A 57,671-nucleotide genomic window follows, 5' to 3' on the forward strand; every position below is an offset into this window, starting at 1 on the left:
AATCCAGGTGAGGAATGATCTTAATCCGAGTACGAGGCATCGCTGTACACCGATTTTACTTCCCTTAAATAATACTATCTATTGCAACTTGGTATCACATTGCCAGAGGCTAACGCCAAGCCAGAAGCGTAAGGACTTTAGTCCTGATAAACCATGCTATGAGCGATGAATCACTCACTACGAACTAGGATTTTATTATATGTTTAATTATGCCTACCTACTTAAGTGTGACGAACTGGCGATCGCCAGTTCGTCAACTTCTAAAAACGATATTTTAAAGATGAATGATAAATTCAGAATCTTTATCATTCATAGCTTTTAGCTTCTTCTTAATCTAAGATCATTCACTGGTAATTATTTTTCTACATTAGACTTTTGTCTGTTTTCCTTCACTTCGCGCAACCGTTCTACTAATTTTCGATCTGATTCAGCAGAGGGTGCAGGCTGACTCTTATTGACTCTCGGCAGCAATAACATTTCGGAAGTAGTAGCTGGCGATGAAGGCGTGGGCTGGTTTATGATTTGCTCTTCAGATAATGGTTTAGAAGTAACTGCTGGTGAGGGCGTAGGTTGATTGCTATTGACTCCCGGTGCAGATAATGGTTTAAGATTACCTATGGGTAAGGACGCAGGCCGGTTATTTCTAATTCGCAATTCCGGAAATGGTTTAGAAGTAGCTGCTGGTGAGGGGGTAAACTGATTGTTATTGATTATCGGTGTAGATAATTGAGTAGTCCCAGTGGTGTTGCTAGTGTTGTTTTGGAAACGTAGGTTAAATGGATAGGAACTAATCTGTTTATCTCCCTTGGGGGATTGCTTGTTGAAGTATTCCCTTGCTTTAACAAGCAATTCAGGGGAAACTAACTTGTTTTGAAACTTGATATCTAAGACCTTACCATCAGGATCTACCACTAATACACCCAAAACAGCACCTTCAAGATTCGGCTTATCTGTGGGTAATGTTTGGCGGATGACTGGTTTTTGTTCAGCATTAGGATATTGTTGCTGGACTTCTTTTCTCAGGTTTGCGTAGGAGTCTAACTGTGCGATCGCCAGTTGAGATCCTTTTCCAGATAAATCAGGTGTCTTGAGCATGGTTCCCCTACTTAGGGTTAAACTATCCCCAGCCCTTGGAGCTTGTTTTAGAGAATTCATCAGCGGGTTTTGAGCAATTCTAGACGCATCATTACCCGGTTGCATCATCTGTAAAGTCCTATTTTCCTGTGCTGTTGGAACGGGGGTAACCTCAGATAAGTTCCCAGACTGGGCATTTTGCAGAATATCATCAGGTATTTTCTGCGACTGCAACTCTGGCAACCTATTAATAGGCAGTGGCTTAACTACCTGGTATTTGGTGTCACTATTATTCAAACTTACAGCCAGTGGCTTAATTACCTGGTATTTGGTGTCACTATTATTCAAACGACGAACTGATGGCGAGAATTTGGGGCTGGTATTGAATTTAGAACTGTCAAATTTAGAGGCGTCAAATCGCAAATTTTCACTAGGAATCATCCGCATAGACTGCCTTGTCGGCAAGGAGGAGACTCGATAGTTATTCGATGATGGGGGTAGCGGAGGCAGTATTAGCTGACTAGATGGCGCTGGTGCCAATGAGGGCAATCCAGTTTGGGCGCTAAAGTTAGGGGCAGAAAGTGGCGCTACTGGAGGAAATTGTTGTAAACCAACTTGGGATGTACTTTGCGGCAAACGGTTTTGGTCGGCTTGGCTCAATTCCAAAAGTCCGACTGTTTTGGATGATGCTGTTTCTTTGGGCTTGTTAGAGTCCATAGGCATCAATGGCACAATTATCGCAATAGCACCGTGGATGCCAAGAGAAGCTATAGCTGCTATCCCAATTGGCTGGCTTAAGATTTCTGGTATATTTTTAAACAGGGAGACGTAAGACATAGCTGTTATCGTTCACTCGGCTCAGTTGCAGTTGACTAGCGATTTTATCTTTTCGACTTGCAATATTTTGCAAGATATGCGTCCCTATAAGGAAATAATAATTTCCGATGCTGGCAATCAAAACGCCAAAATTGCCATTTATTTAGGTTTTTAATTGATCAATAGACGCTGAATCATATTTTCAAATTTGACTTTGCTAAAGAGATATTTGAAAAATTACTACTTTTGATTTTTTACTGTTATGACGCACACAATTAAAATTAATATCTAGGATATTTATAAAGTTTAAGTGAACGTACAAGTCTGAGTACATCACAACATGTGCTGAAGTTGCCTGGTTTTGTCTACTGTTTTGCAGTCTAACTACACTTCTGTAACAGATGGCACACTTGCTTGTCTTAATTTAGGCCCTATGTGAAAATACTACCACATCAGCAGCACCTAAAACTGTTGCACATTGTACAATTTTATTGACAATTGTACAATTTTATTGACATTTTAGTACCCACTAAAGCTATTTGAGTTTTTATAAAAGGAGTCAGTCATCCAATCGCAATTCTAGCTTCTGAATCTGACTACTTCTTCCTAAAAAAGTTTCAAACCATCAATCATTGCAGCCAATATTTAAAATGCCGTTACCGACAGTTATTGTGCCTGGATATCTAGAAAATGCGATCGCTTACCGCCAACTAGAACAATCCTTACAAGAGTTAAATTTTCCTACAGTTACAGTACCACTGCGACGGCGTGACTGGCTACCCACTATTGGAGGAAGATCAGTAACACCGATTCTGCAACAACTTGATCTTACAATCAAGCATACATTGCAGCAACATAATGCTACTCAAATTAACTTGATTGGTCACTCAGCCGGAGGTTGGATATCCCGCATCTACATGGGAGAAAAGCCCTACTTAGCACGCGGTGATGTCAAACCATTTCTCTGGGAAGCGCATCCCCTGGTTGCTACTCTCATCACCTTGGGGACACCTCATATTAGCCAAGAACGCTGGACACGCTCTAATCTAGATTTCGTGACCAATAACTACCCAGGAGCTTTTTACAAAAACGTTCGTTACGTTTGTGTGGCTGGCAAAACTATCTTTGGGGAAAGGCGGCGCGGTAGCTGGTTAGCTTACAGTAGTTACCAATTAACCTGTGGCAAGGGTAACACTTGGGGAGATGGAATCACACCGATTGAAGCTGCTCACTTAGAAGGCGCAGAAAATTTTGTTATTCAAGGTGTGAGGCATTCTCCGAGAAGTCCTGGGATCTGGTATGGTTCAGCAGAACCCTTAAAAGCTTGGGTGCAATATTTAATTTAACTGATAGCACTAATACACTGTGGCGTTAGTTTGCCTACCTTTAACTAGTTGCTCAATCAATTGTCTGGTTAATTGAGATAGTAGCTGGATTTACGCGCCCGCTGTACTAATTCAACAATCGCTTAGTAATAAGTTAAAGTCGTCAAAAGACGACTAGTAAACGGCTTTAGTCCACTTAAGTGAACTTGGGCTATTAGCCTCAGACTTAAGTCTGAGGTCGGCTAGTTGGCTCTTCGAGAATAGTGCAATATATCAAATTTAAAAAACTTTATCTTTTTCTGAGAATTGCAACATTTATTAATATTTATTAGCTAAAATTGTAACAAGAATAAATACTTAGTTAAGAACAGGAGGGGTGAGCCATGCAAAGCACCCAGTTCGACAATATTTTGCGACGAATAGCGACGATATTATCGGTCGTTATTGTTACTTTGTGCTTAATTTATGTATCTACGGGAGTTTTGCTGTCTTTTTACTATGAACCGACAGCAGGCGGAGCTTATAACTCATTGAAGATGATTAATACACAACTGCCATACGGCTGGTTGTTTCTGAGAGCGCATGATATTGCTGGTAACGCAGTAATTGCGATCACTCTGATTCAAATTGTGGTGATGTTTTTAGGTCGGCAATTTCGCAAGAGTTGGCTGGCTGCTTGGATTAGCGGGATTTTGTTAACTTTAAGTGCTATCGGGCTCGACTGGACAGCGATGATCCTAGATTGGACTCAGAAAGGATACTGGCGTTTTAACATTGAGTTGGGAACCATCGAAGCTATTCCTTTCATTGGTGGACAACTGCGCGACATTTTGACTGGGGGTGGAGCGATTAACACAGTTACTGTCGAACACCTTTACACAATACACAGTTATCTAATTTCGATGGCGACGCTAATTCTTGCCATAGTTCATTTATCTGCTTTACTGTGGCAAGAATGGCAAATGTATCAAGAAGCGCCAAAACCAGAAATTGGTAATTTGCAACAACCACCAGAAGGCGAGTTTGTTCCTTCCCAAAGCTAATAAAGAGTGCTGTTAGCGGATAGCTATGGTTTAGCCCGTGCTGAGTTAGGAGTTATATTCTTCCTCAGCCTGCTATCCCCCAGGAACCTCACTAGCGGAAACTTCAGATAATTGGGCGAGGGATAGGTCTTCAACCTCTGGTAACTTTTCTAGAGAGAGGGGAGTGGATTGGGTAGCACCAGATAAGCGTTTTAAAAGGCTAGGTCTGGGATCATGCAATAGGTAAATAATCCGATCGCCAACTTCCCACTCTTGGTTAGCTGGTATTACCTGTAAGCGTTCTTCTCGTTCTACCAATAGCGGTATCAACACCTCAGTCTGAATCTTTTCTTGGATGCGATCGCATTGAGTGGAAAATTCCAACTCATTTAGCGTAGTTGTCCCCAGCTTGACTCGCCCATCATTCAAATATTCATTCCAAGTCTTAATCGCTAAGTCTGGGATGAAAGCTTGATTAACTTTATTACTAACCGAGGTACTTGCTTGCGGATCGCGGGGGAAAACAGCTAAGACACGCGGCGGCTTAAATTCCTCAGCCGCCCGTTGAGCCAAAACAAAATTCACCTCGCCATTACTTGTCATAGCCAAAAAAGTACCCATAGAGGCAAGTCCTGCCTCTTCCAAAACAGCAGCATCCAGCCCGCTGCTGGCAATCACCCGCAGATTTTGTGCCTCGGCTTGAACAAGATATTGGGGGTCAGTATCAATCATGACCACGTTTTCTCCCCGTTCTTGAAAAAATCGGGCAATCAAAAGACTCAAGGGATTACAACCCACAATCACTGCCCCAGTTACGTCTTTAGAGGTAATTTGCAGCCATTTAGCAACCCAGCCAGCTGTTAGACCTTGACAGACAACAGTCATGATAATTGTCAGGAAGACTAGAGCTTTGATAGAATCACCGCCGTTAATGCCACGCTGTGTCAGCGAAATTGCAAAAAAAGAAGCTACCGAGGCGGCAACAATTCCTCTAGGAGCAACCCAGCTTAAAAATAGTTTCTGTTGCCAGTTTAGGTCACTGTTCCAGGTACATAAGAGGATATTAATCGGGCGAACGACAAACATTAATACCAAAACAGTGAATAAACTACCCCAACCCAAAGCAAACACACTGGCAATGGATAAATCAGCGGCTAATAAGATAAATAGCACTGAGACGCTGAGAATTGTCAGCTGACCCTTGAAGCTCCGTAACAGACGTTCTTCTGGGACTGAGGAGTTAGCAAATACTGCTCCTGCAACCACTGTCGTCATTACTCCCGATTCGCTGCGGATGATTTGTGATAAAGTAAACAGGCTCCAAAGTATTGCCAACACCACTAAGTTTTTTAGCTCAAATGACAGAAAACTGGCGCGTTTGAAAATCAAGCTCATCAAATAACCGCCAGCACCACCAATTGCCGCACCAACACCCAAGCGCATGAGTAAACCGATGATCGCATTGATGGCGCCAGCATCGCCGTTCAAAATGGTATCGAGGACAACGAAGGCAAGGATAGCTCCTACAGGGTCAATTAAAACCCCTTCCCCTTCCAAAAGTGTTGCAACTTGGCGATCTACATTGATTTGTTTGAGCAAGGGACCAACGACAGTTGGGCCTGTCACCACGACTATGGAAGCATAAAGAAAAGCTATGTTCCAGGGAAATTCACCCAGCCAGTGAGCAGCCATACTCCCACCAAGCAATGTGATCAGCGTTCCTAGAGTAACGAGCAATTGCAGGCTGACTGAAACTCTGCCTAACTCTCGCAGATCCAAGTTAAGTCCGCCTTCAAACAAAATTATTGCCGTTGCTAGGGCGACAATAACTTCCAGTCCGGTGCCTAGCAAATGGGGATGCAACAGTCCTAGTCCATCAGAGCCAAAGAGGATACCCAACAGCAATAACAAGACAATGCTGGGTATCCGAAAGTATGCAGCCAGCACTTGGGCACTAATGCCTGCAAGGACAGCGATCGCCATCTGTAGGGTAATTTCAAAAGATGCTTCCATGTTGTAGATTTTGAGCGATTTATTTCAAAATCTTTTGTAAAAAATCGGAGATATTAATTCTACAGGGTACAACATCATACCCTTTGCCCCTCAATGAATTTAGCGTTTTTTCTATCTGGGCATTCCCTTAAATTCCAAGTGCCAGACGCTGAGGCACCTTGCAGCTTCCTGCACAAGCGTCTAGGAAATTCTTTTTGTGTCTCCATGTTTTTGTATTCTCTTCAAGCTTCTGCCTCCACCTAGTTTAGCTGCCACAAACTTTTTTTGGCAAAAGCTGTTGACAACGGCAAGGAAATTCGTTACCTTATAAAAGGTCTGAGTTCGATGCCCCCATCGTCTAGAGGCCTAGGACACCTCCCTTTCACGGAGGTAACGGGGATTCGAATTCCCCTGGGGGTACTTAAAAAACTAAAAGTGTATTTCTCTGAAAATTTACAAATCAAAACTATCATCCAGGATTTTTCCTGAATGATAGTTTAACTATTGAACATAAGGTTCTTTGCTGGCTAACTCTTCTACACGTTGGTAAATAGCCAGAAGATTTAGCCGCAGGTCTTTGCTCAGGCGGTTTTCAATGATTCCCACTGGCATAGTGAGTTTAGGCCAAACTTGAATTATGTAGCAAAGATTTGTTCCTACATACTCACCGAGGGAATAAGGCTCTAAACACCAGCTACCAGAAAAGCCTTTAAAATCTCCCTCTACCATGCGGAAATTAATTTCTTTCGGGAAGCATTCTTCCAAATCCAGAACTACCCGCGCCCAAAAGTTGAAATTCAGTAAGCGCTGGGAGCCTACTTGCTCAAGTCGAATTCCACCATTGGGATGCTCGATTAGACGACTCTTGGCGAGGTTAGGGAGAAAGTCAGGTAAGGCTTCATAATCTGTCAGAACCTTCCATATCAGTTCCACTGGTTGGGGAATTTGGACTTTAGCGCTGATTTGTCGCTGTCGCTCTGCTATTTTCTCAATTTGAATTTCAACCTTAGCTGCCAAAGCGACTGCATCAGCAGTCAAATCTCCTTCGAGGATGATGTCATTACTAAGAGACTGGAAATCAAGGTTCTGTGTTGTGTTCTGTTTTTTAGTCACTTTCAGAATTATGGTTTGCTTTCGTCACAAAATTGGGGCAGAGTTAGGGTGAAGCAAATTTCGCTCTGTTCAGAATCCGAGATTTGAAGACTCTCAACTGCGATCGTTCCATTCAAATGCTGCACTAAAGACTTGACTAGAGCAAGTCCCAAGCCAGCCCCTGGAGTCCAGCCTCCTTTTCCGCGACGGAACTTGTCAAAGATGTAGGTCGCTTCTTCTTCGGAGATGGCACGTCCTGTATTCGTCACTTTTATAATAACTTGATCAATTTGTTGATCAACTCGGTGAACAGCTTCCAAATGGACGGTGGTATCATGCTCTGTGTATTTACAGGCATTATTTAACAGTTCTTGGAGGATGCGGTCAAAACTCTCCAGTTCCGTTTGCAGTTTTAGCGACTTCTGTGGTAAATCTACAGAAATCTTTAATCCCTTCTCCAGGAATTTTTTCTGAAAAGATGCTGCTATATCCTGGATTCTAGTATTTAAATCTATAGTTTCTAATTGTGGAGCTTCGTGAGGCGACTCTAGTTTCTGGAGTGTCAACAAGTCATTAATCAAGTTGATTTCCTTTGTGCATTCCTGCTCAAGGATATCCATGTATCGAACCTGACGCTCTGGCGTGATCCCTGGCAAACGTAAGTTACGAATTGACATCAGCATGTTTGTCAAAGGATAGCGCAAACGATCGCTCATGTTGCTCAAAAATTCATCTTTGAGTTCATTGAGTTTCCGCAGTTGCTCAACATACTGCCGAGTTCTTTCATGCAATTTTGCCTGGAGTTCAAGACTACTCTGGAGTTTCGCCGTCCGCTCATCTACCAAAGTTTGCACTTGGCGCAATGTCTGTGACTGAATTATGGCGTTACTTACTTGAGCACAAACCATTTCTACAAGATTTAATTCTGCTGCTTGCCAACTGCGAGTAACAGATTGCTGTAGCACCAAGAATCCTAAGATTTTACCTTGATTCTCTAATGGCACTAATAATACCGCAGGCAATTCCTTTATTGCAAATAATGGAGCCGCACAGGAGGTATCGTTTTGTTCTGTATAGTTATCAAAGATTACTGGTTTTACAGAATCTATGAAGGCACGCTGGCATAAATCACACTCTGATATCAAGAAAGATTGATTCAAGATATCTGGTTTAGTAGTACTGTAATTTTGTGTTTCCCTAGCCCATTCACCACCCACGGTAGCTTTCGCTTTGGGTATTTGTTTTTTAGCTTGAGTTCTAAATAGTGGATCTGTATATTTTAGTAGTATCAGCAAACCCCGATCTGCCTGTAGAGATTCGGCAGTAGAGGCGATAACTAACTGGAGCATTTGATTGAGCTCCAAGTTGCTCCGAATCAGTAAGGTTAATTGCTTGATCAAGCTTTGATACTGATTGCTCTTTTGCAAATACTGTTGTTGATGAGTAATTAGTTTAGCTTGGGCCACTTGATAAAAAGCGATCGCGCAAGACGACTCCACCTCTTTGAGCAGTTGTTTTTCTGATTCACTCCAATCATAGGGTTGGAATTTAATCAGACTAATCACCCCATTATTATTGCCACCAAACCGGGTGGGAATTGCCAAAACGGCTTTTATCGGTAATGGCAAATACTGACAGCCAATTACCAGACTATTTTGAATGATGGAAATATCTTGAATAGTCAATGGTTCAGCAGCACATTGCAGCACTGGCGAGTGCATAAGCAACTGTTCCATCGAAAACATCTCTTCTGGGTGTGGTAACCCTAAATACTCATCAGCACACCAATTAGTAGTAATCGCTTCGTCGGATGTCTCACCCGTTACTGAAACCAAGCAGCAGCAATCTACTTGAAAAGTAACTCCTAGCAATTGGGCAATATCTTGCACCATCAATGCCATCGCTGAACTGTTGGCAATGATTTGGTTAATCTTTTGCACCAGCTGGCGGGTAGGTTCTTCCTGATGCTGCATCAGCTTAACTTGGTAAGGTTGTAGTCGATCTATGTCATCAACGTAATCTGGTGGCGACGATAAAGGCTTTTTCATTCTTGGCACGCCCTCGGATAATAATCCCATTCTTCTTGCACCCAACCTTTTGGCATATTCTTCAGCGTTATGTGTTGATACACCCTGATAATTGACAAATCTTGTATGAATACTTTCTCTCACCTGTTATAGCCCTTTTCTATCTCAGATGGCCAAGTTTACGCTTGATCAAGCAAATTGCTACATTCCTAAATAAGTAATAAAATAATTAAGATATCCTATAAATACTTCAGTTAGCTTGTTTTTGACTGTTCTATGTTGAAATAATTTACTAACTTTATCCTGTCTTTAAGTATACATAAACCGTAATTACTCTGGAATTACAGCAAAATTGCTCTTAAATATTACGTAAAATTATTTCGCTTACTTGATAAATTTTTATTACATTTTTTTTGAAACTAGTAGGTTTAACAAGCTACTCTTTTATCTCCGTAACTCTCAGTAAAATATTAATAAGGCTAAATTCTAAATGCAGCCCAATTATTTTTACTAATAACTGGGCTGCATTCGCCTGAATATAAGACTATCCAGCCAAGCTCTCAACACTCAGAGGAACCATATCGCCATTCCTGGTCAGTCCTAACAACATTGGTTGTTGGGGTTGAATTAATTGACCTGTGAGTACACAGCGTTCTTCTTGCTGAGCTGTGGCAGCTATGCTAGCTCGAATGTCAGTTCGTGAAAATCGAGGCTTCCACTCACCTGATTTTTGCTGGACATAATTCCAAAGGATATCTCGGATCAAAGCTTGATATCCCTGATTGCCAGCTATTTCTTTGAGCTTATCTTTGAGTTCCCGCTCTAGGCGGATACTGGTAACTTCCATATCGGTAGTTGGGGTGCGAGCGATCGTATGCATCACATTTCTCCTTAAAGGTATAGACAGGATAGTAATACAAGTGTAGTATGTTTAAAGGAATGTTCAATAGGTGAAATTTTCTGTGAAAGCCATTTACCCTATCTCAGCCATCTCTACTTCTTTGTGCGCTACCAATTGCCGAGCCGATCGGGAATCAGCTGCTATTGGAGTGGAGTATTTATTTATGGGCGATAGTGGCCGAAATTATGGGCAAATCACAGAGGGTAATTATGATTTTAGACATCTCAGCATTAGTGCGCTGATTGCAAAACCAGAACTAGATGAAGAAAGCGGGGGGTACAGACAAAAGAATACTGTACCAATATGAGACCAGAAAATTTTCCGGTCAATTCTAACCCCCGCTTCACTTAAAACTTGAAGCGGGGGTTTTTTTATAAGGAGTGAAGCTGTGACGATATCTTCAATGCGCGGCGCGAACGCAATGCAAGTGTTAGAGCAATCTGTGGTGGTGTTTTCTCAAAATTACTTGCCACTATGTCGGATCAATATCAAGCGGGCGATTGTGCTGTTAGTAACCAACAAAGCTCAACCGCTGGGTTTTACCACAGAAGGCGAATGGCGAGTTCACTCACCCAGTTTGGTAATTGATGTGCCAAAACACATTCGCTTGACAATCACTTCTAATGAGCGGATGTGGAGAGTTCCGCCAGTCAATCGGCGGGAAGTGTTGCGGCGAGACTATCACAGTTGCCAATATTGCGGTAGCGGCAAACATCTAACGCTAGATCATGTGATGCCGCGATCAAGAGGCGGTTCTCACACTTGGGATAACGTAGTCACAGCTTGTGAAAGATGTAACTCCCGTAAAGGTGATCGCACCCTATTTGAGGCTGGTATGCAACTGCGTACCAAACCAAAAGCACCAATCCACCCCGCGATTTCTTTTGCCGAACAGTTTTGGATAGATATGCAAGCAAGCCTGGAATAGCAGGAGAGCATAAGGAATGCTGAAATTAACTTACACTGAAAGCAGCTTTGATTTGGAATGTTTCACTCTGTCGCTAGAAGAATGGGTAGCGCAGCGAGTGATTTTGGCCCTGCGAGTTGGGCAAAGTTTGTGTATTGAACCCAGTAGCGCTTCCTTTTTGCTTCCTGTTGATTTGCCAGAAGTAGAAGTGCTTAAATCTGAGGTAAAAAGAGATGACAGAGAAATCATCGCTCTGTGTGCCTGTGATACCCAATATATGGAAGTCACTCTGCAAGGTTCTTGGCTATCAGATAGTTCTAAGGATGCTGTAGGTGTGTTTGTCACCACTATGAGCGATCGCGCTGAGTTCTTTTTGCACAAACTTTGGCAGGAAGCTCAAGAGAGCAGTGCTTCTGTCATGAGCGAATAAATGAAATCGTCGGGTGAGTAGAATTTCTCACCCTTTATTGCCCCATTTTTAGAAGTTCGGGAATTGTAACAAATCGGTAGCCTTGCTGTTTGAGTCCGCTGATGATTTGTGGCAAAGCTTGTACAGTTCTTTGGCGATCGCCACCACCATCATGCATTAAAACAATAGAACCAGGTTTCGCACCTTTCAAGACATTATTTACAAATGCTTGCGGTTTCGCGTGAGGATCTGTATCAGCTGAAGTTACTGACCACATAATTACAGCATCTTTCTGGCTTTTGGCGTAAGCGGCTAGTCCATTGTTTAAAAAGCCTCCAGGAGGACGAAACAGAGCAGTTTTAACTCCTGTAGTTTTGTATATCAAGTCAGATGTGCGATCAATTTCACTCTTGGCTGTGGCTTCATCCATTCGCCGATACCAATGATGCCAAGTATGGTTACCAACGGCGTATCCTTCAGCTACTTCGCGCTTGGCTAGGTCGGGATTTGCTTGTAAGGCTTGTCCTACCCAAAAGAATGTTGCTTTAACATCATTTTGCTTCAGAATATCCAGCATTTCTAAGGTTGTCTTTGGCCAGGGCCCATCATCAATGCCGAGAGCAATAACCTTTTCGTTATTCCTGGGATGCACCTGATAAACTGTTTTTCCCTGAAATTTTGCTGGGACTGTAAAGGTAGGGTTTTCTACTTTGGCTGATGGCGATAGTTGGGCATTAATTTGGCCCTTTACTGGATGATTTTGAACTTGTGCAGTATGGATTTTGCTTAAAGGCTTGTTCAACCCCAATTGTGGGGAAGTGCCTGGAGCCATACTACAAGCTGTAATCGTAGAGGCGATCGCGACAAAACTAATTATCTTTTGTCGCTTGAGGTAGTTGTCTGTCACGTCAGGCTTTTAAAGACTCACCCAATCATAAGCTGTAGTTTGACTTTTCAGAGGCGTTAGCAAGTTCAAATCTAAGTACAGCAGCTTTTTTAGACAATTTCAAAAAATTTTTCTGAAATCCCTTGACACCTCTTGTAGTATTTTGTAGTATATATGTAGTGAAGCGAAAGACAAAGCTTCTTAAGGGTCAAAGTCATGTTCTACATACAACTAAAACAGAGGCGCTGGCATAAACCAGAGTCCCCAGTCAAGAAAGCTGCTCCTACTTGCAAACCATCGGAAGTAGAGGCAATCAACCAAAAAAGTTTTAAGTTTGCACTCAGCAAAACCACAGAATACATCCGTAATACACAAGAGGCTTGGTACTTAGAGTGTTGGTTGTTTTCTTAACAGTTTCTAACAGTAAAAAGTAAATTTTCTGAACCTTGAAAATTGAATAAGAAATGGGCAAGTTCACCAAAAATTTGTGCCTAAAAACCTAAAATTTTAAGCACAGACTCCAAAAAATCGGGGTGTAGCTCAAGTGGCTAGAGCGTTCCGTTGTCTGCGGAAATGTTGCGGGTTCAAATCCCGTCACCCTGGTTGCAGTCCTGTAGGCGAATAGTTTAAGCCGTCAGTTTCTCAAACTGAAAATTGCGAGTGCGAATCTCGTCGGGACTCCCAAATGGCTGAGTAGCCAAGTGGTCGAAGGCGTCGGTCTGCAAAACCGATATCGTGAGTTCAAATCTCACCTCAGCCTCTGGTGTGATCGCAGTGTAGCTTAACCAGCAAAGCCCCAGGTTCATACCCTGGTATATGCGGGTGCAAATCCCGCCACTGCCACCAAATGCAGGGATGGTGTAACGGCAACACCTCGTGACTCCAAATCCGATGTTCTGGGTTCAAATCCTAGTCCCTGCGTCAGACAATTTTAGATTAAAAAATTTAATCCAAAATCTAAAATTCGGTTAATTATGCCCTCGTGGACGAATGGTTAAGTCAGTGTTCTTTCAAAGCACAGATGCGAGTTCAATTCTCGTCGAGGGAATGATTATGGGTCGGTGGCCGAGTCTGGCTGAAGGCGACAGTCTGTAAAACTGTTCTTTTTTGCACGCAGGTTCAAATCCTGCTCGACCCACTATGGAGAGGTGGCTGAGTGGCTGAAAGCGGCAGATTGCTAATCTGTTGTACGGCACGCGACTCCGTACCGAGGGTTCAAATCCCTCTCTCTCCGTTTTGAGAGTGTGGTGTAACCGGATAACATCTCAGTCTGCGAAACTGAAGACTTGAGGGTTCAAATCCCTCCGCTCTCGTTACATCAAAGAGATGCTGGAGTGGCGAATTCAAGTTGAATTAAACCAGTCCACAGGGTAATACCCATCTCTCCTCCTTATCCCCCGGTAGCTCAGTTGGTAGTTAGCGCCTGTTTGAAAAACAGGAGGTCGTCGGTTCGATTCCGACCTGGGGGGCTTCGTTGCCTCATAGCTCAATGGTAGAGCAAGCGGCTGTTAACCGCGAGGTTGTAGGTTCGAGTCCTACTGAGGCAGCCATTCATTGCCGGGTGGACGAATTGGTAAGTCGCATCGCTCTGAACGATGAGGTTGCAGGTTCAAACCCTGCCCTGGCAATAAAGCCCTGTGGTGTAATTGGCAACATCGCGCCCTTTGAAGGCGAAGATTCCAGGTTCGAGTCCTGGTGGGGCTGCCAAACTTTGCTCTTGTAGCCCAATTGGAAGAGGCTGCCGTTTCAAAAACGGTATGTTGTGGGTTCGATTCCCACCAAGAGTACCAAAACTTGCTCCTGTAGCCCAATTGGAAGAGGTGGCAGACTTAAAATCTGTTTGTTTGTGGGTTCGATTCCCACCAGGAGTACCAACGGGATGTAATTCAGTGGCGAGAAGCCATGCTTTGGGAGCATGGAGTCGCAGGTTCGAGTCCTGCCATCCCGATATGCCCCTGTAACGGAACGTGGCATAAGTGCTGGAATCAGAGTCCAGATTTTACAGGTTCAAATCCTGTCAGGGGTACTAAGCTCTCGTGGCGGAATGGAAGACGCACGCTTACCGAGGATCGTAGTTTTTCGCAGGTTCAAATCTGATCGGGAGTACCAAAATATCTGGGTGTAGCGCAGTTGGAAACGCGGGAGTTTCGGGAACTCCAGGTCGCAGGTTCAATCCCTGCCACTCAGACTTTGCCCTTGTAGCCCAACGGAAGAGGCGCTTCGCTTAGAACGAAGAGGTTGCTGGTTCAAATCCAGTCAGGGGTATTGGTGATTTTGCGGGGATGAAGCAAGAGTGGCTTGGAGGTCTCATAAGCCTCACATCAGCAGGTGCAATTCCTGCCCCCGTCACCAAAAACAGTGCTGGTGTAGCTCAATTGGCAGAGCAACTGACTTGTAATCAGTAGGTTGCAGGTTCAATTCCTGTTACCAGCTTGACTAATGCGGGTGTGATGTAACGGCAGCATGAGACGCTTCCAACGTCTTCGTGCGAGTTCAAATCTCGCCGTCCGCTCTGAAACTTGCGGGTGTGATGTAGTCGGTAGCATCTGAGTACGCCATACTCAGTGCGTGGGTACTCTTCGAGAACGCTGCGCGAACAAGTCCCTCCACTCGCTTGCGTAGTCCTGTAGCTCAACGGTAGAGCAGTTGCCCTACAAGCAAAGGGTTACAGGTTCGATTCCTGCCAGGATTACCAAATATTGGGAGTGTAGCTCAATGGAATAGAGCTTCGAGCTTCTACCTCGAAAGTTGTGGGTTCAAGTCCTACCACTCCCGCCTGAAGCAAGTCAAAAGTTAAAAGTTAAAAGTCAAAATTTAATTATTTCTCTTTCTTTTTACTTTTTACTTTGCTCTTTTCACTTGTTTGATGGGGTCATAGCTCAGATGGCTAGAGCGCCTGCCTTGCAAGCAGAAGGTTAGGGGTTCAATTCCCATTGATTCCACTGATGGTGTCTGAAGCCAAAGTGGTCGAGGCGCTGGTTTGTGGAACCAGTCATAGCGGGTTCAGGTCCCGTCAGGCACCCCTGAATGGAAGATGCTGCTGAATGGATGGCAACTGGTCTTGAAAACCAGAGTACAGCAAACTGTAGAGGTTCGATTCCTCCATCTTCCGCTATCCACCTGAAGCCGAAAAGTGAGGCGCTGTGTTGATAACACAGAGAGAGGAAGGGCAGTACCTCCCAGGTGGATTTATATCTAGCATTGGTGTTACAAGGCTTGCGATGTAGTACGATCGCAGCGGCTCATTTCTTTATTTAAATTAACCAGGGTGGTTGGCATAACGGCTGTGCAGCGGGCTTTTAACCCGCAGAAATAGGTTCGACCCCTATACCACCCATTATGAATAGGAACTAGCGATCGCTAGTTGAGCATGTTGCAATAATATATCTTTATCCAGAGTATGTACGGGATATTGCGGTGTTACTGCCAGTAGTTTATCGATTCTTTCTCTGGCTGCTTCCACTACTGATTCGTCTAAGCTACCCTTGGTGAGAGAATCGACAAAATCTTTAGCAATCTGATAGGTTCTTTCAATAGATGATGAATTGATATTGCGTGAGACAATAAACAAGTCGCAGCCTGCATGAAATGACCGCGCCACAGTACCAGCTTTAATAAACATATCTGAGATAGCTTTCATATCCAAGTCGTCAGATACAACCACTCCTTTAAAGCCAAGTTCCTCTCTAAGTATGGTTTTGAGGATAGCCTCAGAAAGGGTTGCTGGTACATCAGCATCTATCTTGGGAAATAAGATATGGACAGTCATAATCAAAGGAATCTGTAATTCGATTAGCGCTTTGAAGGGTATAAGTTCTCGAAGTCGCAGGTCTTTTAGAGTCAGATTAAGTATTGGTAGCTCGATATGAGAGTCGTTGCTGGTGTCTCCATGTCCAGGGAAGTGCTTGGCGCATCCCAAAATTCCTGACTCTCGAAGTCCAAGATAGTAGTCACAGGCACCTTGAGTAGCAGTATCAGGGGTGTTACCAAAGGAGCGAGGTCCAATCACGGGGTTGTTGGGATGGGAAAAAATATCTGCTACAGGTGCCCACGATAAATTTATTCCCAGTGATTTGAGTTCTACAGATGTGGCTTTTGCTACTTCACGGGCATGCGATCGCAGTAACAAGGCATGAGGAAATCGGGTAATCGGCAGTGGTGTACGAATTACACGACCTCCTTCATGATCTAGAGTCACAAACATTGAATCACGTTCAGTATATTCTCGTATTTGGCTGTTTAAATCCTTGAAGCTCTCCAGCCAAACCTCATAGGGGGTGCCATCCAGAAAGTTTTTAGCAAAAAAGATCACCCCAATCGGTCTCAATTCATTGAGTGCACGTTTATCATCATCACTTAATGTAGTGCTGGAAATACCTAAAATCAGGTGATGTCCAAAGCGTTTTAGCTGCTGCGATATTGGCATAATTCTTTACCTATAGTTGTGTAGCAAACAACTTGGGATGTTCAACCTAGAAGACATAAACCCTGATTCTACACCCTTATGGAAAGTGGGGACTTTTAAGAGGCAGGGGGGCAGAGGTGCTAAAGGGAAAGAATTTTCTGTTTGTCCCGCTTCTTGAATAATGCTTTATGCTCAATACCCTTTAACCTCTGACTAACTCTTTAAAAAATACTAACTTTGTAAAAATAAACAGTAAATATACTCTCAGCAAGTATTGTTATTGATTTTTAACAATTAAAATATATATTACATGGTATTACTTACGCAAGTATAAATTAGTTTTTCTGCAAAAGCATTTTTGTGATCCTCCTTTAGATATTTCCGAAAAAGAATATCAAAGCCTTGTACAGTCAGGGTCAATATCTCATTTCCGGAGATGTTTTTTGGAGTCACTCCGTGAACGCATCCTACCATCTAAATCTCAGGAGACTTATGTCTATAAGTTTATTCAATAACAATCTAAACAGAATTTATTCAAAATTTTATGATATTTGTTATGAAAATTACAAAGGATTAACTAAAAATCCTAGATGGCTTTTAATGCGAAAAATTGCTCGATTTAAAACTGGGCGAGCTATAATGATATTTTTCTTAAAACGTTCAGTTAAATTAGATTCATCCGTTCTCAATAAGAACAATTTTTATTTTCCAAATGTAAATGTAGATGACGTTGTTAACACCCTGAAAACCGAAGGGTTCTATTTAGAAATTAATTTACCCCAAGATATTGTTAAAGAAATAGTTGAATTTGCTCATTCAACAGTTTGTTATGGCAATAGAAAAACAAATATGGGTTTTTTTTATGATCAAAAGGAACAAGCACAAACTAAGTCAGGAAAACATTTTATCATCGGTAGTTATTTTAATACGTCTTTACTCTGTCCTGCTATAAAAAAACTTCAAAGTGATCCAAAGTTATTGGCAATAGCTACTAAATACTTAGATGCTCAACCAGTACATCAAGGGAATCTGATGTGGTGGAGTTTTTCCGGTGACATTACATATCGTCAAAAAAGTCAAGCTGCTCAATTATTTCACTACGATATAGACGATTATCGTTTTTTGAAGTTTTTCTTTTATTTGACCGATGTAGATGATCAAAGCGGTCCTCATGTCTGTGTTCGTGGTAGTCACAAGAAGAAGAAACCGTCACATCTTTGGCTACGTAAACGAGAGACAGATCAAGATATCAGTAATTATTATGGTTCTGAATCTTTAGTAAAGATTTGTGGCAAAGCTGGTTTTGGATTTGTGGAAGATCCACTTTGTTTTCATAAAGGAATTACTCCTACTCATAAAGACCGTTTAATATTACAAATAGAATTTGCCCGAACTGACTATGGAATGCAGCACGACTTCCGAGCAGCTTCTCTACTGAAATATATTTAGTAACTTGTGTGGTATGATTTTCCCCTTTAGTTTCCACAATTATAATAAAATTACTTAAGTTAAAATACTTAATTTAAAATATATTTAGTATTTATATTTACATCAATTAAATGTTTGCCGAATGAAAGTAACTTGGATATCAACTAGCAAGCTTTACCAATGCCCTAGATATTTCCTTAGAGCAAACACACGGATTACCAAAGAAATCAACTACTTTAAGACAAGAGTTTATAACTACCTATTCTCAGTCAAAGGAATGACTTTTGTTTGTTGACATTTGATGGTGTAAATCTAGATGAAATGCACGCCGCAAACCCATTGCTGACAATGATATTGGCAATTTATTCTAGTAGGTGTATGTCAGGCAAAATTCGCTTTTACAGAAGTTTTTTGGGAAAGCGATCACATAATAACTGCTAAATGTAACGGATTGCAACGTATAATGAGAACGACAAAACCATTAAGAAATATTTAAGGGCATTAGGGTTAAATGCGAGTAGCGATCGCGGGTGCTGGTTTAGCAGGACTTTCCTGCGCGAAATATCTCACGGACGCAGGTCACACTCCCATTGTCTTGGAAAGCCGGGACGTACTGGGTGGTCTTGTTGCGGCGTGGAAAGACTTTGATGGCGACTGGTACGAAACCGGGTTACACGCCTTCTTTGGGGCATATCCCAATATGCTCCAATTGCTCAAGGAGTTGGGCATTGAGGATAGACTCCAGTGGAAAGAGCATACGTTGATTTTCAATCAACCAGACAAGCCTGGGACACTATCACGTTTTGATGTTCCAGATATTCCATCTCCTTTCAACGTGATTGCATCGATTCTTCGCAACAAAGACATGTTGACTTGGGAGCAGAAGATTCGGTTTGCAATTGGACTACTTCCAGCAGTGGTGCGGGGTCAGAAGTATGTTGAAGACATGGATAAGTACAGCTTCTTAGAGTGGTTGAAAAGGCAAGGTGTTGACGAGCGAGTAACTAGTGACGTTTTTATCGCCGCATGTAAAGCACTCACCTTTGTCAATCCTAATGAAGTTTCTGCAACGATCATGTTAACTGCACTGAATCGCTTTCTGCAAGAACGATATGGCTCCAAGATTGCATTTTTGGATGGTTCTCCAACAGAACGTCTATGCAGTCCGATCGTAGATTACATCAGAGAACGTGGTGGGGAAGTACGGTTGAATGCCCCCTTGAAAGAAATTTTGCTCAACGCTGATGGCACGGTGAAAGCATACTTGATTCGAGGGTTAAATGGGGCAGAAGATGAAGTTTTCACAGCTGATGTGTATGTATCTGCTATGTCGGTTGACCCAATGAAAGTGATGTTGCCTAAGCCTTGGAAGCAAATGGAGTTTTTCAAGAAGCTAGAAGGTTTGGAAGGAGTACCAGTGATTAACCTGCATCTGTGGTTTGACCGGAAACTTACAGAAATTGATCACTTGCTATTTTCGCGATCACCCCTCCTAAGCGTTTATGCTGATATGAGCAATACCTGCCGTGAATACGCCAACCCCAATCGCTCGATGCTGGAATTAGTTCTAGCTCCGGCAAAAGATTGGATTGCCAAATCCGATGAAGAGATTGTGGCTGCAACGATTGCCGAGTTAGAAAAACTCTTTCCCGACCACTTTGGGGGAGACAACCCAGCAACCTTGCTAAAATCTCATGTGGTGAAAACGCCGCGTTCAGTTTACAAAGCGACCCCTGGTCGTCAACAGTACCGTCCCGCACAAGTTACGCCCATTGCCAACTTCTATCTCGCCGGAAGTTATACCATGCAACGCTACTTAGGCAGTATGGAAGGTGCCGTACTTTCTGGTAAGCTGACAGCGCAGGCAATTTCTGAGGCTCTCCCGGTAGCAAATCCCTCAAACCTGCAAACGCTCACCCGACCGCCCGCAACGAATGCTGCAACTGCCTGATTCCCCCCCGCGCATGAAAACGCTGGTCTCTGTAGACGAGTCCTACAAACTTTGTCGGCATCTCACAGCAAAGTATGCCAAGACTTTTTACCTGGGTACTTTGCTTATGAGTCCGGTAAAACGTCAATCTATTTGGTCAATTTACGCTTGGTGTCGCCGTACAGATGAATTGGTGGATGGGCCCGCATCTGCTATTACCACGCCAGAAACCCTAGACCTATGGGAACAGCAGCTGGAATCGATTTTTGCGGGACGCCCATTAGAAAATTACGATGTCGCTTTAGTTGATACTCTTCAACGCTTTCCAATGGACATTCAGCCCTTTCGGGATATGATTGCCGGTCAGCGGATGGACTTATATCGCAGTCGTTATGAAACCTTTGAGGAGTTATACCTCTACTGTTACCGCGTTGCTGGCACTGTTGGCTTAATGTCAACAGCAGTTATGGGTGTGGATAGCACCATATATACAGCTCCGTGGCGTCAGAACAAACAACCATATATTCCCACAGAAGAAGCGATCGCTCTGGGAATTGCCAATCAACTCACCAATATCCTGCGGGATGTGGGAGAAGATGCCAAACGGGGACGAATCTACATTCCCCTTGAGGATTTGGCAAAATTCAACTACACCGAGCAAGACTTCTTCAAAGGTGTGGTAGATGAGCGTTGGCGGGCATTGATGCGCTTTCAAATTGATCGGGCCCGCCAATTCTATACCACGTCAGACCAGGGAATTACTTATCTAGCAACCGATGCCCGTTGGCCCGTATGGGCAGCATCAATGTTGTACGGTCAGATTTTGGAGGTGATAGAACGCAACAATTACGATGTATTCAGTCGACGGGCTTACGTTCCCCAGTGGAAAAAATTACGCACTTTGCCCGTAGCTTGGATGCGATCACAAGTCCTTTGAGTAATTAGTCATTTGTCGTTACTGATGATAAATGACTATTGACTCTTGCCAACAAGTCTGCTAACATTGATGTTCGTAAGTCAGGAGAGGTGGCTGAGTGGTCGAAAGCGGCAGATTGCTAATCTGTTGTACGGCAGGCAACTCCGTACCGAGGGTTCGAATCCCTCCCTCTCCGTTTTCTAGCCTTTGATACACGCAGTATATTATGTGTACAAAAGTAAATATTAATGTAGGGGTAAATACTTCTACTCCCAAAGATGGATGATATGATTTATCTTTTGGAGTCTTGATTAAGATCCAGCTAAGTTACAAATCTAGTTTGAATCTTACTTTTAAGCTCCTAAATATCTGAGGAGTAAAAGTGATTTATGAAAAAAATTAGCGCCGCCTTAACCTTTAGCATAGCTACCCTAGCAATTGGGTTCCTGGTTGGGGCTTGTGGTGATACTAGTACCCCCAATAGCACAGCTAACAATGGAAGTACCGCTACCCCAGCGGCAGATTCAACTACCACAAGCAGTGCTAAAGGGCTAAAAATTGGTTCCCTGCTACCGACAACAGGCGACTTGGCTTCTGTCGGACAACAGATGCTAGGTTCTGTCCCTTTACTTGTCGATACAGTCAACGCTTGCGGTGGTGTCAATGGCGAACCAGTGACCTTGGTGCAAGTAGACGACCAAACCGACCCCAGAGCTGGTGCTGCGGGTATGACCAAATTAGCAACTTTAGATAAAGTAGCAGGTGTAGTTGGTTCCTTTGCCAGTAGTGTTTCTAGTGCAGCAGTCTCCATTGCCACGCCGAATAAAGTCATGCTGGTTTCTCCTGGTAGTACCAGTCCCGTCTTTACTGAAAAGGCCCAAAAGGGTGACTTTAAAGGCTTTTGGGCGCGTACTGCTCCCCCCGATACTTACCAAGCACTGGCATTAGCCCAACTTGCCAATCAAAAAGGTTTCAAGCGAATTTCTACAGTTGTGATTAATAATGACTATGGCGTTGGCTTTGAAAAAGCATTTGTGCAAACTTTTGAAAAATTGGGTGGAACCATCGTTAATAAAGATAAGCCTGTTCGCTACGACCCGAAAGCGCAGACTTTTGATACAGAAGCAGCTGCTGCATTTGCTGGTAAGCCAGATGCTGTGCTGGCCGTACTATACGCTGAAACTGGCAGTCTGTTCCTGAAAGCCGCTTATCAACAAAGCGTGGCTAAGGGAGTACAGATTCTGCTTACAGATGGTGTGAAATCACCTACTTTCCCAGAACAAGTTGGCAAAGGCAGTGACGGCAAGTATATCTTAACCGGAGCGATCGGTACAGTACCTGGTTCTGATGGTAAAGCACTCTTAGCTTTCAACAAACTGTGGAAGGATAAAAAGGGTAGTGCACCAGGGGAATATGCTCCTCAAACTTGGGATGCAACTGCCTTATTGACGTTGGCAGCTCAAGCAGCTAAAGAAAATACAGGTGTTGGTATAGCCAGTAAAATCCGTGAAGTCGCTGATGGGCCTGGTACAGAAGTTACTGATGTCTGCGAGGGACTGAAGTTACTTAAAGATGGTAAGAAGATTAACTATCAAGGAGCCAGTGGCAACGTAGATGTTGATGCTAACGGCGATGTCGTTGGTGTATACGATGTTTGGACAGTAGGAGACGATGGCAAAATCAAAGTAATTGGCAAAGTTACCCCCAAGTAGAAAGTTAGCAGTTATGAGTTATGAGTGAAACATTACTAACTCATAACTCATAACTCTTAGAGGATATTTTAAAAGTATTACTGCTAACACTAAAATCTCGAAAACCTAACCCCCAGCCCCGATTCTCTACAAGTGAATTAGGGTTTCAAAGCTTCTCGACCTTTCGGGAGAGAGGAATGGAAGCAGAGTTTATAGTATACTTTACGACTTTCCAAACATCCTCTTAACTCGACTTTATCCAAAATTAAGAACTCGGTTTTCTTTATCCGGCAAAAACCCTGGCTTTTCGGCAAATACTTTTCCACTTCACAGATTATCGCTGAAATTAAAAAAGTAAAACTACCGAACCACAGAGGTTTCAATGATAGCAATCACGTTGCGAAAAAAATGGATAAAGTCGAGCTTAAAAGCCAGTGAAGTTGTAACCAACTCCTAACAACAAGCCCACATCAGTTTCATCGAAAAATCCGGCATTCACAGCGGCCGTTGCCGTGAATTGAGGAGTTAGAGGCACATCAATCCCACCAGTTATTAAAAAGGCAAATTGCGAATCATCACCGGTTTTGTAAGCTCCACCCACTCCGACGTAAGGTGCAATAGCTAACGGTTCGCTAAAAGCATCTGCTGATTTGAAGGTAAAATCGTAAGTGATCGGAAGTAAAATAGTAGTGTTGTCTCCAAATACGGCTGAGGGTCGCACCGATATAGAATTTGTCAGTCCGATTTTGCTGACTACCGCGAAGTTACCGTCGCCCAAAGACGAGTCAGCATCACCACTCAAACCAATGTTAGCAGCGACGCCAATATAGCTGCTGCCACCACGGGTGGTAGTTCTACCTAAATCAATATCTGATTGTGCCACTTTGGGAGCTGATGGTTGAGCAGTAGTTTGAGAAGTTGGTTGGATAAACTCAGAAGTGAGCGTTGCAGATGAGGTTGCTACTGTGCCTGGAATGGGTGTAGGCGTTACACTGGCGTTTTCCGGTATTGCAGCGTTGGGGGGCTGCTGTACCTTAGCTAAATTTGTGACTGTAAATGTTTCAGTTGTTTCTGTAGAGAGATTTTGGCTTGCAGTGTTTAGTTCTGTACTAAAGTCGTTGGGAGACGCTACGGTTGCGGAAGGGTCGGTTAATGGCTGACTGCTCACCTTATCAACTGTCTGGGCAATTGCAGATAAGCCGCTACTCAGGACTGTAAGAGCAGCTATACTTGGTAACCAAAAAACACCTTTACGAAGAAAAATAGTATTCACATTCACTCCTAAAACAATATTGCCACGAAAAATAAAGGGTTTTGTTGATTTAAGTCAACAAATTCGGGCAATACTCAAAATTTAACATCAAAAAATCGGTTTTTACATCCTGACTTTGCTGGATTTATCTAGTTAATATTTCCCAGCAAAAAATTAAATACTATATCCTAAATCTCCGGAATTTTACAAATCGCAAAAATTATCTTGGCTTTAAGCAAATAGTCTATTTGTTAAGGAGGTCATTAAGATTGTAAAAACTTTTACCAAAAAACTTAGTCTATATCAACACCAAGCTTTATTAGTCCTGTTTTGCGTAAAAGTGTAGCGTTTTCAATTCAAGGGAACACGTTAACATTAACATTGCATCGGGATGCATTAACATTGCGAGGGGACACATTCACAATGTGGTCGACGCATTAAGATTGCATTGGGATGCATTGGCATTGTAGGGAGACGCATTCACAATGTGGTTGACGCATTAAGATTGCATTGGGATGCATTGGCATTGTAGGGAGACGCATTCACAATGTGGTCGACGCATTAAGATTGTATCGGGATACATTGGCATTGCAGGGAGACGCATTCACAATGTGGTCGACACATTAAGATTGTATCGGGATACATTGGCATTGCAACATATTGCTAAATTTAGTTCGCTATAGAATTAATCAAATGCTGTACTTAGTCTTTGTGCCAACTGTTCAGGACATTGGCTTGAATCTAGGATAGTGCGATAGCCTACGGCATAACACACTCTTGCATTACTAGGTTTTCAGGACTTGTGTGTACACCATAGTACAAGGGAAGGGGGAGAATTCCAAGCTGCGACGACTACAGGAGAAGGATTTCCCATAGAGGATGGTTGGTCTATTTACGCCATGCTGTACTAGGAATTGTGTTTTGTAACAACAGAAAAAGTTGATTGTGAAGTGATATTACGAAGCTTGCAAAAATATTTAGAAATTGTCTAGAAGGTAAACATGGTTCTAACGTAGAACCTATTAGGAGAGACTTGAGGCAAATGTGATGAGCGGAAATAATACTCAAAAGTATCGGTTTGTCTGTACCCTGACTTTCGGTGATATCTACGGTCAAATAATTGTTTGGTTGATTACAATTACCCTAAGTTTGGCATCAGCCTTGGCGCTGATGGGTGCCAAGCGACCCGTATACGCTTTAGCGACAGCGGGTCTTGTCGTTCTGCTTTCGCTACCATTCTTGTTGTTTGCGTTTGTCACTACCTTGTTAAATCATATTGAAGTCACTCCTGTAGGGCCGGGAACCAAAATGGAACCCATACCAGGTAATGTGTCTCAGCAACAACCTGTACAAGCAACTAGCTAAAGAGTTAGGAGTTAGGAGTTAGGAGTACAGACGCGATTAATCGCGTCTGTACAGGAGTTAGGAGTCACTCTATCTGTCCCATAACCCTTCATTTTTAACTTTTGACTCTTAATTTCAAAATTTGTAATAACATCCCTGTCTATAGGCAGGGAATTTTTTTGGAGAGACGCACAGTTGCAACGCACGGGAGCCTCCCAAATATGCAAGTTTGCTTTCTTTCATAAATATTTTGACTTAGACAGGAGAATGAAATAATCAACTGCGCTGGCTTTGCAACGCACTGGCTCCCCATGAGCGAGTGCCGTCACAAAGAACACAAAGGAAAGAGGTTTACTAAAGGGTTTTTGTACTAATCCTGTGTATTTTGGCAAAATTGGGATGCTCCTCAACGCACCGCCTGATTAATCACGTCTCTACAATAGAACAGCAGTGGTTTGCAGTCGGGGGCTAATTATGCTGGAACATGATGTGATTATTGTCGGGGGTGGATTAGCGGGATGTCGCGCTGCTGTGGAAATTGCCCGCACTGACCCTAGTTTAAATATTGCTGTGGTTGCTAAAACCCACCCAATTCGTTCCCACTCGGTCGCGGCTCAAGGTGGTATGGCTGCATCGCTGAAAAATGTTGATTCAGAAGATAGTTGGGAAGCACATGCCTTTGATACTGTCAAGGGTTCTGATTACTTGGCAGACCAAGACGCTGTGGCAATTCTCGCCCAGGAAGCGCCAGATGTGGTGATTGATTTGGAACACATGGGCGTTTTGTTCTCTCGCTTACCTGATGGGCGCATTGCCCAACGGGCTTTTGGCGGACATTCCCACAACCGCACTTGCTACGCTGCGGACAAGACCGGTCATGCGATTTTGCACGAATTGGTTAATAACCTGCGGCGTTATGGCGTACAAGTTTATGAAGAATGGTACGTGATGCGTCTGATATTGTCAGAAAATGAGGCCAAGGGTGTGGTAATGTTCCATCTTTTGGATGGACATATCGAGGTGGTGCGGGCTAAGGCGGTGATGTTTGCCACCGGAGGCTATGGTCGCGTTTATAACACCACCTCTAATGATTACGCTTCTTCGGGTGATGGTTTGGCAATGACTGCGATCGCAGGTTTGCCGCTCGAAGATATGGAATTTGTCCAATTTCATCCCACTGGTTTGTATCCGGTAGGGGTGCTGATTTCGGAAGCAGTAAGGGGAGAAGGGGCGTATCTGATTAATAGTGAAGGCGATCGCTTTATGGCGAACTACGCACCCAGTCGCATGGAATTGGCTCCTCGTGATATTACCTCACGAGCGATCGCTTATGAAATTCGTGCTAGTCGTGGTATTCATCTCAATGGTAGCGCTGGTGGCCCCTTTGTCTATCTGGATCTACGGCACATGGGCAAAGAAAAAATTATGAGTCGCGTCCCCTTCTGTTGGGAAGAAGCACACCGTTTGGTAGGTGTTGACGCGGTAACTCAACCTATGCCAGTCCGCCCGACAATTCACTATTGTATGGGTGGTATCCCAGTTAATACTGATGGGCAAGTCCGCAGCAGTGGTGATGGTCTAGTTGATGCTTTCTTTGCTGCTGGCGAAACATCTTGTGTTTCCGTACATGGTGCTAATCGCTTGGGGAGTAATTCTCTGCTAGAATGTGTCGTTTATGGCAAGAGAACTGGGGCTGCGATCGCCCAATTTGTGCAAAAACGGAAGTTCCCTTCTGTAGATGAGCAACGCTATGTAACGGAAGCCCAGCAGCAAATTCAAGGTTTGCTAGAACAACCAGGGCAGTACCGCATTAATCATGTCCGTCAAGCCTTCCAGGATTGTATGACTCAGTACTGTGGCGTTTTCCGCACTGAGGCATTAATGAGTCAAGGGTTACACAAATTAGAAGAAATACAACGGCAATTTACGCAAATTTACTTAGATGACAAAGGCAGTTGCTGGAATACTGAACTTGTGGAAGCCTTAGAATTGCGTAGTTTGATGGTAGTGGGACAGACGATTTTAGCATCAGCCCTAAATCGCCAAGAAAGTCGTGGCGCTCATTTCCGCGAAGATTATTCCCAGCGAGATGATGCTAATTTCCTCAAACACACAATGGCTTACTATTCACCAGCAGGAATTGATATACAGTATCGACCAGTGGCGATTACTATGTTTGAGCCAAAAGAGCGGAAGTATTAACCAAAGGTAAATTTATGTGAGAAATCGAGGGGACTACAAAAATTTTGTCCACCTCGATTAAGAATATGAAATGATTAAGTTATCAATCAGAATCTAATTGTTTCTGAATCACAGCTAGTATCTTTTCTTCCCAAGCCGGATCATTTAATTTTATTGCAGCATCACGAGGAGAAGATTTTCGTCTATCCATGTAAGCATAAAAGGCTTCTTTATCATCCCTGTGGGTAAGAAGGTAACTCTTTAGCTCTTGGTTGCTCATTGCTGTATAGTTTACTTGATTCATAGTTCTATACTACATTCATGGTTCTATACTACCATCTGGCTTAATTTCTAGCTCTATTCCTTCATCTTGCCCAGCTAATATAAATATATTGAGCGATCGTTCATCTAATCGCACGATATGAATCGGCTGGAACATCACGTTTGTAAGCTGATGGCAAAGTCTGTATAAGCATTTTAGCTGTTCTGCTGTTGGTTGTAGCTTATCATCTGTTAGTTTTTTTATCATAAATTTTATAGTTATAAATTTTTTGTAACAAATCTAATATAAATCTATCCAACAATTTTCTTACAGTTGTGACTCTCATATCCTAGTTAGGATTCCAAATTAGCTGACCTTTCTCACCGGGATGTGCTGCTCCCTCTTTGTCGCGCCACTCGAAGTGTATTTCAATTGGCATTTTTAAATTTTTTATTAAGTGCAAAGTGTTACGCCAAGCAAGATTTGAATCTACACCTTGTATTGAAATGTTTACCTCTGGCAAATAATGAAAACCAGAGTTAATTTTTTCACCCTTAACAACATGAGCAAGGGTTAGCTTCATGAGTTCGTCTACAGAAAGTCCCTGTTGAATAGCAATTTCGTGTGCTGCATCGACGATTTTGTTCCAGCTCGGTTGATGAATTTTCTGGCCACCCATGACGGCTCGAAGCACTCTGGTATGCTGCAAATTGGTTACAATATCAGGCTCAATAACTCTATTGCTTTCAATTTCAGAAATTTGCTGAGGCTGGTGAAGTGCTTCATATTCATTCAGCAACTTCTCAATAACAGTGATAGGTGTATCCTCAAAAGGTACAGCGATCGCTTGGAGCCTCTTGTAAATAGGATCGGGTATTCTGATAACTGGCATTGTATATAATATGAATTTTCTACATTAAAGTTGTAACACATTACATTAAAATGACAGCAGCCACATCATGCCAACACAGAAACAATCAGATACAGCGATATTTCTTTGCCAGTTACTTTCTAATCTGTATCAGTCCATCCAGGTTTTTCGCTACGACCAAAAGTTAAAAACGCTTTATATTCAAGCTGGTTTGAACGATGAGATTACAGTCATAATTGATCAAGATGGGAATTGGAAATTTGTTCTATGATGCAGAACCTCAACCAGATGACCAATACTGAATTAAAACGGTATATTTCAGAACATAGGAATGAGGAAGAAGCGTTTCGGGCTGCATTACAAGTTTTGATGAGTCGTAGTGACTCTGCTACACAACAACCTTATCCTTTCGATCTTGACAATCCTGAGAGTGAGGTAGAAGCTCTTTTAAGAGAGAAACTCAATCGAAGTGAATGATTGCCTCTGGCCTATAGTTCAAATTGGGGCTTAGATGAATAGGCTAGGTGAAACCTTGAAAACCGTAGTTTTTTGAAATCAAGGTAAAGCTCAGAACTCAAGCCACGACAGAATAATATGCTCTCACTATAAAACTCCTCCTTTTCAAAATGGATGGGGTTTAAACAGTCGCGTAGGATTGGCGACAACTATTTCCAGAAGAAATTATGCAAGAGTCTATGATTTATCAAGATATCCTTCAAAGAGGAAGACAGGAAGCGCTAGCACTGATAAAATGCGAACAATTGCCGAAATTAATGAGAAAATCAGCCGCCAACGTGCGGTAGTGTTGACAACTGAAGAATTAAAAGCACGAGTTGTAGAAATCGGTGTTACTAAAGCTGCTAGAGAAGTTGATGTAATTACCACTGGCACGTTTGAGCCGATGGAATCAAGTGGTGCAATTATCAATCTCGGACATACTGACCCCCCGATAAAAATTCGCCGTTGCTGGTTAGATGGCGTGCCAGCATACTCTGGTTTTGGGGCAGTAGATTTATATTTGGGTGCGAGTTGTGCTGTGGAAACGCTGGATGGGGAAGAAGTCCGAGAACGCGGCGGCGGTCATGTAATCGAAGATTTGATCGCTGGTAAACCTATACACGTCAAAGCACAGGGACAAGTAACAGATTGTTATCCTAGAGCAACTTTTGAAACTACAGTTACTAGTGACACAATTAATCAATTTTATTTATTCAATCCGCGCAATCTTTATCAAAATTTTATTGTTGGGGTAAATGGGGGCGATCGCCCTCTCTTCACCTATCTCGGCCCTTTACAACCACGTCTGGGGAATGCCGTTTACTCTAACCCCGGTGCTATTTCCCCCTTATTCAACGACCCCGATTTGCAACTCGTTGGTATAGGTACAAGAATTTTTTTAGGCGGCGGTGTTGGCTATGTCGCTTGGGAAGGTACTCAGCACTTCCCCTTACAAAAGCGTTTAGCTAATCGGACACCGATTGGACCTTCCGCCACTTTAGCTTTAATTGGTGATGCCAAACAAATGGATGCTCATTGGGTGCGGGGTTGTTATTTCAAAAGTTATGGCCCTTCTTTGATGTTAGGCGTTGGTGTACCACTGCCTGTATTAAATGAACAAGTAGTTGAACACTGTGCCGTGCAAAATAAAGACTTAGTAGCCCCAATAGTGGACTTTTCGATTCCCCGGCGCGTCCGTCCCACCTTTGGTTTAGTGAGTTACGCTCAACTCAAGTCTGGGAGTATCACTATTGAGGGCAAAGCAGTACGCGTTGCCCCTTTAGCGAGTTTGTTTTTTTCTAGGCAAGTCGCCCTAGATCTGAAAAAATGGATCGAAGCAGGTACATTTACCCTTACAGAACCAGTTTCCCCAATTCCGATGGAGCGATCTTTTCTACCCCAAGACCGTCGAACGGATTTTTGATATTGGGGACTTCAGTCGAAGATTTTAGATTAAAGAATTGAAATTTAATCTAAAATCATCAATTCCATTATCCAAAATTGAATTGCCCCATGCCTAAAGCCTTACTCTTGATTTGGTTTTGGTCGCTTGATGGGCTTAGGAGTGGGCGTTTTTGGTATAGGTTTTGACACTACAGAGGGGTCGCCGCCTGCGCCTGTCTTCTTGATGGGACGAGGGGTTTCGCCACTGCGTTTGGGGAGGAAAGGTTTTCTACCACCACCAGCACCACCACCAGCACGAGGACCACCTTTGAATGGTGGTTTGCGTTTTTTAGGCAAGTCAGCGATCGCCTCAGCTTTTTCTACTATCAAAACGTCAGCTTCCCGCTTGGCTTGGAAGTCCCAGAACTTTCCTACTGCTTTGGTAGTCAGCACACCCCTCAATTTCAACTTAAAATATTTGGGTTTGTCATTTGGTTTGCGTGCAGCCTGCCTAATTTTGACTACTAAACTCTTAGCGTCAAAAGACTGGTATACTACCTCACCACGAACAGAAAAACCACCATCTGCAACTTCTGATGAGGGTATTAAGGCAGTTGTACTTAATTCAGAGTTTTCGGATAAGCCATGATCAGGGGTCTGTACCTCTTGCAACTCTAAGTCTGACTCGTCCTCATCTATTGAGTTTTTAGCCAGATTTTCTGGCTCCCAAACTCCGACGATTTGGATGTGCAAGGTATCATTTTCTTGTCTCGTACGTGGATATACCACCCACAAATGTTCTTTTTCTAAGTCTAGGTGATTCTTAACTAAGCTCATAATCCGGCCTAGGAGGACGGCATTGAGTTCTACACCATCTTTGGTCAGCAGCGTACCTTGAGTAAATTGTTCGCTGCTAGCATGATAGCGACCCCGGACTAACCCGATCGCTCGGTACTGCATCGGTTCGCTGGGAGGCGGAATCGGTTGCTGTCGATTGGCAAACCCATCATTTGAGTCAGTCTCACTGGGTTTGACAGGCGAATTTTCAGATTTAGAGGAGTGGGCTGCTATGTGAACATTAGCGGCTGCCTCTACGTTAGTTGGGCCCTGGTTAGAGGCAGAAGAATTGGAGGATTCAGGCAACGGCATCAGGTCGGAATTCATAAAAACTCCTTGCGGCACAGACACATCCCATTGTGGGATTTAACAAAGGCAGCTGGAAAGAGCATTTGTGCGACTAATGAAAATATATTTGCTTTTCACAAAGTCACACTAGGGTACTCTATACAATACTAAAGGCGCTAAATTTAGTGTGATAAACACTAAATGTGTAATTTAGCGCCTTTACACTAGTTTCGGAAGCATATCATAGCTACAATACTGACGGCTCCTCCTAAAGTCATCACTTACTTTAGCAGTGTAGATAGTTAATTGTTATAAAATTCACAGGCAATTGGCGGTATTCCGCAAAGTTTTGGAAATTTTTAACTTTACGATTTGTGTAAATAATAATGTCATTAAAATTTAGGAGAAAGACAAAATTGTGTCTCAACCGCGCAATCGTTGGATAGTTCAAGTCGTCTTGGCGCTGGCAATTCTTGCTTTTGTGGGTGTTTCGGTGATTCCCATAATTGGAGCATTTAATAATACGCCACCCTCAAGCCAAAATGCAGCTAGCAGCAGAGGCACTTTGACCTCCGCTGACCAAAAATCAAAACTGGAAGACGAAGTACGGGGTTATGAACAGGTTTTGCAAAGGGAACCAGAAAATCAGACTGCGCTTAAGGGGTTATTGCAGGCGCGGCTACAACTACTGAGTCAAAAAGAAAAAAGCGAGGTTAAACCAGCTGATATCCAAGTCGTCATTGAACCCCTAGAAAAGCTAGCCAAGCTGAATCCGGAACAGTCAGAATATTCAGTACTACTGGCTCAAGCCAAACAGCAAATTGGCGATCGCGAAGGAGCCGCTCAAGCTTATCGCTCGGTTTTGTCCACGAAACCAGGCGATTTGAAGGCTTTACAAGGAATGGTGGCTCTGTTGATCAGTCAGCAACGCCCAGAAGCGGCCATTGGTTTGCTGCAAGAAACCCTCTCTAACGCAGCCCAAGCAAATACAATTCAGTCTGGAAGTGTAGATACAGTAGCTGTACAAGTACTGTTAGGTTCTGTTCACGCTTCCCAGAAACGCTACGCTCAAGCTAGCTCTGTATATGACCAAGCAATTAAGAAAGATCCCAAAGATTTTCGCCCCGTTGTGGCAAAAGCGATGCTCCTAAAACAACAAGGTAAAGACGCAGATGCAAAACTTTTGTTTAATAGTGCCGCAGCTTTAGCACCTGCTCAGTACAAAGATGAAATTAAAAACGCAGCAACGGCTTCCCCTATCCCAAATCCTGCTCCATCTCCCGCACCATCATTGGAGAGTACTCCCAAGTAATGGCATTGGGCAATTCAATTTTGGATAATGGAATTGATAATTTTAGATTAAATTTCAATTCTTTAATCCAAAATCGTTCGACTGAGCGTAGCCGTTCGCGTAGCGTTCCGCAGGAAAGTCTAAAATCTAAAATTCTTACTCCCCAGTCTCCTCGTCCCCCTTATCCCCTCACGCTCCTTCAATGGCAGCAACAACACCAAAGACCAAAAACAGGCATCCGCCAATCAAGGTGAGTTGACGCTCAGAAATGCGTCCAGCAATCATTTTTCCGCCGATAACTGCGATCGCAGCACAAATGGCATGTCCGAAAATTGCACCTATTGTCACTCCAATTGGATTATTTCCAGCTGCTAGGGCAATGGTGGCAATTTGGGTGCGATCGCCCCACTCTGCCATAAATGTCAATACAAAGGCTTCTATTACAATTCCCAAGGAAGTCTTTTGCTTCGGTAGCTGCAAATCTACTTTTTTCACCGCAGCTTCAGCCTCTTGTATAACTTCTGTATCACAAGCTGCTGCGGACATCTTACTAGCGTCGTATAACAACTTGATACCAAAGGCAATAAACAAAACTATTTCGGCGTAATGAATATAATTTTTTGGCAACAAAGATACTGCTTGTCCAAATACCACCGAAAGGATTGTCATCGCGGCTAAAGCGGCTGTCACACCTGTAAATACTAGTCGCCGCGAGTGGTGCATTGCCAAAATCACAGCAATAAAAAATGTTTTATCGCCTAATTCTGAAACTGTAATTAATAATAAAGCTGCGGTAAAAGCTGTTAACACTCTCTCAAGCTCCTGAAGAATCGTTTACCGATGTGAAGCTTGATGAGAACCAAAAGACCTCACCAAGTTTACACTTTTCGGTGTGAACTTAGTGAAGGTCTCGCTTTCAAATATTTATTACTTGCCACCTGAACCAGGCTCATCGCCAGTATGTTGATTCAGATGTACTGGCTTTTAAGTTTTTTTGCCAGCAGCTACTCCCCTTCTATGCGATCGTAATTGTATATCTGTTACAGGTAGAAGTCAAGATTAGGGAATAGAGAGTAAAGCGGCACATACAGCCCGATTCAGTGCTTACTGAGGTAAAAACTCATCATTTGTGACTACTGGTGGCCGGTATGGACATAGTACAGGAAAGGATTTCACTGACAAACCAGTTTCAACTTTTGCTTGCTTAACCGCTTGTGCATAACACTCTGCAAAAACGATTTCAAGATAGGATTTGAGACTAGGCGAATCATCTAAAGCTTCTTTAACACGTCTACGATGTTCAATAATGCTTCCTTTACAACTACCACTTCTTTTTTCCGGTTAAAATTGCCAATTGAGCAAATGCACCAGAATTACAATCAGATTACTTTTGAAACTTCGACGCTCACTCCTTCCCATGTCGGCAATTTCTTCGATGACGTTCTCCCAATCCACCTTCGTATAGTCCTGACTTTGCAATTTTTCCACAGTCGTTTCTATCCATTGCAAGTAATCAGTCTCATATAGCCTTTGGGAATGTGCCTTTAGGGAAGACATAGCAGTTTTTATCATGCAAGTCCAACCAACTTGGCGCTTAGTTGCCACATGCGATCGCCTTTTTCATCATCACGCGCTTGAGGAGAAACCTTTTGAACAAAGGATTTGCCATCTTCCTTCTGGCGATTTCCCCAACTCCAATAAGCACCAGATTGATTGTACTCAGGATCAGCAACCACCGCCGCAACCCGTTCTCCCGCCAACTCCTGAGACACATATCCCCCAGTGATGTACTTCTGGAATAATGGGAAGATTTTCTGAAACAGGGGATAGTGGTTTCTAAATAGCGGCGTTTCTGCAACACATCCCGGATAGAGAGAATTGAAGACGATACCAGTTGACTCGTGATAGCGCTGATGCAGTTCCCGCATAGTCAGCACATTGCAAACCTTGCTGTCCTTATAAGCTTTGACTGGTTCAAATTTATTGCCGTCAATCATCGAGATTGGCTCTTTAAATCCTTCTGCAAAGCCTTGCAAATCGCCCAAGTCTGGACGCGGCGGAATTTTCCCACCCAGTTCGTCAGGATTGTGGGTGACAGTTCCTAAAATTACCAGCCTTGGCTCTGAAGATGATGACTTCTTCAGATCCTCTAGCATTAGGTTGCACAAAAGGAAATGTCCGAGGTGATTTGTCGCAACACTTAACTCAAATCCTTCTGGGCTTCGCAGTGGCTCCTTTAACAAAGGCATATAAATTGCAGCGTTGCACACCAAAGCGTCTAGGGAGTTACCGCTTGCTCGGAAGTTCTTCACAAATTGTCGAACGCTATCCATTGAGCCAAGGTCGATATGCATGATAGTGTAGCTGCCCTGGTGGGGGATTCCCACAGATTGGGCTGCAAGTTGAGCTTTCGCTATATCCCTACAGGCCATCACTACGTACCATCCCCTTAGAGCAAGAGCCTTGGCAGCGGACAAACCGACCCCTGAAGAGGCACCTGTGATTACAACCGTTGACTTCCTATCCTGTACCATTCTATTCAGACTCTGTTAATCACCTTTTACTATCCTCAGGATTTTACATCACTGAGTTACCACCTCTGATTGTTCGAGGTGTTATGCTTGGCGATCGCTTCTCACTAAATAACAGGTTATTTCAAAGCTGTATATATCTCCAAAATCAAGACCGTATTGTCGGTTTGATGTTCTGACTGACTATAGTGTTAAGGGTGTTTATACTTGTAGAGCGAAATTTCGCGTTTAAAATTTTCACTGATAATTCTTAACTGACGACAGTTGAAAGATAAATAAGGGTATAAGCAAGTTGTTAAGTTGCTTATACCCTTAGATAAACATGTTAGATGTTTTGTAGTAACGTATTAGTCTAAGTTAGTACCGGAGCAATTACTGCCGAAAGTGACTCGTTTGCTGCTTGCTTCAACAATTCGGCTTTATCAGTCTGTTCCCAGGGCAAGTCTAAATCAGCCCGTCCAAAATGACCGTAAGCCGCGACGTCCTGATAAAAACGTCCGCCTCGTTCACTTGGTAAGTTGCGTAAGTTGAAGGTATGGATAATTCCTGCTGGACGCAGTTCAAAGTGCTGGTTGATTAATTCCAGTAAGGTTTCTTCATCTACTTTGCCAGTGCCAAAGGTATCCACCAGAATGCTTGTTGGTCGTGCTACGCCAATAGCATAAGATAGCTGGATTTCAACTTTGTCTGCTAACCCAGCGGCAACAATATTTTTCGCCACATAGCGAGCCGCATAGGCAGCAGAGCGGTCTACCTTGGTGGGGTCTTTACCGGAAAAAGCACCGCCACCATGCCGTGAATAACCACCGTAGGTGTCAACGATTATTTTCCGTCCTGTCAAACCAGAGTCTCCCTGAGGTCCACCAACGACAAATTTGCCAGTGGGGTTAACTAAAAAACGTGTTTCCTGATTAGGCTTAATGTCAATGTCGCCAAAAACAGGTTCGACCACTGCTGACCAGAGGTCTTGTTTAATCTTGGCTTGTACCGCCGCCTCATCTGTAATTTCCCCAATAGTGGCTGTATGCTGAGTGGAAATCAGGATAGTATCAATGCCTACAGGGCGGCCGTCTTCGTAAACCACAGTTACTTGGGTTTTGCCGTCAGGACGCAGGTATGGTAGTTCACCCGTTTTCCGGACTGCTGCTAATCGGCGAGCAATGCGGTGGGCGAGACTGATGGGTAAGGGCATCAGTTCTGGTGTTTCGTTGCTGGCAAAACCGAACATTATACCTTGATCGCCCGCACCAATTTTGTCGAATAGTTGATCACTATCTTCCTGACGGGTTTCTTGGGCGGTGTTAACGCCTTGGGCTATATCAGGTGATTGTTCGTCTAAAGCTACCAAAACGCTGGTGCTGTTAGCAGAAAAGCCATTATCAGCATTGGTATAGCCAATTTCAGCAATTTTTTTGCGGGCAAGATTAACGAAATTCACATTGGCTTTGGTGGTTATTTCACCAGTGATTAGCACCAAACCAGTGTTAACTACTACTTCAGCGGCGACACGGCTGCTGGGGTCTTGTGTCAGTAAGGCATCCAGAATGGTATCAGAAATCTGATCGCAGATTTTATCAGGATGACCTTCGGTAACTGACTCGGAGGTAAATAGATATCGACGAGACAAAGGAAATTCCTCCTTTATTGAGTTTTTTTAGCTGACTAAATGTGTGTATTTAGTTCAACTATCTAATTTATGAAATCATAACAATATTTATACTTCAGTAGTTAGTATCTTCTTAATATTAATAAAAACCACTATCTATAAGGTAAGTATCTGTAAATAAGATAAATTTATGCTAATTATTTTGTGGACAAAATGTATTTAATAACACAAAAAAAAGGAGGACACCCAGAAGCGCCCCCAAAAACTTTGACACAAACACTGCTGCTTTTAAACCTGAACCGCTAACTTTGCTTCCGTAGCTGTCAACCGCTCATAGGCAGCACGCATTTTCAAACCTGTAAGTACTTGGAAGAAACCAGTACCATTATTGGAACCTGGATATTCACGATGCTGGAGTAACAAATGAGTCAATTCACCCTGATATTTTGTGGATGTATTGCTGAGATGAGTTTCGATATAAATTACTTCTTCCAAGTTATCGAATTGACCATCAACCTCTAGTACTGAGACATAGCGGCCGTAGTAAACATCTGAACCGTAGTACAGTTGCATACCAGGGTAGGAACAGGTCAGCTTGCGTCCACAGGGAGTCCAATTAATTGTTGACCCTTCATCAAACAGGTAGGTTGGATCAAAGCCTTCTTTACCTTCCCGCTGGAGCATACGTACCCTTAAGACTCTGCGCTCGGTGTCGTTTTTGATCAAGTTCGTTGGTAATACCTGAAGAACTACATCGGCAAATTCTCTTTGTGGTTCGATAAACTTATCAAAGTCAGGTTTGCGAGAATTGATTTGCGCTAACACATCTTCGTAACGATGACCACGTTCAGCCATATCTCGCTGAATTTTCCAAGCAATTTTGACTTCATCGCTAATGTCAAAATAAACACTGAAGTCAATTAGCGATCGCACCCGCTCATCATATAAAGGATGCAGTCCTTCAATAACTATAATGCGATTCGGCTCGATCCGCTCTGGCGGATCAAGCAAGCCGGTTTCATGGTTGTAAATCGGCTTATCAATCCCTTGACCACTTTTGAGCGCTTTAATTTGCTCATACATCAGGTCAAAATTGTTCGCCCTGGGGTCTAATGCAGTTATCCCAGTTTCTTTACGCTGTTTGCGATCTAGGGAGTGATAGTCATCCAAGCAGATGACTGTCATTAAATCTTCACCAAACAAATCTATCAAACGACGCAAAAACGTAGATTTACCGCACCCAGAGTCTCCGGCTACTCCAATCAGTACCACGCGTTCCGACTTACTTGTCATAAATCTCCTCTAAAATACTAAAATTGTGTCAATATTTTTTCACACAGCAGATTCTGAAGCCAGGAGTTTACCCCTTTGGTTTATCCTGCGTTCTTGCTACCTAGCACATCTATAAGACACCAAGCGGGTAGGCAACAAAGTAATTAAGTTGCTACTCGTCGGACTAGCCTGAATGTTGGTGCCGGTAAGTATTTAATCCTAGTGGTGTATTTGATTTTAACAGAAGGGGGTATTCCATACAAGATTGCTGTCTAGAAGAATTAGCGTGGTTCATCAATCATTTTGTTGATTTAGCTGTTAATTTAAAAATGGGGATCAGCACCGCCCATCAGTGTTGTACCTCTGTCAAGCTACTACTTGTGATATATAATCAAGTCTATAAGGTATAATTTATTATTGCCACGAATTTGTTGATCTTCTTAAATTGTAATTCCGCCTTGACAATGCCTAAGATATTCAAAGCAAAAATCTATCTAACGAATGAGTAAAAAAAATTGCATTAGTCAAATTATTGGCTGTAAACTACATACACTGACCAGACTTGGGGCAAAATCCCTTGTTAAAGGTAGGCAAACTGACGCCACAATGTACTAGTGATCTAATTATCTATAGACAGGTGATGAATATAGCTAACAACATTCTGGGAGAGTAGTAGATTTAAATAAGTAAAACCAATTGGAAGAAAACCTTCTTTTCCTTGGCATTCCCCGATTTAAACTCTTGGAGTAGGGAAGCACAACGGCAATTTTTGGAGGGAAACTGAGTGGTAACTTCCACCAATCAAAGCAGCCCTCCGACAATATCTGCCATTGGAAGTTACTCGTTAGGTAGTAAGGTAAAAAGCTATCTCCCTGATGGGGGTGGTAGTTAACGAAAAAAAGATTAAATTGACTCATTATTAACATTCTCCACAAGACTTATCCTTTACCTTAGAAGGTGAACAGGTGTGTTTTTTGCTATGCCTGCATGTCTTTGGTGAGTATACTTAGCAAGGCATTAATTTAATGATGCCGTTTTCCTTCTTTCTCCAGTTTTGTGAAACGAAAATCCGCTAAACTAAAGCTGGCAAGGTAGGGGAATAGTTTTTTTTGAAAAACGGTTAAGTAAATTATCGGAGTGGTAGAACGAATGTACAATCAAGGTGCTGTTGAGGGTGCTGCCAACACAGAATTAGGTAGCCGCCTCTTCGTATATGAAGTAGTGGGTTTGCGTCAGAGGGAAGAAACTGATCAAACTAACTACCCAATTCGTAAAAGTGGCAGTGTGTTCATCAGAGTGCCTTACAACCGCATGAATCAAGAAATGCGACGTATCACTCGTCTAGGCGGCACAATTGTTAGCATCCAGCCCATAACTGCTCTAGAGCAAGTTAATGGTAAAGCCTCACTTGGGAATGCTACAAGCGAAGTCAGCGAGTTAGCTACATCTGGGGAAACTGCTAACAGTGAAGGGAATGGTAAAGCCACACCTGTAAATGCTGATAGTGAAGCTAAAGACTTAGCTAAACCACCAGCACAAGAACAGCTCAAGAACAAGGACAAGAAAGGCAACACCATGACTCAAGCGAAAGCCAAAAAAGACCAAGGTGACATTCCTGTCAACACTTACCGTCCCAATGCTCCATTTATTGGCAAGGTAATATCTAATGAACCGCTAGTCAAAGAAGGTGGGATTGGTATTGTTCAACACCTCAAATTTGACATTTCTGCCGGGGATTTGAAGTATATAGAAGGTCAAAGTATTGGGATTATTCCACCAGGATTAGACAAGAACGGCAAGCCGGAAAAACTTAGACTATATTCCATCGCCTCAACTCGTCATGGCGATGATGTCGATGATAAGACAGTCTCACTGTGCGTCCGTCAGTTGGAGTACAAGCACCCAGAAACTGGCGAAACAGTCTACGGTGTTTGCTCTACACACTTGTGTTTCCTGGAACCAGGAGCAGATGTAAAAATTACAGGGCCTGTGGGTAAGGAAATGTTGTTACCCCAAGACCCCGATGCTAATGTAATCATGTTGGCAACTGGAACAGGTATTGCCCCCATGCGGGCTTATCTGTGGCGTCAGTTTAAAGATGCCGAAAGAGCTGCTAACCCAGAATACGAATTTAAAGGATTCTCTTGGCTAATATTTGGTGTGCCGACAACTCCAAACCTCTTATATAAGGAAGAACTGGAAGAAATTCAACAAAAATATCCTGATAACTTCCGCCTCACTGGTGCCATCAGCCGCGAACAGAAAAATCCCCAAGGCGGTAGAATGTACATCCAAGACCGTGTAGCGGAACATGCTGATGAATTGTGGCAGTTGATTAAAAATGAAAAAACTCACACCTACATCTGCGGTTTGCGCGGTATGGAAGAAGGTATTGATGCAGCCTTAACTACTGCTGCTGCTAAGGAAGGCGTAACCTGGAGTGATTACCAGAAGGAACTCAAGAAAGCTCATCGCTGGCACGTAGAAACCTACTAAGTTCTGAGTTATGAATGAGTAGGGTGGGCAATGCTCACCCTACAATTGTTTTGTTATGAATATTATAAATAGTTGAGGAAAGAGTTCTCGGTTCTGAGTGGTAAAGTACTAAATACTTCTAACTACTTGGCACTTAGCACTCAGCACTCAGTACTTAAAAAATAAATTGGGTGCAAAATTTGTGGGTGTGAAACTAGGAATACTGGGATTCGGCACCGTGGGAACGGGGACAGTGCAGTTGTTGCAAGATGGGGCTGGGCGTCACCCGTTGTTGCAAGAGATAGAAATCTATCGGGTGGGAGTGCGATCGCTAGATAAACCACGGGCAGTAGAATTGTCTACGGAAGTCTTAACTACAGATATAGAAGCTATTGTCAACGATCCAGCGGTAGATATAGTTGTCGAGGTGATGGGTGGATTGGAGCCGGCGCGATCGCTAATCCTTAAAGCTTTGAGTAATGGTAAGCATGTAGTTACTGCCAACAAAGCAGCGATCGCCCGCTTTGGGACGGAAATTTTTACAACTGCCAATCAAGCCGGCGTATACGTCATGCTAGAAGCCGCTGTAGGTGGTGGGATTCCTGTGATTCAACCCCTAAAGCAGTCTTTAAGTGTTAACCGCATTCATACTGTAACAGGCATCGTGAACGGTACAACTAACTACATCCTGACGCGGATGCAAACAGAAGGCAGCAACTTCAGCGATGTTTTAGCTGATGCCCAGCGTTTGGGTTATGCTGAAGCTGACCCCACAGCCGATGTCGATGGCTTAGACGCAGCAGATAAAATTGCCATTTTGGCATCATTAGGCTTTGGTGGACGCATCAACTTACAAGATGTTTATACTGAGGGGATTCGGCAAGTCAGCAAAACAGATATTGCCTACGCCGAAAAATTGGGATTTGTAATTAAATTGTTAGCGATCGCTAAACGTAATCCTCCCTCATCCCTCCTCTCTGTCAGAGTCCATCCCACCTTAGTGCCCCAAGCCCACCCTTTGGCTAACATCAACGGCGTTTACAATGCCATTCTTGTCGAAGGAGAACCCATCGGCCAAGTAATGTTTTTCGGCCCGGGTGCTGGTGCTGGTGCAACCGCCAGTGCTGTCACATCAGATATCTTGAATTTAGTTGCTGTCCTCAAAACCAATACAGCAGTACCAAATCCATTATTAGCTTGTGGGCATCAGGAATACTGCCAAATTGCGCCGATGGCAGAACTGATAACTCGGTTTTACGCCCGTTTCCTCACGAATGACCAACCTGGAGTTATCGGGAAATTGGGGACCTGCTTTGGTAACTACGGCGTTAGCTTAGAGTCAATTGTCCAAACTGGCTTTCAAGGGGAACTAGCAGAGATTGTGGTTGTTACCCATGATGTGCCAGAAGGCAACTTTCGGCAAGCTTTGGCAGAAATTCGGAATTTGTCAGCGATCGAAAGCATTCCCAGTTTACTGCGTGTACTTTGAGATTATCGTTTAGTGATCGCTCGGCGTTAGGCGTTCCCACAGACTAAAATACTTAGTTTTTTTCAGATTTTTCTTTGCGTCTATCGCTCGGCGTTAGGCGTTCCCACAGACTAAAATACTTAGTTTTTTTCAGATTTTTCTTTGCGTCTACGCTTGCTAAAATCAAGAACAAACCTTACTCCTGCAAAGGTAGTCTTATGACCTCTGCAACTGACCCATCCACCGCCCTCACTCCTTTCCCCGACCATACGCAGCTACCAGAGTCTGATGGTACTTTTCTGAAAAATTGGCAAGAGCATCCCCAAAGCATCTTACTCACTGACTCGATTACACCTGTTCTTAAACAATTACATCCTGAAGGTCAATATTGTATAGGTCAAGACTTAGGTATTTACTGGCGCTTGACAGACCCGCCAGAACGAGGAGCAGAAGCACCAGATTGGTTTTATGTAGGAAATGTACCGCCCTTGCTCGATGGACAAACGCGGAGGTCTTATGTACTCTGGCGAGAATTTATTGCGCCTTTGATTGCCTTAGAATTTGTCTCTGGGGATGGTAGTGAAGAACGAGATAAAACTCCTTTCCAAGGTAAATTTTGGATTTATGAGCAAGTAATTCATCCGGCTTATTATGGCATTTATGAAGTGAATAAAGCCAGTGTAGAAGTTTATAAATTAATTGGTGGACAATATCAGTTCTTAGGAGCAAATGAGCGTGGACATTATCCTATTACCCGCTTAGGAGTTGAGTTAGGTATTTGGCAGGGAGAATATCAAAACGCCCAATTGCCCTGGTTGCGTTGGTGGGATTTGCAGGGTAATTTGTTGTTGACTGGTGAAGAAAGAGCCGAACAGGAATTCCAACGGGCTGAACAGGAATCCCAACGGGCTGAACAGGAAAGACAAAGAGCCGATCGCCTAATTGCTCAATTGCGATCGCTTGGCATTGAACCAGAAGCCTAATATTTTGGAATGCGGTTAAAGGTGCGATCGCTCTAACGTTACCGGAGGCGATCGCGCCAGTTTTCAACTTCGCTAGTTAATGTAACAAATAATAGACTGGATACGTAGAGACGCGAAATTTCGCGTCTCTGTCATTTGGGGAGATAGTAGGATTGAAGTACACCAGTTAAAAAGCCTCATTGGTTGATGTAGTAACACCAAACATCACTAATAACTGAGTGAACAAACAAATGTTTATACTAAGGAGTAAGCGCTGTGACGGATTTGAGTAACTACAATGCAGAATTAGCCGATGAAGAAACTTTAGAAGAGGAATATCAAGAGGAAGAAGTTACTTTCCTGTATGATCCTGAAGAAATTAATATTATAACTAGAGAACCTACAATAGAGTTATTGCTTAAAAGAATCAATGAAGAAGGCCTTGATTTAGCACCTGATTTCCAACGTCATGCAAATATATGGAAAGAAGATGCTCAGAGTAGGCTAATAGAATCTATTATTATCCGTATCCCCATACCAGCACTTTATATAGATGCCACTAATGAAGATAAATGGGTAGTAGTTGATGGATTACAGCGCCTATTTGCACTAAGGCGGTTTATTCTCGACAAAGAACTCAAACTATGTGGATTAGAATATCTTACAAATCTGGAAGGTAAAACCTACGATCAAATTGAGCGCAGATACCAACGCCGCCTTGAAGAAACTCAACTAACAGTATATTTGATCGAAAAAGGGACACCTCCAGAAATTAAATATAATATTTTTAAACGTATTAATACAGGAGGGCTTCCTTTATATCCTCAAGAATTACGCCATGCTCTTAATCCTGGTAAGGGAACAAAATTTTTGACTAAACTTGCAGCATCTCCAGAATTTAAGCAAGTAGTTAAACTTGGTAATAATCGCAAAATGCGTATGGATGACCGGGAATTTATATTAGGGTTTCTAGCTTTTACTTTAACTTCTTACCAAGAATATGTAGACAAACGAGATACTTTTTTATCTAAAGCATTATCTAAAGTAAATAAACTTTCGGAGATAGAGTTAAAGGAAATTGAAAATAATTTTAAAAGAACAATGGTAGCTAACTGGAATATCTTTGGTAAAGATGCATTTCGTAAAATATCTAATTATCAGAAAAAACAGTTCCCTGTAAATAAAGCTTTATTTGAATCTTGGTCAGTACTTATGAGTAAATTGAGTAATGAGCAAATCCAAATTTTGATAGATAGAAAAGAAAAATTAATCAATTTATTTAAGACATACATAGACAAAGATAAATCTTTTTTAGGATCTATATCTCAGGCGACCGAAAAAGTACAGTATAGATTTAGTACTATAGAAAAAATAATTCAAGAAGTGCTTTCATGATTACTTCTCTTTGCCTGATTAACTTCAAACGTTTTGATAATCAATTTCTCGAATTTAGACCTTTAACACTAATTTCTGGTCTTAATAGTACTGGTAAATCTTCTGTACTTCAATCAATACTACTACTACGTCAATCTTATAAACAGGATTTATTACCAAAAACTGGCTTGGCGCTAAACGGTGACTTAGTAAATATTGGTACAGCACAAGATGCTCTGTATGAGAGTGCTAAAGATAACCATATAAGCTTCGAGATTATTTGGGAAAAGTATGAAGGTATATGGGATTTTAATTATAACCCAGAAAAAAAAGAAGAAGATGTCTTAAATGTAATTTTAGAACCAAATGACTCTGAAATCTATAAATCAAATGTTTTTAGTAAATATTTTCACTACCTTCAAGCAGAACGTATCGGGCCACGTTCATTTAACGAAATGTCTGATTATCAAGTCACACGGCTTAGACAAATTGGTATTAGAGGAGAATATACAGCCCATTTTCTTTATATTTATGGAGATGAACCAATTATTATCTCTAATCTCAGCTATCCACAAGCAAAATCAATGAATCTGATAGATCAAGTGGAAGCATGGATGAGAGAGGTTAGTCCTGGTATACGTATTAAAATAGAAGCTAACTCAGCGATGGGTTTAGTGACTATCAAATATTTTTATGGAGATAGTAATCTTTATCGTGCAACCAACGTTGGTTTTGGAATTACCTACACTTTATCAATTATTGTAGCTATACTTTCATCACCTCCTGGTACACTGATACTAGTTGAAAACCCAGAGGCTCATCTTCATCCCAGAGGGCAAGCTAAAATGGGAGAATTATTAGCCTTAGCAGCTAGTTGTGATATTCAGGTTGTAATAGAAACTCATAGCGATCATGTTTTAAACGGGATTCGTCTTGCTGTTCATGGTGGTATTATTCCCCCACATTATGTCCAGTTGCATTACTTTCAGCAACAAGAAAAACAAGGACAACCTTTGACAAAAGTAGTTTCACCACGCATTGATCGGAATGGCAGAATTGATCGATGGCCTGATGGATTCTTTGATGAGTGGGAAAAAAGCTTAGATGTTTTGTTAGAACCTGCGGGAGAGTAGAGTGTGGAGATTAACCTAGTATTAAATGAACTCTCTTTGCAAAATCCTACTTTTAATAAGGAAACAGCGCGACAGTGGATGTCCAACTTCATTAACACTGTAAAGGCAGTCAAAGCTCAGGGTGTGAAAGTATATCTTCGCACTAGAGATGACTTTCATGCAACTATACTTGCACCTGACTATCCTTTACGTCGTTGGCTTAATGATAGGGAAGTAGATCAAGTTGAACGAGGTTTTATTAGAACTTTAGCAACAGGAAGTCCTTTCTCAACTAATATTGCAAATTTAGATATTCAAGATATTGAAAATAATGCTAGCTTGTCTGAATTTTGGCATCAGGGAGAACTAGCAATTGGACTTGCTGTAGCTCATTTGCTTGACACAATAGCAATTAGCTTTATATCTAAGGAATGCTGGAACTTTAGCCACCTAGAACTCCAAGCGAAGCGACTTAATGAAAATGAAGAGGTAATCAATGATATTTTAGAAATTCTCCATGCTAGTCGTAGCAATCATGTACAGGAACATACTGAGTGGATACAAAACCGCATTCAGACTGGAGTTATCGATGGTGACGATCTTTGGGAACGAAAAGGAGAATTATTTCCTAACCTTGAATTCTGTAATGCTGTCAGTAAACAGTTAAGAAATATCCGTGTTGGACAATTGGAATTACAACCTGTTGTCAAAACACTATTGGAGCTTGAAAAATGCTCTAATAAATGGAAAAAAGGATATTTTAATCTTGATGATTATCCTATTGACGAATCTGGAGAGAGTGAAGGAACTTTGAATCAATATGGCAGAGAAAGAACTTTTCTTTGTACTGATGGCAAAGAACGTCTATTTGATCGCCATATAAAATTGAGATTCTGCAACTGGCGAATTCATTTCTTTACAGTAAAACCAGGACAAGTCATTATTGGCTATGTTGGTCGCCACCTTCCTACAGTGAAGTATAGAACTTAATAGAAATATTGCGATCGCCCCATCTCCCCTTCCACTGCTAAACTAAAAAACAACCCTTACTCCTGCAAAGGTAGCCTTATGACCTCTGCAATCGATCCATCCACCGCCCTCACACCGTTCCCAGACCATACACAGCTACCAGAGTCTGACGGTACATTCGTGAAAAACTTTCAGGAACATCCCCAAAGCATTCTCCTAACCGACTCGATTAAACCGATATTGCAAAAACGTCATTCTGATGGGCAATACTGTATTGGTCAAGATAGCGGTATCTACTGGCGCATCACTGACCCCCCAGAAAAAGGTGCAGAAGCACCAGACTGGTTCTATGTAGGGAATGTACCACCTACTCTGGATGGACAAACGCGCAGGTCTTACGTACTATGGCGAGAGTTTATTGCCCCATTGATTGCATTGGAATTTGTTTCTGGCGATGGTAGTGAAGAAAGAGATAAAACTCCTTGGAAGGGGAAATTTTGGATTTATGAACAGGTGATTCGTCCTCCCTTCTATGGCATTTATGAAGTGAATAAAGCCAGTGTGCAAGTTTATGAATTAATTGGTGGACAATATCAGTTATTAACAGCAAATGAACGCGCCCTCCCATACATCCTTTAGGAGTTGAGTTAGGAATTTGGCAGGGACAATATTACAATATGGAATTACCTTGGCTACGCTGGTGGGATTCGCAAGGTAATTTGTTGTTGACTGGTGAGGAAAGAGCCGAACAGGAACGTCAAAGAGCCGATCGCCTAGCTGAACAATTGCGCTCTCTAGGCATTGAACCAGATGAATAATTTTGAGTAAAAGTCAACTATTTATTCACATCCAGCAACCGGGAAGTTTCTAAGCGACTCATCCACTTTGCGAAATAAACTCGATTAGCTTTTTCCTCAGATGGATCTTTAGTATCTAAAGGATAAGGCGCCAGTCCTAAAATTGCTGCTGTGGTCACGCAAAACATCGATTTTTGGAAAGTCATACAAATTTGCACTCGCAAATCATCTTCACCCCGGGGGCTGCGACGATAAATCTCATGCAAGTACTCTGGAAGATAATGACGCATATCTTGCATCAACAAGGTAGGAGGAATACCTGCACCGCCGATGGGTAAAGGATCGGCGTATAATGCGCCATACTGGAATCGACTTTGATCTGGGGATATTTGATAAGCTTGGGCGTTGTATGAAACTGTGCCGTGGAAAGGTGTTCCTCTAAAGAAAACTGCTTCTACATAAGGTATTGCTGTGTCTGCTAAGAAAGTCAAACCAACGTCTTCAGGAATGATTTCATAGAGTTTTTCCCGAACTTTGACGGTGTAAGTAATTGGCTTGGATGCATTTTCCACTAACCCTGCTTTAATATGGTCTACAATTTGGGGAATTGATTTGATTTCGCCTTTGTCGTAGCGGTCTGATAAGCTGAGGAAAATATCAGCCATGACTCGCCAAAATTGACCTAAACCAGTGTAGTAAGCAGAAACGCGTAACTGTTCGGTCAAAAAGTTTGGAAACAGTTGGTTAATGCCTAAAATTAAAGGATTATTTTTAAATTTAGCTGTGATGACAGCTTGCGCTCTTTCTTGAAATTCTATTGTATCTAAATATGTATCTAGTCCGCCCCCACCGTGCCACATCATGCCTTTCATGCAATACTCGGCATATTCAAAATTAATGCGATCATGCCACCAGTGACGAAGTAGTTTCTGAAAAGATACTTCTCCATTAAAGTATTTAAAAAATGGGAAAAATACTAAAAACTGATGTTCGGCAATGTAATTCAGATTTATTGAATAGGTATCTATAACTACGCCATAGCTTTTGAGAATACCAACTACTTCCACCACATTTTCTGGACTATCGGAAAGTAATGCCTGTCCTGTTTGCAGGCGTTCAATAAACTCAGGTAAAGGTTCGTTTGTGAATTTCTTTCTAATAGTTACCATTGCGATTTCTCCATTAAGTATTGGGTATTGGGCATGGGGCATTGGGCATGGGGAAAAGGACAAGGTAGCAATCTTTCTCCCTTGTCTCCCTTGTCTCCCTCATCTCCCTCATCTCCCCACTCCCCACTCCCCATTCCCCATTTTTTTATCCAAGGACACTGTTGCTACAACGTTTTGAGTATTTACCATTGCTGTAATTGTTGGTTCACTCCAGCGTGCTAACCAAGACGGCTGGATGCCGAAAATCACAATTAGCACAGCTAAAATTGCAGCTGGGCCGCGATCGCTCCAATACACCCGCGGCAAGTCGGTAACTTGTGCAGACAAGCGTCCAAAAAAGGCGCGGTTGAGGAGTATTAGGAAGTAAACCGCAGTTAAGCCTGTACCAATCATGCATAGCAAGGTTTGCACTGGAAAAACTGGAAAACTCCCCCGATAAACTACGAATTCGGAAATAAACCCTAGCATTCCCGGTATACCAGCGCTGGCCATGACTCCCACAACAATCAAGCTACCAATTACGGGCATACCCCGTTCTGGGTTAAGCAGTCCTTGCAGGACTTCTAAATCCCGGCTTCCGGCTTTTTTATACACAACCCCTACCAGCAAAAATAGCATGGCGGAAATCAAGCCGTGACTAATCATCTGCATAACAGCACCCAACACGCTTAATGGTGTAGCCGCAGCCGCCGCTAAAAGTATGTAGCCCATGTGTCCAATAGAACTGTATGCCACCATTTTTTTCATATCGGTTTGGGCGATCGCACAGGATGAACCATACAGTACACTTACTACTGCCCAAATCGCTAACCAAGGAGCCACATAAGCCCAAGCTTCTGGTAACAAATTCATGCCAAATCGCAGTAAGCCATAAGTTCCCAACTTCAATAGCACCCCAGCCAACAGCACCGAAATCGGTGTGGAAGCTTCAACGTGAGCATCTGGCAACCAAGTATGAAAGGGAACTAAGGGAATTTTAATCCCGAAACCTACCAAAATCCCCGCTAGCAGTAAAAGCTGTGTCGCTAGAGGTAAAGTAGTAGCATTCAAAGTTGCTAGTGCAAAGTTAGAGGAACCACTCAGCCAAACCATGCCGAGGAAACTTGCCAAAATCAAGATTCCAGAAACGGCGGTATAAATGAGAAATTTTGTTGCCGCATAACCCCGCTTGGCTCCACCCCAAATAGCTATCAAGAGATACAGCGGAATTAATTCTAATTCGTAAAACAGGAAAAATAGCAGTAAATCTTGTGCCAGAAAGGCTCCAGTCACCCCAGCGCTTAATAATAGGATCAAAGAGTAATAAAATTTAGGACGCTCTAAAGATTCATCGCTGCTGTAGATGGCAATGCAAGTTAACAATCCATTTAAAACCAGCAACGGCAAAGATAAACCATCTATCCCAAGATTATAGTTCAAGCCTAAAACTTCTACCCAAGGGAGAGACTCGGCAAACTGTTGAGTGATTTCCCCTGGATGGAACTGAATTGCTAGTACGATTGTCCACAAGAAAGCAATACTGGTAAAGACCAAAGCTACCCCACGGGCAAATTTCCCACTGATACCAGAGGGCGAGAAACCAATTAAAGCTGCACCGATTAAGGGCACTAGAATTAAAACACTAAGCATAGAATTCAGGTAAAGGGAGCAGGGGAAAGAAGGAGCAGAGGAGAATAAGTAACTTTTAACTCCTAACTCCTGTACAGACGCGATTAATCGCGTCTCAGTTAAAAAGGCAATTTATCTAGTAAACCCGATGACCAGCTGATGAAAAAACCCAGGACGCTGACAACTGCTAGGATGGTCAACATATAGCCCTGAGATTGCCCAGAAATGCTGTATTTTAAAGTTTGTCCGCCGAGAATTGTCGCAAACCCAACCAAGTTTACTAGACCATCGACTAAATAGCGATCGCTCCAAGCAGAAATTTTAGATAGCAGTGCGACTGCACCTACCACCGTTAGGCGATAAACTCGGTCAATATAAAAATCATAACCTAACAAGTCTTGCAGAAATCTCCACGCCAAGATTCTGGATCTTGACCAAGCTTTGTGCAGATAAAGTGTACACCCTACACCTATTCCTACTACAGTAGAAGCAAACAATGATAATGCCACATACCAATTAATACTTTCCCAATCAGGTAGCAAGTACCATTGCTGTAGCATCAGAGGTACAAGCAGAGTCAAGACTATGAGAATCACCATTGGCAAGGCCATCTGCCAACCAACTTCTGGAGTGCGACGGGTCTTTTGTTGCGGTTTCCCCCAGAAGACTAATCTAAATACTCTCGTCAAATTCAATGCTGTCAAACCATTGACCAATACTAAAACCCCAATCACCCAAGGGCTAATATTCACGAAACCGTCAGCCCATGCTAGCATTGCCCAGAAGCTTCCCAATGGTAGCAGTGATACCATCCCCGCTGAACCGACAATAAAAGCAGTGGTGGTGGCTGGCATCCGTGACCACAGACCGCCCATTTCTGTTAAGTCTTGGCTTTGGGTAGTTAAGATTACTGAACCCGAACTCATGAATAATAATGCTTTAGCGATCGCATGAGTTAACAGCAACATCAAGGCCACACCCCCTTGCTGCAACCCCACCGCCAAAAACACTAAGCCCATGTATGCACTGGTGGAATGAGACAGCGATCGCTTAATATCAATTTGAGCTAGAGATACTAATGTTGCCCCAATCGCTGTCACCGTGCCCATGACTACCAAGGTATTCAACGCAACTGGCGACAGTGCTAACAATGGTTGCAGTTTATACAGTAGATAAGCACCACCAGCTACTACTAGTGAGTTTCGCATTACCGAGGCGGGATTGGGCCCTTCCATTGCCTCATCTAACCACAGGTGAAGTGGAAATTGGGCACATTTACCAGCAGGCCCAGCAATTAACGCCAACCCCAGCAATGCTGATGTGATTGGGCTTAAATTAGCTGTTTGCGCCCACTCATATAAATCCGAAAAGTTCAAACTGCCGGCTAAGGTAGAAAGCGTTACCACAGCCATCAGCAGCAACAAGTCTCCCACCCGTTTGGTTAAAAACGCATCCCGCGCCGCTGTCACTACTAGCGGTTGAGCATACCAGAACCCCACTAACAAGTAAGTCGAAAGTGTTAAGACTTCCAAAAGAGCATAGCTAAGAAACAAAGAATCACTGATTGCTAGACCACACAGCGCTGCTTCAAAAAATCCCAGCAGCCCAAAAAAACGCGCCAACGACCAGTCTTTTTCCATGTAACCCAGAGCGTAAACTTGTGCCAGTAAGCTTAACCCTGTAATTAAAACTGTTGCCCCAATGCTGACTGGCGATAGTTCCAAGGAAAAAGATAAGTCTAAATCCGCAGCTTTTAACCAGGGCACCAGTAACTTTTCTGGTTCTCTATCCCAGATATTTTTAAATACAAACAGGCTATGGGCGAAAGCAAAAACTGTCGTTAACAAGTTTATGTATGCCGCAGGTCTTGGCCCTGTTCGCCGAATTATCCCTATTCCCCACGGCAACGTCAAAATTGCACCCAATAAGCTATATAAAGGTACAAACCAACTTGTTAAAAATAGAAATTGATTCATTTAAATTTCCCTTGATGACTTAACCTTGATTTTAAAAAAGCTTTCACACAATTATTTATTCTAAAAAATTAGTTTAATAAAATATCAATTTTTACTATTGTTTAAACTAAATTATCAGAAGTATTTTTACTTCAATTTCCTCTATTAAACTTCGATAAAATATAACTTTACATACGCAAAAGCATTTACTTGCCTTAACCTTACCTCCATTTTTACATTTATATTTCTACTTTGGGCAAAGTACTTTATACGATATATTTGAAAAAATTATATATTTTTCACTTAGTCCTTGTACATCTAGCTAAAATTGGCAGAAGATAGAAGCAGCATAAGATACAGCCGCTTATCGCCACTTGTCAGATAAAATTATCCTTGGTTATGAATGTCGTTTTGTAAATGTGATAAAGAAATTATAAAGCATAAGTGGCTGCTCTAGGAATCAGTAAACTTTAATTGCTCAGAAGCGCAGATAAATTTATGTTAAGTTTTTTAAAACTTTCTTATCATAAACTATTATAGTAATTTATATTGCCAGGAACGCCAAGCTTTCCTATGCTTAATTTGGAAGTGTTTTCTTAGCTCTAAGATAAAGCTCTCCCCGTCAAAAATTTCAAGCGACAGTACTGATTAGATTCATTTTGTAGGAGTTCTGCGATGCCAATTGCAGTTGGAATGATTGAAACGAAGGGCTTTCCAGCAGTCGTAGAAGCTGCTGATGCGATGGTGAAAGCCGCCCGTGTCACTTTAGTAGGGTATGAAAAAATTGGTAGCGCTCGCGTCACCGTAATAGTTAGGGGAGATGTATCTGAAGTGCAAGCTTCCGTAGCTGCTGGGGTTGAAGCGGCGAAAAGAGTAAATGGAGGTGAAGTATTATCGACTCACATCATTGCTCGTCCTCACGAAAACCTGGAATACGTCTTGCCGATTCGTTACACAGAAGCTGTGGAACAGTTCCGTACCTAAAAGCTGTTTAAACAAAGTTAATTAACGCTCTTTACCTTTTTTGAGCATCGCTTTTGTCCAAGGCTAAAAACTTTAAATAGGGATTAAAACTAATGTCAATTGCAGTGGGAATGGTTGAAACGCTAGGCTTTCCAGCGGTAGTGGAAGCTGCTGATGCGATGGTGAAGGCTGCCCGTGTTACTCTAGTCGGCTATGAAAAAATTGGCAGTGGTCGAGTTACGGTGATTGTCCGGGGTGACGTGTCGGAAGTGCAAGCTTCTGTGGCCGCAGGTGTTGAATCAGTGAAGCGAGTCAACGGCGGACAAGTGTTATCTACTCACATCATTGCTCGTCCTCACGAGAACTTGGAATACGTCCTACCAATTCGTTATACAGAAGACGTAGAGCAGTTCCGTGAAAATGTGAATGCAATTCGTCCTTTCGGTAGAAGACCGTAATTTGTAATGCAAGTTGCCAAAGTTCGCGGCACAGTAGTTAGCACCCAAAAAGACCCAAGTCTTAGAGGTGTCAAACTACTGTTGTTACAATTAGTAGATGAAGACGGAAACATCCTGCCACAATATGAGGTAGCAGCAGATAGTGTGGGAGCAGGAGTAGATGAGTGGGTACTTGTTAGTAATGGCAGTGCTGCTCGTAAAGTTGTTGGCAATGAACAGCGACCATTAGATGCAGTGGTAGTAGCGATCATAGATACCATTCACGTTGAAGATCGCATGATCTACAGCAAAAAAGATCAATATCGATAGTCAACAGTTAGAGAAGTGAGGAGTGAGGAGTGAAAAGTTAAAACTCATAACTCCTAACTCATAACTCCTAACTTAATACAGGAGGAATCTCGAAATGGCAGTCCGCAACACGGCGGCACCCCCAACCCCGTGGTCAAGGAATTTAGCTGAACCCAAAATCCATGAAACTGCCTTTGTACATTCATTCTCCAATGTGATTGGAGATGTACGGATCGGTGCAAATGTAATCGTTGCCCCGGGGACTACGATTAGAGCAGATGAAGGCACACCTTTTTATATTGGTGAAAACACTAATATTCAAGATGGGGTTGTGATTCATGGGTTGGAGCAAGGTCGAGTAATTGGCGATGACCAAAATAAATACTCAGTGTGGGTAGGTAAAAATGCTTGCATTACTCACATGGCTCTAATTCACGGACCAGCTTATGTCGGGGATAATTCCTTCATTGGCTTTCGCTCTACGGTGTTTAATGCCAGGGTGGGTGCAGGTTGCATCGTGATGCTGCACGCTTTAATTCAAGACGTAGAAATACCCCCAGGTAAATATGTACCTTCGGGAGCGATAATTACTAGCCAGCAGCAAGCTGACCGCTTGCCAGATGTGCAAGATCAGGATAAGGAATTTGCTCATCATGTGGTTGGGATTAATCAGGCATTACGATCTGGTTATCTTTGTGCAGCAGATAGCAAATGTATAGCACCCATTCGGGATGAGAACGCTAAATCTTATACAGGTAATGGTATTACTGTCTTAGAGTTGGAAAGGAGTAGTGAAGTGTCGAGCAATAGCTTGGGTGCAGAAACAATAGAGCAGTTGCGCTATCTATTAGAGCAAGGGTATAAGATTGGTACGGAACATGTAGACCAAAGACGGTTCCGCACTGGTTCTTGGACTAGTTGCCAACCAATTGAAACGAGATCCATCGGTGAAGCGATCGCAGCATTAGAAAGCTGTGTAAGAAACCATAGCGGCGAGTATGTCCGACTATTTGGCATTGACAAAGGTAGACGACGTGTGCTAGAAAACATCATCCAACGTCCAGATGATGATGCTAAACCAGCTACCAGCTTTAAAGCTCCTGCTAATCGTGGCAATAGCAGTTACAGCAGTAGTAATGGTAACAGTAACAGCTCTAGCAGTGGCAAAGTCAATGGCGAAACTGTAGAGCAAATCCGCCAACTTCTGGCAGGTGGTTACAAAATTGGCATGGAACACGTAGATGAGCGCCGCTTCCGAACTGGTTCTTGGACTAGTTGCAAGCCAATTGAAGCAACTTCCACAAATAAAGTAATCTCCGCCTTGGAAGAATGTATAGAAAGCCATAAAGGCGAGTATGTGCGTTTAATCGGCATTGATCCCAAAGCCAAACGCCGAGTATTAGAGACGATTATCCAACGTCCAAATGGTCAAGTAGCCTCCTCTGGCAGTCAAAAATCATTTACTAGCAGTGCACCCTCCGCAACGGGAACAGCTACTAGTACTCGCTTAAGTACTGAAGTAGTAGACCAACTCCGGCAATTATTGGCTGGCGGCAATAAAATTAGCATTGAACACGTAGATGAGCGCCGCTTCCGGACTGGTTCTTGGACTAGTACTGGTCAAATTCAAGCCTCTTCAGAAAGAGAAGCGATCGCAGCCGTAGAAGGACACCTCGGCCAATACCAAGGGGAATATGTGCGCTTAATTGGTATTGACCCCAAAGCCAAACGCCGAGTATTAGAGACCATTATCCAACGTCCAAATGGTCAAGTAGCCTCCTCAGGCACTCAGAAATCATTTACTAGCAGTGGGGTCTATGCTACTCCTACAGCAACAGCTACCAGTACGCGCTTGAGTACTGAAGTAGTAGACCAACTCCGGCAATTATTGGCTAGCGGCTCTAAAATTAGCATAGAACACGTAGACCAACGGCGATTCCGGACTGGTTCTTGGACTAGTATCGGTCAAATTCAAGCCTCCTCAGAAAGAGAAGCGATCGCAGCCGTAGAAAAACACCTCGGCGAATACCAAGGAGAATATGTCCGCTTAATTGGTATTGACCCCAAAGCCAAACGTCGGGTATTAGAAACGATTATCCAACGACCTTAAGGAGGTAGGAGTTAGGAATTAGGACTAGAGAAGCGATGAATCGCATCTATACAGGAGTTAGGAGTTAGGAGTTGAAAAAATTCTTAATTCATAACTCTAAATTTAAAATTTATAACTCCTTACTTTTAACTAACTCCTCACTCTCTATTTTCTTCCGGCTTGCGAGGTTAAAATTTCCATGTCTGTGCCGCCACTGCACCTCAGCAACAACTTTGATTCTTACATTAGTGGTGAGGTAACTATTCATCCAAGCGCAGTACTTGCACCTGGAGTGATCCTTGAAGCGGCTGTAAATAGCAAGATCATCATTGGGCCAGGGGTCTGTATTGGTATGGGATCAATTCTCCAAGTCAATGAAGGAACCCTAGAGGTAGAAGCAGGCGCAAACCTAGGAGCAGGTTTTTTAATGGTTGGTAAGGGCAAAATTGGAGCAAATGCTTGCATTGGTACAGCAACAACAGTTTTTAACTATTCGGTTGAACCTGGACAAGTAGTTCCACCTGGTTCAATTTTGGGAGACACCAGTCGGCAGATTGCCCAAACAAAGCAACCGGAACCATCTACAAATAACCCAGCTTCTACAAGTGGGAAACCGCAGAAGGAAGAGGAAAATGGCTCAGGTGGAGTTAAGGAAAAGGTAATTTCCTCAACTAACTTCTCAGCTTCGGCTTTTGTGGATTTCAAACAAAACAAGTCAATTTCTTACTTTAAATCTACCGCCACTCCAGAAAGCCAGTCTCCTCCTGTGGAACAACCAGCCAATGATCCTGACTCCACCTTGCAAGAAGCCGCTCAAGAGTCTACAAAACATGACTCAGACCCCAATCAGCTAACCACAGAATCTCCTAACGGTTTCGGGACTCAAATTTATGGGCAAGGGAGCATACACAGACTGTTGACCACATTGTTTCCTCATAGACAATCCTTGAGTGACCCAAACTCTGACGATTAGTCCGAGTAAGTGTTAATTGTAAGTTGTCGGCTTTTTCCCTATTTTGGAGAATTCACATGGAAACATATAATCAACGGTCTATTCGTACCATCCAGGGAGCGAGTAGTCAAGAAACCTATCAGGATACTGCTTTGGGTTTAGTTTCTACCCGCAGCTTTCCGGCGATAGTTGGTACAGCAGATATGATGCTGAAATCGGCGGGAGTTCATCTAATTGGGTATGAAAAAACTGGTAGTGGTCATTGTACTGCGATCGTGCGGGGTGGAATTGCTGACGTGCGTCTTGCCGTAGAATCCGGTGTCCAAACGGCTGAACAGTTTGGTCAGTTGGTTTCTAGCTTGGTGATTCCCCGACCTTATCCCAATTTAGATATAGTACTTCCCATTACAACCCGTTTCACTAAATTGATGGAGGAGGGTAATTACAGCCGTCTGAGTAACCAAGCAATTGGTTTGGTAGAAACGCGAGGATTTCCAGCGATGGTAGGAGCATGTGATGCGATGCTCAAAGCTGCTGATGTTCATTTAGCAGCCTATGAAAAAATTGGTGCGGGTTTGTGTACAGCCATTATTCG

General features: G+C 42.8%; 46 protein-coding genes, 29 tRNA genes and 4 pseudogenes (1 of these 79 running past the window's edge). 59 read left to right on the top strand and 20 right to left on the bottom strand.

What is annotated here, in order from left to right:
• Positions 1-354: 354 nt before the first annotated feature.
• Positions 355-1,911, bottom strand: coding sequence for a hypothetical protein (locus V7K40_RS08795; RefSeq protein ID WP_334958664.1), 1,557 nt, complete (start codon positions 1,909-1,911; stop codon positions 355-357).
• Positions 1,912-2,540: 629 nt separating this feature from the next.
• On the opposite strand from V7K40_RS08795, the gene V7K40_RS08800 reads away from it, so the two are divergent.
• Together V7K40_RS08800 and V7K40_RS08805 are read left to right on the top strand one after the other, a co-directional pair.
• Positions 2,541-3,236, top strand: coding sequence for a lipase (locus V7K40_RS08800; protein ID WP_334958666.1), 696 nt, complete (start codon positions 2,541-2,543; stop codon positions 3,234-3,236).
• A 362-nt stretch (positions 3,237-3,598) separates the two neighbouring features.
• Positions 3,599-4,258, top strand: coding sequence for a cytochrome b N-terminal domain-containing protein (locus V7K40_RS08805; protein WP_334958668.1), 660 nt, complete (start codon positions 3,599-3,601; stop codon positions 4,256-4,258).
• Between the two features lie 72 nt (positions 4,259-4,330).
• Here the strand turns inward: V7K40_RS08805 and V7K40_RS08810 are convergent, their stop codons facing one another.
• Positions 4,331-6,250 (bottom strand): cation:proton antiporter, encoded by a 1,920-nt coding sequence (locus tag V7K40_RS08810; RefSeq protein ID WP_334958670.1) that lies wholly within the window; start codon positions 6,248-6,250, stop codon positions 4,331-4,333.
• 326 nt (positions 6,251-6,576) lie between these two features.
• On the opposite strand from V7K40_RS08810, the gene V7K40_RS08815 reads away from it, so the two are divergent.
• Positions 6,577-6,649: transfer RNA gene (locus V7K40_RS08815), tRNA-Glu, on the top strand.
• Between the two features lie 81 nt (positions 6,650-6,730).
• On the opposite strand, the gene V7K40_RS08820 is transcribed toward V7K40_RS08815, so the two are convergent.
• The 3 genes from V7K40_RS08820 to V7K40_RS08830 all read right to left on the bottom strand — a co-directional run bounded on the left by V7K40_RS08820 (position 6,731) and on the right by V7K40_RS08830 (position 10,228).
• Entirely contained in the window at positions 6,731-7,342 is a 612-nt protein-coding gene (locus V7K40_RS08820) for an SRPBCC family protein (protein WP_334958672.1), read from the bottom strand.
• Positions 7,343-7,350: 8 nt separating this feature from the next.
• Positions 7,351-9,399 (bottom strand): GAF domain-containing sensor histidine kinase, encoded by a 2,049-nt coding sequence (locus V7K40_RS08825; protein ID WP_334958771.1) that lies wholly within the window; start codon positions 9,397-9,399, stop codon positions 7,351-7,353.
• 493 nt (positions 9,400-9,892) lie between these two features.
• Positions 9,893-10,228: a hypothetical protein gene (locus V7K40_RS08830; RefSeq protein ID WP_273765967.1), complete on the bottom strand. Its 336-nt coding sequence runs from the start codon at positions 10,226-10,228 to the stop codon at positions 9,893-9,895.
• A gap of 70 nt (positions 10,229-10,298) precedes the next feature.
• On the opposite strand from V7K40_RS08830, the gene V7K40_RS08835 reads away from it, so the two are divergent.
• The 3 genes from V7K40_RS08835 (at position 10,299) to V7K40_RS08845 (ending at position 11,586) form a co-directional block, all read left to right on the top strand.
• Positions 10,299-10,556, top strand: coding sequence for a hypothetical protein (locus tag V7K40_RS08835; RefSeq protein WP_334958674.1), 258 nt, complete (start codon positions 10,299-10,301; stop codon positions 10,554-10,556).
• Between the two features lie 114 nt (positions 10,557-10,670).
• Positions 10,671-11,177, top strand: coding sequence for an HNH endonuclease (locus V7K40_RS08840; protein ID WP_334958773.1), 507 nt, complete (start codon positions 10,671-10,673; stop codon positions 11,175-11,177).
• 16 nt (positions 11,178-11,193) lie between these two features.
• On the top strand, positions 11,194-11,586 hold the full coding sequence (locus V7K40_RS08845; RefSeq protein WP_334958676.1) for an alr0857 family protein: 393 nt from the start codon (positions 11,194-11,196) through the stop codon (positions 11,584-11,586).
• Positions 11,587-11,620: 34 nt separating this feature from the next.
• On the opposite strand, the gene V7K40_RS08850 is transcribed toward V7K40_RS08845, so the two are convergent.
• On the bottom strand, positions 11,621-12,472 hold the full coding sequence (locus V7K40_RS08850; RefSeq protein WP_334958678.1) for a polysaccharide deacetylase family protein: 852 nt from the start codon (positions 12,470-12,472) through the stop codon (positions 11,621-11,623).
• Between the two features lie 195 nt (positions 12,473-12,667).
• Here V7K40_RS08850 and V7K40_RS08855 point away from each other — a divergent pair, with 195 nt between their 5' ends.
• The 28 genes from V7K40_RS08855 to V7K40_RS08990 all read left to right on the top strand — a co-directional run bounded on the left by V7K40_RS08855 (position 12,668) and on the right by V7K40_RS08990 (position 15,788).
• Positions 12,668-12,862: a hypothetical protein gene (locus V7K40_RS08855; protein ID WP_334958680.1), complete on the top strand. Its 195-nt coding sequence runs from the start codon at positions 12,668-12,670 to the stop codon at positions 12,860-12,862.
• A gap of 118 nt (positions 12,863-12,980) precedes the next feature.
• Positions 12,981-13,054, top strand: a tRNA-Asp gene (locus V7K40_RS08860).
• Between the two features lie 4 nt (positions 13,055-13,058).
• Positions 13,059-13,135, top strand: a tRNA-Glu gene (locus V7K40_RS08865).
• A gap of 3 nt (positions 13,136-13,138) precedes the next feature.
• Positions 13,139-13,211, top strand: a tRNA-Cys gene (locus V7K40_RS08870).
• A 10-nt stretch (positions 13,212-13,221) separates the two neighbouring features.
• Positions 13,222-13,297 (top strand) — tRNA-Met (locus V7K40_RS08875).
• Between the two features lie 3 nt (positions 13,298-13,300).
• A tRNA-Trp gene (locus tag V7K40_RS08880) sits at positions 13,301-13,372 on the top strand.
• A 56-nt stretch (positions 13,373-13,428) separates the two neighbouring features.
• A tRNA-Glu gene (locus tag V7K40_RS08885) sits at positions 13,429-13,499 on the top strand.
• Positions 13,500-13,506: 7 nt separating this feature from the next.
• Positions 13,507-13,589 (top strand) — tRNA-Tyr (locus V7K40_RS08890).
• A 4-nt stretch (positions 13,590-13,593) separates the two neighbouring features.
• Positions 13,594-13,685, top strand: a tRNA-Ser gene (locus V7K40_RS08895).
• Between the two features lie 4 nt (positions 13,686-13,689).
• A tRNA-Arg gene (locus V7K40_RS08900) sits at positions 13,690-13,764 on the top strand.
• A gap of 81 nt (positions 13,765-13,845) precedes the next feature.
• Positions 13,846-13,920: transfer RNA gene (locus V7K40_RS08905), tRNA-Phe, on the top strand.
• 6 nt (positions 13,921-13,926) lie between these two features.
• Positions 13,927-14,001 (top strand) — tRNA-Asn (locus V7K40_RS08910).
• A gap of 5 nt (positions 14,002-14,006) precedes the next feature.
• A tRNA-Gln gene (locus V7K40_RS08915) sits at positions 14,007-14,079 on the top strand.
• Positions 14,080-14,082: 3 nt separating this feature from the next.
• A tRNA-Gln gene (locus V7K40_RS08920) sits at positions 14,083-14,158 on the top strand.
• Between the two features lie 6 nt (positions 14,159-14,164).
• A tRNA-Leu gene (locus tag V7K40_RS08925) sits at positions 14,165-14,241 on the top strand.
• Between the two features lie 6 nt (positions 14,242-14,247).
• Positions 14,248-14,325, top strand: a tRNA-Leu gene (locus tag V7K40_RS08930).
• A gap of 1 nt (position 14,326) precedes the next feature.
• Positions 14,327-14,399: transfer RNA gene (locus V7K40_RS08935), tRNA-Pro, on the top strand.
• 3 nt (positions 14,400-14,402) lie between these two features.
• A tRNA-Leu gene (locus V7K40_RS08940) sits at positions 14,403-14,477 on the top strand.
• A gap of 89 nt (positions 14,478-14,566) precedes the next feature.
• A tRNA-Pro gene (locus V7K40_RS08945) sits at positions 14,567-14,639 on the top strand.
• A gap of 4 nt (positions 14,640-14,643) precedes the next feature.
• A tRNA-Leu gene (locus tag V7K40_RS08950) sits at positions 14,644-14,716 on the top strand.
• A 95-nt stretch (positions 14,717-14,811) separates the two neighbouring features.
• Positions 14,812-14,884: transfer RNA gene (locus tag V7K40_RS08955), tRNA-Thr, on the top strand.
• A gap of 8 nt (positions 14,885-14,892) precedes the next feature.
• Positions 14,893-14,963, top strand: a tRNA-Gly gene (locus tag V7K40_RS08960).
• Positions 14,964-15,071: 108 nt separating this feature from the next.
• Positions 15,072-15,146, top strand: a tRNA-Val gene (locus V7K40_RS08965).
• Between the two features lie 6 nt (positions 15,147-15,152).
• Positions 15,153-15,226 (top strand) — tRNA-Arg (locus V7K40_RS08970).
• Between the two features lie 93 nt (positions 15,227-15,319).
• A tRNA-Ala gene (locus V7K40_RS08975) sits at positions 15,320-15,393 on the top strand.
• Positions 15,394-15,399: 6 nt separating this feature from the next.
• A tRNA-His gene (locus V7K40_RS08980) sits at positions 15,400-15,473 on the top strand.
• Between the two features lie 7 nt (positions 15,474-15,480).
• Positions 15,481-15,563: transfer RNA gene (locus tag V7K40_RS08985), tRNA-Ser, on the top strand.
• Between the two features lie 154 nt (positions 15,564-15,717).
• A tRNA-Lys gene (locus tag V7K40_RS08990) sits at positions 15,718-15,788 on the top strand.
• On the opposite strand, the gene V7K40_RS08995 is transcribed toward V7K40_RS08990, so the two are convergent.
• Positions 15,789-16,877: a glycoside hydrolase family 3 protein gene (locus V7K40_RS08995; protein WP_334958682.1), complete on the bottom strand. Its 1,089-nt coding sequence runs from the start codon at positions 16,875-16,877 to the stop codon at positions 15,789-15,791. It lies immediately after the preceding tRNA gene.
• 471 nt (positions 16,878-17,348) lie between these two features.
• Between V7K40_RS08995 and V7K40_RS09000 the strand changes: the two genes are divergently transcribed.
• The 5 genes from V7K40_RS09000 to V7K40_RS09020 all read left to right on the top strand — a co-directional run bounded on the left by V7K40_RS09000 (position 17,349) and on the right by V7K40_RS09020 (position 22,842).
• On the top strand, positions 17,349-18,305 hold the full coding sequence (locus tag V7K40_RS09000; RefSeq protein WP_334958683.1) for a phytanoyl-CoA dioxygenase family protein: 957 nt from the start codon (positions 17,349-17,351) through the stop codon (positions 18,303-18,305).
• Between the two features lie 490 nt (positions 18,306-18,795).
• A complete protein-coding gene (pds, locus tag V7K40_RS09005) occupies positions 18,796-20,235 on the top strand; it encodes a 15-cis-phytoene desaturase (RefSeq protein WP_334958685.1) in 1,440 nt (479 codons plus the stop codon).
• Entirely contained in the window at positions 20,219-21,151 is a 933-nt protein-coding gene (crtB, locus tag V7K40_RS09010) for a 15-cis-phytoene synthase CrtB (RefSeq protein WP_334958687.1), read from the top strand. The genes pds and crtB overlap by 17 nt, the downstream gene beginning before the upstream one ends.
• 83 nt (positions 21,152-21,234) lie before the next feature.
• Positions 21,235-21,326 (top strand) — tRNA-Ser (locus tag V7K40_RS09015).
• A 193-nt stretch (positions 21,327-21,519) separates the two neighbouring features.
• Positions 21,520-22,842, top strand: a complete 1,323-nt coding sequence (locus tag V7K40_RS09020) for an ABC transporter substrate-binding protein (RefSeq protein ID WP_334958689.1) — start codon at positions 21,520-21,522, stop codon at positions 22,840-22,842.
• 403 nt (positions 22,843-23,245) lie between these two features.
• Here the strand turns inward: V7K40_RS09020 and V7K40_RS09025 are convergent, their stop codons facing one another.
• Positions 23,246-24,094, bottom strand: a complete 849-nt coding sequence (locus V7K40_RS09025; protein WP_334958691.1) for a hypothetical protein — start codon at positions 24,092-24,094, stop codon at positions 23,246-23,248.
• A gap of 1,026 nt (positions 24,095-25,120) precedes the next feature.
• Between V7K40_RS09025 and V7K40_RS09030 the strand changes: the two genes are divergently transcribed.
• The gene (locus V7K40_RS09030; RefSeq protein ID WP_273765957.1) at positions 25,121-25,438 is read left to right on the top strand and encodes a hypothetical protein; all 318 of its coding nucleotides are present in this window, start codon (positions 25,121-25,123) and stop codon (positions 25,436-25,438) included.
• A gap of 453 nt (positions 25,439-25,891) precedes the next feature.
• Entirely contained in the window at positions 25,892-27,619 is a 1,728-nt protein-coding gene (locus tag V7K40_RS09035) for a succinate dehydrogenase/fumarate reductase flavoprotein subunit (protein ID WP_334958693.1), read from the top strand.
• An 82-nt stretch (positions 27,620-27,701) separates the two neighbouring features.
• On the opposite strand, the gene V7K40_RS09040 is transcribed toward V7K40_RS09035, so the two are convergent.
• From V7K40_RS09040 to V7K40_RS09050, 3 genes are all read right to left on the bottom strand, one after another.
• Positions 27,702-27,902, bottom strand: a complete 201-nt coding sequence (locus V7K40_RS09040) for a hypothetical protein (RefSeq protein ID WP_334958695.1) — start codon at positions 27,900-27,902, stop codon at positions 27,702-27,704.
• A gap of 15 nt (positions 27,903-27,917) precedes the next feature.
• A complete protein-coding gene (locus tag V7K40_RS09045; protein WP_334958697.1) occupies positions 27,918-28,127 on the bottom strand; it encodes a hypothetical protein in 210 nt (69 codons plus the stop codon).
• Positions 28,128-28,209: 82 nt separating this feature from the next.
• Positions 28,210-28,752, bottom strand: a complete 543-nt coding sequence (locus V7K40_RS09050) for a hypothetical protein (RefSeq protein WP_334958699.1) — start codon at positions 28,750-28,752, stop codon at positions 28,210-28,212.
• Between the two features lie 67 nt (positions 28,753-28,819).
• Between V7K40_RS09050 and V7K40_RS09055 the strand changes: the two genes are divergently transcribed.
• From V7K40_RS09055 to V7K40_RS09065, 3 genes are all read left to right on the top strand, one after another.
• Positions 28,820-29,002 carry a hypothetical protein gene (locus V7K40_RS09055; RefSeq protein WP_334958701.1) on the top strand — a complete coding sequence of 61 codons (183 nt, stop codon included), beginning with the start codon at positions 28,820-28,822 and terminating at the stop codon, positions 29,000-29,002.
• Positions 28,999-29,208 (top strand): hypothetical protein, encoded by a 210-nt coding sequence (locus V7K40_RS09060; protein WP_298917588.1) that lies wholly within the window; start codon positions 28,999-29,001, stop codon positions 29,206-29,208. The genes V7K40_RS09055 and V7K40_RS09060 overlap by 4 nt, the downstream gene beginning before the upstream one ends.
• 274 nt (positions 29,209-29,482) lie before the next feature.
• A complete protein-coding gene (locus V7K40_RS09065) occupies positions 29,483-30,652 on the top strand; it encodes a homocysteine biosynthesis protein (protein WP_334958706.1) in 1,170 nt (389 codons plus the stop codon).
• A 101-nt stretch (positions 30,653-30,753) separates the two neighbouring features.
• On the opposite strand, the gene V7K40_RS09070 is transcribed toward V7K40_RS09065, so the two are convergent.
• Positions 30,754-31,776 (bottom strand): hypothetical protein, encoded by a 1,023-nt coding sequence (locus tag V7K40_RS09070; protein ID WP_334958708.1) that lies wholly within the window; start codon positions 31,774-31,776, stop codon positions 30,754-30,756.
• A gap of 379 nt (positions 31,777-32,155) precedes the next feature.
• Between V7K40_RS09070 and V7K40_RS09075 the strand changes: the two genes are divergently transcribed.
• A complete protein-coding gene (locus V7K40_RS09075) occupies positions 32,156-33,049 on the top strand; it encodes a tetratricopeptide repeat protein (RefSeq protein ID WP_334958710.1) in 894 nt (297 codons plus the stop codon).
• A 168-nt stretch (positions 33,050-33,217) separates the two neighbouring features.
• Here the strand turns inward: V7K40_RS09075 and V7K40_RS09080 are convergent, their stop codons facing one another.
• From V7K40_RS09080 to V7K40_RS09100, 5 genes and pseudogenes are all read right to left on the bottom strand, one after another.
• Entirely contained in the window at positions 33,218-33,838 is a 621-nt protein-coding gene (locus tag V7K40_RS09080) for a TMEM165/GDT1 family protein (protein ID WP_334958712.1), read from the bottom strand.
• Positions 33,839-34,132: 294 nt separating this feature from the next.
• Positions 34,133-34,600, bottom strand: a pseudogene (locus V7K40_RS09085) (DUF29 domain-containing protein).
• Positions 34,597-35,562, bottom strand: coding sequence for a protochlorophyllide reductase (locus tag V7K40_RS09090; protein WP_334958713.1), 966 nt, complete (start codon positions 35,560-35,562; stop codon positions 34,597-34,599). The pseudogene V7K40_RS09085 and the gene V7K40_RS09090 overlap by 4 nt, the downstream one beginning before the upstream one ends.
• 349 nt (positions 35,563-35,911) lie before the next feature.
• Positions 35,912-37,186 (bottom strand): methionine adenosyltransferase, encoded by a 1,275-nt coding sequence (metK, locus tag V7K40_RS09095; RefSeq protein ID WP_334958715.1) that lies wholly within the window; start codon positions 37,184-37,186, stop codon positions 35,912-35,914.
• A gap of 267 nt (positions 37,187-37,453) precedes the next feature.
• Complete coding sequence (locus V7K40_RS09100) at positions 37,454-38,458, bottom strand: phosphoribulokinase (RefSeq protein WP_334958717.1); 1,005 nt, start codon at positions 38,456-38,458, stop codon at positions 37,454-37,456.
• 1,128 nt (positions 38,459-39,586) lie between these two features.
• Here V7K40_RS09100 and V7K40_RS09105 point away from each other — a divergent pair.
• The 7 genes and pseudogenes from V7K40_RS09105 (at position 39,587) to V7K40_RS09135 (ending at position 47,615) form a co-directional block, all read left to right on the top strand.
• Complete coding sequence (locus V7K40_RS09105; protein ID WP_334958719.1) at positions 39,587-40,933, top strand: ferredoxin-NADP reductase; 1,347 nt, start codon at positions 39,587-39,589, stop codon at positions 40,931-40,933.
• Between the two features lie 181 nt (positions 40,934-41,114).
• A complete protein-coding gene (locus tag V7K40_RS09110; protein WP_334958721.1) occupies positions 41,115-42,401 on the top strand; it encodes a homoserine dehydrogenase in 1,287 nt (428 codons plus the stop codon).
• 197 nt (positions 42,402-42,598) lie between these two features.
• On the top strand, positions 42,599-43,363 hold the full coding sequence (locus V7K40_RS09115) for a Uma2 family endonuclease (protein WP_334958723.1): 765 nt from the start codon (positions 42,599-42,601) through the stop codon (positions 43,361-43,363).
• A gap of 255 nt (positions 43,364-43,618) precedes the next feature.
• Positions 43,619-44,737, top strand: a complete 1,119-nt coding sequence (locus tag V7K40_RS09120) for a DUF262 domain-containing protein (RefSeq protein ID WP_334958725.1) — start codon at positions 43,619-43,621, stop codon at positions 44,735-44,737.
• On the top strand, positions 44,734-45,849 hold the full coding sequence (locus V7K40_RS09125) for a DUF3696 domain-containing protein (protein WP_334958727.1): 1,116 nt from the start codon (positions 44,734-44,736) through the stop codon (positions 45,847-45,849). The genes V7K40_RS09120 and V7K40_RS09125 overlap by 4 nt, the downstream gene beginning before the upstream one ends.
• A 36-nt stretch (positions 45,850-45,885) precedes the next feature.
• A complete protein-coding gene (locus V7K40_RS09130) occupies positions 45,886-46,818 on the top strand; it encodes a hypothetical protein (protein ID WP_334958729.1) in 933 nt (310 codons plus the stop codon).
• Positions 46,819-46,896: 78 nt separating this feature from the next.
• Positions 46,897-47,615 (top strand): annotated as a pseudogene (locus tag V7K40_RS09135) (Uma2 family endonuclease).
• 17 nt (positions 47,616-47,632) lie between these two features.
• Here V7K40_RS09135 and V7K40_RS09140 read toward each other — a convergent pair.
• From V7K40_RS09140 to V7K40_RS09150, 3 genes are all read right to left on the bottom strand, one after another.
• Positions 47,633-48,763 carry a CO2 hydration protein gene (locus V7K40_RS09140; protein ID WP_334958731.1) on the bottom strand — a complete coding sequence of 377 codons (1,131 nt, stop codon included), beginning with the start codon at positions 48,761-48,763 and terminating at the stop codon, positions 47,633-47,635.
• Positions 48,764-48,871: 108 nt separating this feature from the next.
• On the bottom strand, positions 48,872-50,392 hold the full coding sequence (locus V7K40_RS09145) for an NADH-quinone oxidoreductase subunit M (RefSeq protein WP_334958733.1): 1,521 nt from the start codon (positions 50,390-50,392) through the stop codon (positions 48,872-48,874).
• A 98-nt stretch (positions 50,393-50,490) separates the two neighbouring features.
• A complete protein-coding gene (locus V7K40_RS09150) occupies positions 50,491-52,347 on the bottom strand; it encodes an NAD(P)H-quinone oxidoreductase subunit F (protein WP_334958735.1) in 1,857 nt (618 codons plus the stop codon).
• A gap of 654 nt (positions 52,348-53,001) precedes the next feature.
• Here V7K40_RS09150 and V7K40_RS09155 point away from each other — a divergent pair.
• The 7 genes and pseudogenes from V7K40_RS09155 to V7K40_RS09185 all read left to right on the top strand — a co-directional run.
• Positions 53,002-53,310, top strand: coding sequence for a carbon dioxide-concentrating mechanism protein CcmK (locus V7K40_RS09155; protein WP_190891121.1), 309 nt, complete (start codon positions 53,002-53,004; stop codon positions 53,308-53,310).
• 92 nt (positions 53,311-53,402) lie between these two features.
• Positions 53,403-53,747 carry a BMC domain-containing protein gene (locus V7K40_RS09160; RefSeq protein WP_010995041.1) on the top strand — a complete coding sequence of 115 codons (345 nt, stop codon included), beginning with the start codon at positions 53,403-53,405 and terminating at the stop codon, positions 53,745-53,747.
• A gap of 6 nt (positions 53,748-53,753) precedes the next feature.
• Positions 53,754-54,056 (top strand): EutN/CcmL family microcompartment protein, encoded by a 303-nt coding sequence (locus V7K40_RS09165; RefSeq protein ID WP_334795790.1) that lies wholly within the window; start codon positions 53,754-53,756, stop codon positions 54,054-54,056.
• A 94-nt stretch (positions 54,057-54,150) separates the two neighbouring features.
• Positions 54,151-55,797 (top strand): annotated as a pseudogene (locus V7K40_RS09170) (ribulose bisphosphate carboxylase small subunit); the annotation flags it as partial.
• Between the two features lie 99 nt (positions 55,798-55,896).
• Positions 55,897-56,145: pseudogene (locus V7K40_RS09175) on the top strand (ribulose bisphosphate carboxylase small subunit); the annotation flags it as partial.
• A 178-nt stretch (positions 56,146-56,323) separates the two neighbouring features.
• Positions 56,324-57,097: a transferase gene (locus V7K40_RS09180; RefSeq protein ID WP_334958737.1), complete on the top strand. Its 774-nt coding sequence runs from the start codon at positions 56,324-56,326 to the stop codon at positions 57,095-57,097.
• 56 nt (positions 57,098-57,153) lie between these two features.
• Positions 57,154-57,671, top strand: partial view of a BMC domain-containing protein gene (locus V7K40_RS09185; protein ID WP_298917732.1) — the 5' portion only. The gene runs 271 nt beyond the window's last position; 518 of the gene's 789 nt are visible here — the first part of the coding sequence; the start codon lies at positions 57,154-57,156; its stop codon lies beyond the right edge, outside the window.

The organism is Nostoc sp., assembly GCF_036917195.1.
Classification (GTDB): domain Bacteria; phylum Cyanobacteriota; class Cyanobacteriia; order Cyanobacteriales; family Nostocaceae; genus Nostoc.

Coding starts and splice junctions, on each gene's coding strand:
- V7K40_RS08995 (WP_334958682.1), bottom strand. CDS start 16,877: ATGCCAATATCGCAGCAGCTAAAACGCTTTGGACATCACCTGATTTTA.
- V7K40_RS08825 (WP_334958771.1), bottom strand. CDS start 9,399: ATGGGATTATTATCCGAGGGCGTGCCAAGAATGAAAAAGCCTTTATCG.
- V7K40_RS09090 (WP_334958713.1), bottom strand. CDS start 35,562: ATGGTACAGGATAGGAAGTCAACGGTTGTAATCACAGGTGCCTCTTCA.
- V7K40_RS08840 (WP_334958773.1), top strand. CDS start 10,671: ATGCAAGTGTTAGAGCAATCTGTGGTGGTGTTTTCTCAAAATTACTTG.
- V7K40_RS09000 (WP_334958683.1), top strand. CDS start 17,349: ATGTCTATAAGTTTATTCAATAACAATCTAAACAGAATTTATTCAAAA.
- V7K40_RS09065 (WP_334958706.1), top strand. CDS start 29,483: ATGCGAACAATTGCCGAAATTAATGAGAAAATCAGCCGCCAACGTGCG.
- V7K40_RS09100 (WP_334958717.1), bottom strand. CDS start 38,458: ATGACAAGTAAGTCGGAACGCGTGGTACTGATTGGAGTAGCCGGAGAC.
- pds (WP_334958685.1), top strand. CDS start 18,796: ATGCGAGTAGCGATCGCGGGTGCTGGTTTAGCAGGACTTTCCTGCGCG.
- V7K40_RS08805 (WP_334958668.1), top strand. CDS start 3,599: ATGCAAAGCACCCAGTTCGACAATATTTTGCGACGAATAGCGACGATA.
- V7K40_RS09050 (WP_334958699.1), bottom strand. CDS start 28,752: ATGCCAGTTATCAGAATACCCGATCCTATTTACAAGAGGCTCCAAGCG.
- V7K40_RS09030 (WP_273765957.1), top strand. CDS start 25,121: ATGAGCGGAAATAATACTCAAAAGTATCGGTTTGTCTGTACCCTGACT.
- V7K40_RS09145 (WP_334958733.1), bottom strand. CDS start 50,392: ATGCTTAGTGTTTTAATTCTAGTGCCCTTAATCGGTGCAGCTTTAATT.
- V7K40_RS08795 (WP_334958664.1), bottom strand. CDS start 1,911: ATGTCTTACGTCTCCCTGTTTAAAAATATACCAGAAATCTTAAGCCAG.
- V7K40_RS08855 (WP_334958680.1), top strand. CDS start 12,668: ATGTTCTACATACAACTAAAACAGAGGCGCTGGCATAAACCAGAGTCC.
- V7K40_RS08810 (WP_334958670.1), bottom strand. CDS start 6,250: ATGGAAGCATCTTTTGAAATTACCCTACAGATGGCGATCGCTGTCCTT.
- V7K40_RS09140 (WP_334958731.1), bottom strand. CDS start 48,763: ATGGTAACTATTAGAAAGAAATTCACAAACGAACCTTTACCTGAGTTT.
- V7K40_RS09060 (WP_298917588.1), top strand. CDS start 28,999: ATGATGCAGAACCTCAACCAGATGACCAATACTGAATTAAAACGGTAT.
- V7K40_RS09115 (WP_334958723.1), top strand. CDS start 42,599: ATGACCTCTGCAACTGACCCATCCACCGCCCTCACTCCTTTCCCCGAC.
- V7K40_RS09045 (WP_334958697.1), bottom strand. CDS start 28,127: ATGATAAAAAAACTAACAGATGATAAGCTACAACCAACAGCAGAACAG.
- V7K40_RS09150 (WP_334958735.1), bottom strand. CDS start 52,347: ATGAATCAATTTCTATTTTTAACAAGTTGGTTTGTACCTTTATATAGC.
- V7K40_RS09035 (WP_334958693.1), top strand. CDS start 25,892: ATGCTGGAACATGATGTGATTATTGTCGGGGGTGGATTAGCGGGATGT.
- V7K40_RS09180 (WP_334958737.1), top strand. CDS start 56,324: ATGTCTGTGCCGCCACTGCACCTCAGCAACAACTTTGATTCTTACATT.
- V7K40_RS09160 (WP_010995041.1), top strand. CDS start 53,403: ATGTCAATTGCAGTGGGAATGGTTGAAACGCTAGGCTTTCCAGCGGTA.
- V7K40_RS09155 (WP_190891121.1), top strand. CDS start 53,002: ATGCCAATTGCAGTTGGAATGATTGAAACGAAGGGCTTTCCAGCAGTC.
- V7K40_RS09105 (WP_334958719.1), top strand. CDS start 39,587: ATGTACAATCAAGGTGCTGTTGAGGGTGCTGCCAACACAGAATTAGGT.
- V7K40_RS09055 (WP_334958701.1), top strand. CDS start 28,820: ATGCCAACACAGAAACAATCAGATACAGCGATATTTCTTTGCCAGTTA.
- crtB (WP_334958687.1), top strand. CDS start 20,219: ATGCTGCAACTGCCTGATTCCCCCCCGCGCATGAAAACGCTGGTCTCT.
- V7K40_RS09020 (WP_334958689.1), top strand. CDS start 21,520: ATGAAAAAAATTAGCGCCGCCTTAACCTTTAGCATAGCTACCCTAGCA.
- V7K40_RS08800 (WP_334958666.1), top strand. CDS start 2,541: ATGCCGTTACCGACAGTTATTGTGCCTGGATATCTAGAAAATGCGATC.
- V7K40_RS09165 (WP_334795790.1), top strand. CDS start 53,754: ATGCAAGTTGCCAAAGTTCGCGGCACAGTAGTTAGCACCCAAAAAGAC.
- V7K40_RS09040 (WP_334958695.1), bottom strand. CDS start 27,902: ATGAATCAAGTAAACTATACAGCAATGAGCAACCAAGAGCTAAAGAGT.
- V7K40_RS09125 (WP_334958727.1), top strand. CDS start 44,734: ATGATTACTTCTCTTTGCCTGATTAACTTCAAACGTTTTGATAATCAA.
- V7K40_RS08830 (WP_273765967.1), bottom strand. CDS start 10,228: ATGCATACGATCGCTCGCACCCCAACTACCGATATGGAAGTTACCAGT.
- V7K40_RS09070 (WP_334958708.1), bottom strand. CDS start 31,776: ATGAATTCCGACCTGATGCCGTTGCCTGAATCCTCCAATTCTTCTGCC.
- V7K40_RS08845 (WP_334958676.1), top strand. CDS start 11,194: ATGCTGAAATTAACTTACACTGAAAGCAGCTTTGATTTGGAATGTTTC.